The organism is Pseudonocardia sp. Ae331_Ps2 (assembly GCF_001932405.1).
Classification (GTDB): domain Bacteria; phylum Actinomycetota; class Actinomycetes; order Mycobacteriales; family Pseudonocardiaceae; genus Pseudonocardia.
In genome coordinates this window covers 99,401-153,230 of the sequence record NZ_MCIM01000001.1, presented here as the reverse complement: position 1 = coordinate 153,230, position 53,830 = coordinate 99,401, and the positions used below count along the sequence as shown (strand labels likewise).

The window sequence follows — 53,830 nt, the reverse complement described above, 5'->3', positions numbered from 1 at the left end:
GCTCGTCCTTGCCGCCGAAGGCGGGGTAGGCGTCGGTCTCGATGACGTAGTCGGCGCCGTCGACCGCGACGGTCTGCGCGACGCCGGTGCCCTGACCGCTGACGGCGAAGGTGACGAGGGGCATGGGTGAAACTCCCAGGGGTGCGATACGTGTGCGGGGGCCGCTGATCAGAGGCGGCGGTTCAGGGACACGGACAGAGCGCCCCGGCCGTCCGGGCGAGGTCGATGTGCAGCCTCCGCACGAGCGCGATCACGACGCCAGTGAACCGCACCGAACGGTTGTGCGCGACGTGATGGAGTCGACCGAACCGGCGACGCCCGTGGTCCGATGCGTGCGGTGGCGCCCGTCGTCGGGAGAGGGCTACGCTCGTAAACGGAGATTGCTCCGTTTATGGGAGGACAGCTGTGAGGATCGGACTGCACATCGCGGACTTCACCTACCCGGCCGGCCCGGCCGGGCTGGCCGACGACCTGTCCCGGATCGCCGCGGCGGCCGAGGAACAGGGCTTCGCGCGGGTGAGCGTCATGGACCACCTCTGGCAGATCCGGCCGGTCGGACCGGTCGAGACCGACATGCTCGAGGCCTACACCGTGCTCGGCTACCTGGCGGCCCGCACCGAGAAGGTCGACCTGCTGGCCTGGGTGACCGCGGTGACCTACCGCGACCCTGGTCTGCTGGTGAAGGCCGTGACCACTCTGGACGTGCTGTCGAAGGGCCGCGCGATGCTGGGCATCGGAGCCGCCTGGAACGACGAGGAGGCCACCGGGCTCGGACTGTTCTTCCCGCCGACGGCGGAGCGGTTCGAGCGGCTGGAGGAGACGCTGCGCATCGCCCGGCAGATGTGGAGCGACGACGACGGCCCCTTCGAGGGCACCCACTACCGGCTCGGCGCCACGCTGAACACGCCGCAGCCGCTGCGCAGGCCGCACCCGCCGATCCTGATCGGCGGTGGTGGGGAGAGGAAGACGCTGCGCCTGGTCGCGCAGTACGCCGACGCGTGCAACCTGTTCGGCGGCCCCGAGCTGGAGCGCAAGCTGGACGTGCTGCGCACCCGCTGCGAGGAGGTGGGGCGCGACTACGACGAGATCGAGAAGACGGTCATGACGCGGCTCGACCCGGCCGATCCGAAGGCGGCGGTCGAGGAGCTGCGCGGCTATGCGGCACTCGGCGTGCAGCACGTGCACACCATGGTGCCGGACGTGGCGGCGATCGAGCCGTTGCGGGTGTTCGGGTCGGAGATCATCCCGGCGGCCGCCGAACTCTGACCCGTCCGGTCAGCCGCCGGGTTGGCGGGGCATCGTCCGGAGGATCGCGACCTGCTGGTCCAGCTCGGCCGCGATCAGCTCGGCGTGCAGGGCGGCGGAGGCGTCGTCGTGTGCGGCGAGCGCGCGGTGGCGGCGCACCAGGTCGTCGATCGAGTCCAGCAGCCGGTCCACGGTCGAGCGGCCGGCCTGGGGTGCCGGGGTCTCCACGGGTGGGGGAGCCTCGGGCAGGGGGTGAATCAACTCTGCGGTCATGCGACGTTCTCCGTTGAACGTGTCGGGGTCGGGGCGTGTCATGCGCAGTCGTTCCTGGTCTCTCGAACTCCGTTGTACCCGCTCCAACGCTCTTTTACTGTGCGTAGAACACCGGTGCGACGCAGGACACGGTGACCGGGTGCGCCGGCGCGGTGACCGGTCGTGATCATCGCCTGTCAGGGGCCGGTCGGCGCGGTCGGCGGGCGAACGGAGGGTGGTCGTCGCGCCGGTCATGGAAACGGCGGGTGACGAGCCCGTGACGGTTCGTTGCGACACCTGTACCCGAAAGGGTGACGCAACCTAGCGTCCGGACCATGATCATTCGACCGGATGCGCGGACCGGGCTGCGTGCCCTGATCGTCGGGGCGCTCGTCGCCGTACTGGCCGTCCTCGGCCTCGCCCTGCCCGCCGCGGCCGTCGCCGCACCCGCCCCGGCCGCGCCGGCCGCCGTCGCCGCTCCCGCCGCCCCGGCCGCCGTGCCGGGGGAGGAGGAGTCCGGGCTGCCGGTGCGGGCGCTGTCGTCGCTGCCGTCGCAGGCCACCGACACCTACCGGCTGATCCGCTCCGGCGGGCCGTACCCGTACAGCCAGGACGGGACGACCTTCCAGAACCGGGAGGGGATCCTGCCCGCGAAGTCCTCGGGCTACTACAAGGAGTTCACCGTGACGACCCCCGGGTCGAGCACCCGCGGTGCCCGGCGGATCGTCACCGGATCGGGCGGGGAGTACTACTACACGGCCGACCACTACGCCTCGTTCGTCGTGGTAGACGTCTCGAGGTGAGCACCCTTCCCCGTGAGAGCGCCGGAACCGCCCCCGCCGTCGACGCGGCCCGGGGGCGGGCCGGTGGCTCCGGTCTCGTCGCCGTCGTCGAGGGGGCCGCGGACCGCACCGCGGTCCTGTCCGCCCTCGGCCGGGCGCTGAGCTTCCCCGAGTACTACGGCCACAACCTCGACGCGCTGGCGGACTGCCTGGGCGACCTGTCCTGGCTGCCCCCCGGGCCGGTCGAGCTCGTCGTCGCCGACGGGCCGCTCGCCGCGGCCGACCCCGGCACCCACGCGGCCGTCCTGGAGATCCTCGCCGAGGCCGTCGAGACGACGGCGGGCACCGACCGGCCGTTGCGGGTCACCCTGGCGGGTCCGGCGACCTGAACCGCCACGCCCGGAATCCCAGGGGTGCGTCACGACGTTGACCCCGAGGAACGGTCCGTGACGGGTGGCCGTGGACGGGGAGGAGACCTACCGTGGACGCCATGGGTCTCCGGCTGGTGAGGCGCAGGCACGTCGACCTGTGCCGCCTGCGGTGGGCGCTGTGAGGGGTCGTCCCCCTCCGCCCGCCGAACCAGGAGCGCCCCCATGTCCCGTACTCCGCACGCCCCGTCCGTCGTGATCGTCGGCGCCGGCCCCCGCGGGGCCGGTGTGCTCGAGCGGATGGTCACGAGTGCCCCCGAGCTGCTGCCCGACGCCCTCGCGGGCCCCGGCGTCGACGTCCACCTCGTCGACCCGTTCCCGGCCGGGGCGGGCCGCATCTGGCGGCACGCGCAGTCCCCGCTGCTCGCGATGAACTCGATGGCCGCTGACGTCACGATGTGGACCGACGACTCGGTCGTCTGCGACGGCCCGGTGGCGCCCGGCCCGTCGTTCTGGGACTGGGCACGGGACCTGCGCGAGCACGGTGACCCGGTTGCCGAGCTCGGTCCGGAGCTCGCCGACGAGCTGGCGCAGGTCACGGCGTCGACGTTCCCGTCGCGGCGGCTGCAGAGCCACTACCTCGCCGCGGTGCTGCGCGAGGTCGTCGAGCGGGCGCCGGCCGGGATGCGCGTGCACGTGCACCGCAGCACCGCCGAGGCCCTCGACGAGGCCGACGGCCGGCAGGTCGTGACCCTCGCCGACGGCACCGTCCTGCGCGGCGACGCCGTCGTCCTGGCCTCCGGGCACCTCGACGCCACCCCCACCGACGACGAGATCGCGCTCGCCGCCCGCGCCGCCGAGCTCGGCCTGCTCTACCTGCCCCCCGAGCAGACCTCGGACTCCGACCTCTCGGTCATCGCCCCGGGCGAGACCGTGCTGGCCCGCGGGCTGGGGCTGGCGTTCGTCGACCTCGTGGTGCTGTTGTTCGAGGGCCGCGGCGGGCGCTTCGTGGCGGACCCGGACGACACCGACCCGGACCGGCTGCGCTACGAGCCGTGCGGGCGGGAGCCGGTGCTGGTCGGCGGGTCCCCGCGCGGCGCGATCTACCACTCCAAGACCCACTACCAGCTGCGGGGCGGGCGTCCGCCGCTGCCGCGGTTCCTCACGCCCGAGGTGGTCGACGCCCTGATCGCCTCCGGTGGCCCGGTCGACGTCGCCACCCAGGTGTGGCCGCTGATGGCGAAGGAGATCGGCTGGGGCTGGTACCACGAGCTGTTCGTCGGCCACCCCGACCGTGTCCGCGCCGGGTGGGACGAGTTCGCCGAGCGCTTCGCGGCCGTCGCGCACGGCTCGCCCGAGGAGACGGCGCTGATCGCCGAGCTGGTGCCCGACCCGCTCGACCGCCTCGACCTCACCGCGCTGGACCGGCCGCTCGACGGCGTGCACGCCCCGGACCTGGAGACGCTGCAACCGCTGGTGCGCGAGCGCATCGCCGAGGACCTGCGCCAGCACGTGGACGAGCGGCACACCCCGCACCTGGGCGCGTTCGTCGCGATGCTGTCGGTCTACACCGAGACCACCCGCCTCGCCGGGGCCGGGGTGCTCTCCCCGCGCTCGCGGGCGCGGGACCTGCCGTGGTGGCAGTCGTTCTTCAACTCCGTCGCCTCCGGCCCGCCGGGGTTCCGGGTCCGCCAGATGCTCGCGCTCTCCCGTGCCGGGTACCTGCGGTTCCTCGGGGCGGGGATGACCGTTGACGTCGACGCCGACGGGTTCCACGCCACGAGCACCACCCTCGCCGGCGCGGAGCCGGTCACCTCCCGGGTGCTGGTCGACGCCCGGCTGCCCGACCCGAGCGTCTCGCGCACCGTGGACGGGCTGCTGGGCGGGCTGCTCGCCCGTGGTGAGGCCGTCGAAGAGGTCCTGTACGACGACGACGGCGCCCCGCTGCGCAACACCGGACTGCTGTCGGTCCGCCCGGCCGACGGCGCACTGCACACCGCGGACGGCGGGGTGCACGAGCGACGGTTCGCGGTCGGGCCGCACACCACGGTCAAGGTCGCGGGGGCGTTCACCCGGCCCGGGATGAACGCGCAGAGCCTGCGCTACAACGACGCCGTCGCCCGGGCCGTGCTGGGGGCCCTGCCCGGCGCCGCGGCCCGCGCCGTCCCGGCGGCCTGAGCCGTCCCGCCCGGGGTGTGCCCCGGGCGGGACCGGACTCAGACCGTCAGACCGGAGAACAGCAGGACCGCCAGTCCGAGGCCGACGGCCAGGTTGACCCCGGTCGCCGCGGCGAACACCCCGATCGGGCGCCACCCGGCCTCCCGCAGCGGTGCCACCCGGAACTCCAGGCCGATCGAGACGAAGGCCAGGATCAGGAACGTCGTCCGGAAGGCGTTGACGTCGCTGATCAGCGGCTTCGCGACGTCGGAGCCGGCGGTCGCGACGAACACGGTCGCGATCACCGAGGCGGCGAGGAACCCGAGCACGAACTTGGGGAAGCGCTCCCAGAACTCGCGCAGGCCCGGCCGGCCCGCCGAGCCGCTGCGCTCGACCTTCAGCGTGAAATAGGCCGTCAGCGCCACCGCGACGACGCCCAGCAGCGCGTTCTGGGTGGTCTTCACGATGGTCGCGATCTGCAGCGCCTCCTCGCCGACGATCGCCCCGGCCGCGCTGACCGCGGCGGTGGTGTCGATGTTGCCGCCGATCCACGCACCGGCGACGGCGGGCGACAACCCCAGCGCCCCGACGGCGGCGGGCAGCAGGAAGATCGACGGCAGCGCGAAGAGGATCACCAGGCTGGCCGTGTAGGCGAGCTGCTCCTTGCGGGCCTGCACCGCGCCGGCGGCCGCGATCGCCGCGCTGACGCCGCAGATGGACACCGCGGACGCCAGCAGGGCGCGGAGCTTGTCGTCGACCCCGGCCCGCCCGGCGAGCCACCAGGTGAAGCCGAAGACCACGGTGATCAGGACGACCGCCTGCACCACGGCCGGTCCGGCGGCGCGGACGATGACCGAGAAGTCGATCGAGGCGCCGAGCAGGACCAGACCGGTCTTGATGAAGAACTCGGTGCGGAAGCCGCCCGAGAGCCGTTCGCGCAGCCCGGTCAGGGTGAGCACGACGTTGCCGAGCAGCCCGAGCGCGATCGCGTAGACCGGGTACTCGATCGCGTCGGCGATCCCGGACAGCGCGGTGCCCTCGGCGGCGTCCGGGACGGTCTGTTCGAGGAAGCGGACGAGTCCGCCGAGGACGAGGACGACCGCGACGCCGCCGAGCCCCCACAGGACGGGGGAGCGGGTCGACGCCTGTGTCCCGGAGCCGGACCCGGAGTCGGGCCCGGTCTCCGGCTGGGGCGGCGGTGGGGTCTGGGGTTCGGCCGGTCGGCCGGCGTGCTGGTCGGTCACGGGACCAGCCACCCCGGCCAGAGCCCGGACAGGATCAGCACGAGCAGGAGGAGGCCGACGACCGTCGCGGCCCAGTCCTCGTTCAGGGCGAGCCGGCGCTGTGCGGGGACGTCCCCGGGCTCGTGGTCGGTGCCGGCGCGGGTGCCGGGCGGGGTGTCGGACGGGGTGCTCACGGGTGGCCCCCGGAGGTGGTGCGGGACATGGAGTTCCTCCACGACGAGTGGGTGCGGGTACACGGCGGCGCGTGGCCCGGCCGGGCCACGCGCGTCAGAACCGTGGACAGAACTCGTCGTAGGCGTGCGGCCGCCGGGACGGCCAGAACTCCTCCCGGTGTCGCGCGAGGTACGCGAGGACCGCGGGGTGCGTCGCGCAGCGACGGGACACCGGGGCGGTCATGGCCCCGATCGTGCGCCGTCGGGACGAAGCGGACAAGGTGTCGCCCACGGGACGGACGGGGTGTCCGGACACCGCATCCGCCCGGCCCGTGGGGAGGTCAGCTGGTGGAGACCGGCTGCTCCTGGTCGACCGGCGTCGCCGCGTCCTCGGTCCGGCTGCGGCGCAGCCGGATGACCGCCGCACCGATCGCCAGCGCCCACAGCACGAGGATGACGGCGTAGACGGCCGCGGTCACCGCCCCGCTCGCGTCGGCGGCCCGCAGCAGCGTCCGGGCGTTGGTGAGGATGATGACGCCGCCGACCGCCGAGCCCAGGACCGGCGCCGGGATGCGGGTGACGAGCCAGGCCGCCAGCGGCGCGGCCAGCACCCCGCCGATCAGCAGCCCGCCGATGGTGGAGGGGTCGAGCACCTCGTGGCCGAGCCCGACGAGGAACCCGGCGCTCGCGGCGAGCGCCACCAGGAACTCCGAGGCGCTGACCGAACCGACGACGGTGCGCGGTGCGGTCCGTCCGGCGCCGAGCAGGGCCGGGGTGGAGACCGGGCCCCACCCGCCGCCGCCGGACGCGTCGACGAAGCCGGCGACCAGGCCGAGCGGGGACAGGAACCGGGCGCCGTGCGGGGAGGTGCGGGCGGTGGCGACCTTCGGCGGCCGCACGCTGAAGCGCAGCAGGACGTAGACGCCGAGGGCGAGCAGGATCCCCGACATGAACGGGGCGGCGTTCTCGGTGGACAGCGCCGACAGCAGCGTCGCTCCCAGGAACGCGCCGACCGCGCCCGGCACGCCCAGCTTGAGCACGAGCTTCCAGTCGACGTTGCCGAAGCGCCAGTGCGAGGCGCCGGAGGCGAGCGTGGTGCCGACCTCGGCCAGGTGCACCGAGGCGCTCGCGGTGGCCGGGTTGATCCCGGCGAAGACCAGCAGCGAGGTCGAGGTGATGCCGTAGGCCATGCCGAGCGCGCCGTCGACCAGCTGGGCCGCGAGGCCGACGAGGGCGAAGACGATGAGTGTGGGCACGGACGATCCTTCCCGGACTGCCGGCGGACGCGGTCCCGGGCCCCGGCGCGTCCCGGTGGGGGACGCGGGTGCGGGGCGGCCGCGGTCACGGTGACCGGTGGTGTGGTGGGGTGGCGCTCGGCGCCGTGGGACGGGTCAGCGAGCGCGACAGAACTCGTCGAACGCGTCGAGCCGGCGCGACGGCCAGAACCGCTCGAGGTGCGCGACGAGGTGCCAGGACACCGCCGGATCCGCCTGCGAGCGGCCGGGCGACAGGACCCGGTCGGCGGGCGTGGCGGTGGTGGTCACCGATCCATGGTGGAACGCGAGCGGGGTGTCGACAAGCCGACGTCCGCAGGTCGGGACCGCGGTGAAGGTGTCCGGACAACTCCTGTGACCAGCCGGTGTCCGGGCGGAGGCGTGGACGAATCGCTGTCGTGGGCCACGGCTGTGACCCGACACACCGGGGCCGGTCCGGACACCGTGCGCCGTCGCGCCCACCCGGTGATCGCCAGCAGTGAGGGGATCGGTGCCGGTTCGGGCACCGATCCCCTCACTCGTCGCGATCATCGCCGGGTCGCGACGCCACGGTCCCGTCGGTCGCGGTCGTCGTCGCGGGGCCGGGGACGACCGCGGCCCCGCACCCGGAGCGGGTGCGGGGCCGTCGGGCGTGGTCACCGTCAGCCGGCGGCCGGCACCGCCGCGAGCGGGTCGCCCACCAGCCCGGCGGCGAGCGTGTTGCCCGTCGGCGGGTCGATCAGCAGGAACCCGCCGGTGGTGCGGACGCGGGCGTAGGCGTCGACCGGCAGCGGGTCGGCGACGCGCAGCGACACCCGTCCGATGTCGTTGATCTCCAGCTTCTCCGGGGCGGGGGCGTAGGACACCGTCTCGGTGTCCAGCCGCGACCCCAGCGCCCCCACGATCACCTGGGTGGTGCGGGTGCCGTGCTTGAGCAGCAGTCGCGCGCCGGGCAGCAGCGGCTTCTCGGCCAGCCAGCACAGCGTCGCGTCGATCTCGGAGGTGACCTCCGGGACGTCGGACGCGGCCGCGATCAGGGCGCCGCGGGGGGCGTCGATGTCGTCGGCGAGCAGCACGGTGACGCTGAGCCCGGCCCCGGCGGCCGCCAGCGGGCCGTCGGCCGTCCGGACCTCGGAGACCGTGGTGCGGTGCCTCTCGGGCAGGACGACGACCTCGTCGCCCGGACGGACGGTGCCCGAGGCGACCTGGCCCGCGTAGCCGCGGTAGTCGTGGAGCTCGTCCGTGCGGGGCCGGATCACGTACTGGACCGGCATCCGGAACGGGGCCGTGGTGTCCGGGCCCTCGACCGGGACCGACTCCAGGTGCTCCAGCAGCGTCGGCCCGGTGTACCAGGGGGTGTGCCCGCTGCGGGACGCCACGTTGTCCCCGACCAGCGCGGACACCGGGATGACCTGCACCGCGGCGTCGTCGAAGCCGAGCGAGCGGGTGAGCTCGGTGAACTCGCGCTCGATGTCGGCGATCTTGGCCTCGTCGTACCCGATGAGGTCGATCTTGTTGATCGCCAGGACCAGACGCGGGACGCGCAGCAGCGACAGCACCGCGGCGTGCCGGCGGGTCTGGGAGACCACGCCGTTGCGGGCGTCGACCAGCAGCACCGCCAGCTCGGCGGTGGAGGCGCCGGTGACGGTGTTGCGGGTGTACTGCACGTGACCCGGGGTGTCGGCGAGCACGAACTCCCGCGTCGGCGTGCCGAAGTAGCGGTAGGCGACGTCGATGGTGATGCCCTGCTCGCGCTCGGCGCGCAGGCCGTCGACGAGCAGCGACAGGTCCGGGGTGGACATCCCCTTGTCGACCGAGGCGCGCTCGACGGCCTCGATCTGGTCGGCCAGCACCGATTTGGTGTCGTAGAGCAGGCGCCCGACCAGGGTGGACTTGCCGTCGTCGACGGAGCCCGCCGTGGCGAAGCGCAGCAGGGACCGGGAGGCGGTGTCGGCAGTGCCCGTCATCAGAAGTAGCCCTCCTTCTTCCGGTCCTCCATCGCGGCCTCGGACAGCCGGTCGTCGGCCCGGGTCGCGCCACGCTCGGTGAGCCGCGACGCGGTGACCTCGGCGATGACCTCGTCGAGGGTGGTGGCGGTGGACTCGACGGCTCCGGTGCACGAGCCGTCGCCCACCGTGCGGTAGCGGATCGACCTGCGTTCCAGCTTCTCGCCGTCGCGCGCTCCGCCCCAGGGACCCTCGGCGAGCCACATGCCGTCGCGCTGGAACACCTCGCGCTCGTGCGCGTAGTAGATCGACGGCAGCTCGATGCCCTCGCGCCGGATGTAGCGCCAGACGTCGAGCTCGGTCCAGTTGGAGATGGGGAACACACGAACGTGCTCGCCGGGGGCGTGCCGTCCGTTGTAGAGGTTCCACAGCTCCGGGCGCTGCTTGCGCGGGTCCCAGCGGCCGAACGCGTCGCGCAGGCTCATGATCCGCTCCTTGGCCCTGGCTCGCTCCTCGTCGCGCCGCCCGCCGCCGAACACGGCGTCGTAGCGGTGCTCGGCGATCGCGTCGAGCAGCGGCTGGGTCTGCAGCGGGTTGCGGGTGCCGTCGGCGCGCTCGACGAGCCGGCCGTCGGCGAGGTAGTCCTCGACGCGGGCGACGTCCAGGCGCAGCCCGTGCTGCGCGGCGACCCGGTCCCGGAACTCGATGACCTCGGGGTAGTTGTGCCCGGTGTCGACGTGCAGCAGACCGAACGGCACCTTGGCCGGCGCGAACGCCTTGATCGCCAGGTGCACCAGCAGTGTCGAGTCCTTGCCACCGGAGAACAGGATCACCGGGCGGTCGAACTCGCCGGCGACCTCGCGGAACACGTGGATCGCCTCGGACTCCAGGGCGTCGAGCGCGTCCAGGGCCGGGGTCGTGACGGCGGGGGTCACGGCGGTCTCCTCCAGGGCGGTCATGCGTGCAGCCCGCACTCGGTCTTGGCGCGACCGGCCCAGCGACCGGAGCGGGGGTCCTCGCCGGGCTTCGGCTTCGCGGTGCAGGGGGCGCAGCCGATGCTCGGGTATCCGGCGTCGACCAGCGGGTTCACCAGGATCCCGTGCTCGGCGATGTAGGCGTCCATGTCGTCGTCGGACCAGGCGGCGATCGGGTTGACCTTCACCAGGCCGAACTTCTCGTCGTAGGTGACCAGCGGGGTGTTCGCCCGGGTCGGGGCCTCCACCCGGCGGACGCCGGTGCCCCAGGCGTCGTAGCCGGACAGGGTCCGCTCCAGCGGGACGACCTTGCGCAACGCACAGCAGCGGTCCGGCTCGCGGGCGAACAGGTCCTTGCCGTACACGGCGTCCTGCTCGGCGACAGACTGGTCCGCCTGCGCGTTCACGATGCGCAGCTGCGGGTAGACGGCGTCGACCGCGTCGCGGGTGCCGATGGTCTCCGCGAAGTGGTAGCCGGTCTCCAGGAACAGCACGTCGACGTCCGGCTTCGCCCGCTGGGCGAGGTCGACCAGCACGGCGTCCTGCATGTTGGAGGCGACGATCAGCCGGTCACCGAAGGTCTCCGCGGCCCAGGCGAGCACTTGCTCGGCGGTCGCGTCGGGACCGAGGTCGGCGGCACCGCGCTCGGCGGTGACCCGCAGGTCGGTCTCCAGGGCAACACTCATGATTCCGCTCCCGAGGTCTCGGGGACGCCGATCCCCACGAAGGTCACGACGAAGGTGCGCAGGCAGCCGGCGCACCACCAGGCGGCGCCGGGGACCTTGTCCGACCGTTCGGCCGGACGCAGGTCCTCCTCGCCGCAGTACGGGCAGTAGAACGTCGCGGCGCGCTCGCTCATTTCAGGTCCGCCTCGTCGGCCCGCAGGACCCACTGGGCGAAGCGCTCGTCGCCGTCGCGCTGCTCGGCGAAGCGGCGCACGATCCGCTCGACGTAGTCGCCCAGCTCGGCGCTGGTGACCTTGAGCCCGCGCAGCTTGCGGCCGAACCCGGAGTCGAGCCCGAGGCCGCCGCCCAGGTGCACCTGGAAGCCCTCGACCTGGTTGCCGTCGGCGTCGGTGACGATCTGGCCCTTGAGGCCGATGTCGGCGACCTGGGTGCGGGCGCAGGCGTTCGGGCAGCCGTTGAGGTGCAGCGTGATCGGCACGTCGGGGACGACGTCGGCGAGGCGCTTCTCCAGGTCCTCGACCAGCCGGATCGCCCGCTCCTTGGTCTCGACGATCGCGAGCTTGCAGAACTCGATGCCGGTGCAGGCCATCGTCGCGCGACGCCAGGTCGACGGCCGGGCCGGCAGCCCGAGCTTGTTCAGGTCCTCGACCAGCCCGTCGAGCTTGTCGTCGGCCACGTCCAGCACGACGATCTTCTGGTACGGGGTGAACCGGATGCGGTCCGACCCGGCGCGCTCGGCGGCGTCGGCGACGGCGAGCAGCGTCGTGCCCGACACCCGGCCCGAGGGCGGGGCGACGCCGACGTAGTTGCGGCCGTCCTTCTGCTTGTGGACGCCGACGTGGTCGATCGGGCGCTCGGGGACCGCCGGGGCGGGGCCGTCGACCAGCTTCCGGCCCAGGTACTCGTCCTCCAGGACCTGGCGGAACTTCTCCGGGCCCCAGTCGGCGATGAGGAACTTGATGCGGGCGCGGTGGCGCAGGCGGCGGTAGCCGTAGTCGCGGAAGACCTGGATGACGCCGTGCCACACGTCGGGCACCTCGTCCAGCGGGACCCAGGCGCCGAGGCGCTCCGCGATCCGCGGGTTGGTCGACAGGCCACCGCCGACCCACAGGTCGAAGCCGGGGCCGTGCTCGGGGTGCTCCACGCCGACGAAGGAGATGTCGTTGATCTCGTGCGCGACGTCCTGCTGCCAGGAGATCGCGGACTTGAACTTGCGCGGCAGGTTCGACAGCTCACGGTCGCCGATGAAGCGGCGCACGATCTCGTCGATCGCCGGGGTGGGGTCCACCACCTCGTCGGCGGAGACGCCGGCGACGGGGGAGCCCATGACCACGCGCGGGCAGTCGCCGCAGGCCTCGGTGGTCTGTATGCCCAGCGGCTCGATCAGGTTCCAGATCGCCGGGACGTCCTCGACGCGGATCCAGTGGTACTGGATGTTCTCCCGGTCGGTGACGTCGGCGGTGTCGCGGCCGTAGCGCTGCGAGACCTCACCGAGCGCGCGCAGCTGCTCGACCGAGACCGAGCCACCGTCGAGGCGCACGCGCATCATGAAGTAGGAGTCGTCGAGCTCCTCGGGCTCCAGCGCCGCGGTGCGGCCGCCGTCGATCCCGGGCCTGCGCTGGGTGTAGAGCCCCATCCAGCGGAACCGGCCGCGCAGGTCGGCGGGGTCGATCGAGTCGAAGCCGCGCTTGGCGTAGACGTTCTCGATCCGCGCGCGCACGTTGAGCGGGTTGTCGTCGCGCTTGCTGCGCTCGTTGGGGTTCAGCGGTTCGCGGTGGCCGAGCTTCCACTGCCCCTGGCCCTTCGGGCGGCGGGGTGCGGTCTTCGAGGGCGCCATGTGGTGGGTGCTCCGATGTGGGTTCGGGCGCACTCCGGCCTGGGACGGGGCGCGGAGCGGCCCGGGCGGTTCAGAAGGGGCCGTCGGGTCAGTGCCGACGACAGAGCGCGCTACGGGTCCGGTTCAGGTCCACGTGGCGACGCGCCACGAGGCGGAGACGGAGTGCGGGCACGGATACAGGGTGCCACGGTGTCCGGACTCGCCACAAAGTGATGTTCGCATCCTGGGAGAGGTGGGTGGATAGGTCCGGACGTTCACCGCCGGGACGGCCGTTCCGGCCGGAAACGCCACGCTGCGGGTGCCGGTTCGGCCATTCTCCGCCCATGACGACGCCCGACGCCACCCCCTGGCAGCACGACCCGACCCCGTCGACGGACGTGGTGCGTCTTCGGCCGCAGCCGGTGCGCGGCGCGGTCGGGGTCGTGGTCTCGGCCGTGGCGATGCTCGCCGCGATCGCCTTCCTGCGGGCGGCGGCCACCGGCTGGTCGGTGATGGACGACGGCCGCCCCGGCAACACCGTCGTGACCCGGCTGATCGGCCTGGTGTTCGGCCTGATCGCGCTGGTGGTGGCGGTCGCCTTCTTCGGCACGGCCGCGCGGATCCGGCTCGCCCGCCGCGTCGTCGTCGGGCCGGACGCCGTCGAGCTGGTCGCCCCCGTCGAGCCGGACCGTCCGGTGCGGCTGCCCCGCGGCGTCGTCCGCCGGGTCACCGTGCACACCGCGATGCGGTCCACGCCCCGGCTGCTCCCGGTCCCGGCGTTCCTGCGCCTGGAGCTGTCGGTGCCGCCGGTCGGTGCCGCCGGTCGGTGACGCCGTGTACGAGCTGTTGGAGACCGATCCGGGGATCGTGGAGTACCCGCTCGACGGGTTCGACGTCCCGGCGGTGGCCCGCGCCCTCGGCGTCCCGGTCGAGGTCCGGGTGCCGACCCGTCCGACCCGGTAGTGGCACACTCGCCGGACGTGACCTCCGTGCCGCCGGCCTTCGGGCTCTACGTCCACGTGCCGTTCTGCGCGACCCGCTGCGGCTACTGCGACTTCAACACCTACACCGCCTCCGAGCTGGCCGGTGACGCCGCGTCCCCGGACGGCTGGCTCGCCGCCGCCCGCACCGAGATCGCGCTCGCCGCCCGGACGGTGGGGAACCGCACCGTGGAGACGGTGTTCGTCGGCGGCGGCACCCCGTCGCTGATCGGCGCCGACCGGCTCGTCGCGATGCTCGACTGCGTCCGCGAGCACCTCCCGCTCGCCGAGGACGCCGAGGTCACCACCGAGTCCAACCCCGAGTCGGTCTCCCCGGAGTTCTTCGACCGGCTGCGGGCCGGCGGGTTCACCCGCATCTCGCTGGGTATGCAGTCCGCCGCCCCGCACGTGCTCGCCGTGCTCGACCGCACGCACACCCCCGGGCGCGCCGTCGCCGCCGCCCGGGAGGCCCGTGCCGCCGGGTTCGCCCACGTCAACCTGGACCTGATCTACGCCACCCCCGGCGAGACCGACGACGACCTGCGCGCCTCCGCCGACGCCGTCCTCGACGCCGGTGTCGACCACGTCTCGGCCTACGCGCTCATCTTCGAGGACGGGACCGCGCTGGCCCGCCGGGTCCGCCGCGGCGAGCTGCCCGCCCCCGACGACGACGTCGCCGCCACCCGTTACGAGCTGCTCGACGCGCGGCTGCGCGACGCCGGACTCGCCTGGTACGAGGTCTCGAACTGGTCGCTGCCCGGGGCCGAGTGCCGGCACAACCTGGGCTACTGGCGCGACGGCGACTGGTGGGGGATCGGCCCCGGTGCCCACTCCCACCTGGCCGGGACGCGCTGGTGGAACGTCAAGCACCCGGCGCGCTGGGCCGGCGCGCTCGCCGCGGGGGAGACGCCCGAGGGCGGACGCGAGGAGCTCACCGCCGACGAGCGGCACACCGAGCGGGTCATGCTGCGGCTGCGCCTGGCCGAGGGCATGGCCCTGACCCTGCTGCACGACGGCGGTCGCGCGGCCGCCGCCCGCGCCGTCGCCGAGGGGCTGCTGGACCCGGTGGCGCACGCGGCGGGCCGCGCCGTGCTGACCGACCGCGGACGGCTGCTGGCCGACCGGGTCGTCACCGACCTGCTGATCGCCGACGAGGAACCCGCCGCGACCGGTCCCGCCACCGCGAGCGGTCCCGCCACCGCGGGGGTGCTCGGCACCGCAGGCCCGGCGGGGGTCCGGTGAGCCCGCGCCGCCGGGCGCTGCTGGTCGTCGTCGCGCTGCTGGTCGCGGTGGGGGTGGTGGCCGCGGTCGTCGTCGCCCTGCCCGGCGCGTCCCGCGGCGCGCGCGGGCCCGTCGCCCAGGACCGGCCGGGACCGGTCCTGCTCGTCCCCGGCTGCGGCGGCGACCGCACCGGCCTGGAGGTCCTCGCCGGGGCCCTGCGCGCCCAGGGCCGCGACGCCCGCGTCCTGGCCCTCGACGGCGACGGCACCGGCGACCTCGACCGGCAGGTGGACGTGCTGGACCGCGCGGTCACCGTCGCCACCGATTCCGGGGCGCCGTCGGTCGACGTCGTCGGCTACTCCGCGGGCGGCGTCGTCGCCGGGCTGTGGGCGGTCCGCGACGACGGCCCGGCCCGGTCCCGGCGGATCGTGTCGATCGGCTCCCCGCTGGCCGGGACGACCGTCGCCGGGTCCGCCGCCGCGCTCGCCCCGGAGGCGTGCCCGCAGGCCTGCCGCCAGCTCGTCCCGGGCTCGGCGCTGCTGGGGGAGCTCGCCGGTGCCGGGACGGCGGTGCCGTGGCTGTCGGTGTGGACCGACCGCGACCGGGTCGTCACCCCGCCCACCTCGGCCCGCCTCGACGGCGCGGTCAACGTGGAGCTGCAGCAGCTGTGCCCGGGCTCGACCGTCGGCCACGGCGCCCTGCCCGCCGACGACGCCGTGATCGGTCTGGTCGTCCGTGCGCTGTCCACCGCACCGATCGAGGCGGCACCGGCCGACTGCGGCACCCTGCGCGCCGCGGGCTGAAGTGGGCGGGCCGAGCCGGGCGAGCTCAGGCGGGCGGAGCTGAGGCGGGCTGCTGCGGGCGGGCGCTCAGCTCGCGATGTCCTTGGTCGCCAGGTTCGCCCACGCCGCCCCGACGGCGACGGCCACCCAGCCGGCCTGCACCCACGCCCCGGTGCGGGCGGCGTCGTAGAGGACCGGGTCGCGGTAGAGGTCGATCCAGGCGAGCCAGTGTGCCGTCGGCAGGAAGTCGACGAACGCGGCCGAGGCGTCGAGGGCCTGCAGCGACGCGCTGGTCACCACGACCGCGAGCACCGCCAGCGCCGCCGCCAGCGGCGAGTCGGTCAGGGTGGAGAAGAAGATCCCCAGCGCGCCCAGGGTGAGCATGCACAGCGCCAGGTAGGCCACGGTCAGCCCGGTCCGGGTCGCCAGGTCCGCCGGCTCGATCACCGTCCCGGACAGCGACGCGACCGAGCCGGGCCCGGCGTCGACCGGGGGCAGGGTCAGGCCCCCGGTGGCGGTGGTGGTGCCGGTGCCGAACACCGCGATCCCCACGACGTACGACGTCAGCACCACCAGGGTCACCGCGGTGACCACGAAGAACGCCACCGACACCAGCTTCGCCACGAGCAGCCGCAGCCGTCCGACCGGCCGGATCAGCAGGTAGCGCAGCGTCCCCGCGGCAGCCTCCCCGGCGATGGTGTCCCCGGCGACCACCGCCACGGTGATCGGGAGCAGGATCGGCAGCACCAGCGCCAGCGCGAACGCCGGGAAGATCTGCCCGTTCGTCGCGACCGCGGACAGGAACGCCGGTCCCTGCCCCGGCGGCGGGAGGATCCCGGTGGCCGAGACGACCACCGCGACCAGCGCCGGCAGCGCGCACAGCAGCAGCCAGCACAGCCACACCCGGGTGCGGCGCAGCAGCAGCGCCAGCTCGACGAGGATCACCGCGCCACCTCCCGCCCGGCCGTCGCCACCCGGTCCGAGCCGTCACCGGTGCGTTCCAGCACCACCTGTTCCAGAGTGCGGCGCTCGGGCTCCAGCGACGCCACCGGCACCCCGGCCCGCACCAGGTGCGCGTTGAGGTCGGCGGGGTCGACGGCCCGCACCACGAGCCGGTCGCCGTCGGCGGACTCCAGCGCCCGGCCGAGCACCCGCGCCGCGGCCGCCGGGGCCGGGGTGCGGACCACGACCCGGCCGGTGGGTGCGCGGAGCTCGTCGAGGTCCTGGACGAGCACCAGGTGCCCGGCGTCCATCACCCCGACCCGGGTGCACAGCGTCTCCACCTCGGCGAGCAGGTGGCTGGACAGCACCACGGTCGTGCCCCGGTCGTTCAGTGCGGTCAGCAGTGCACGCATCTCCCCGATGCCGCGCGGGTCGAGGCCGTTGGTCGGCTCGTCGAGCAGCAGCAGCTCCGGGGTGCGCAGCAGCGCCGAGGCGATGCCCAGGCGCTGGCGCATCCCCAGCGAGTACGCCCGCACCGGGCGGCGGTCGACCCCGCCCAGGCCGACCTGGTCCAACGCGTCCTGCACCCGTCGTCGCCGGTCGGCGGGCCGGTGCAGCGGGCCGCCCACCGAGCCCGCCGCGTCGAGCAGGGTCAGGTTCGCCCGCCCCGACAGTCCCGGCCAGGCGGCGGGGGACTCGACCAGCGCCCCGACCCGGGGCAGCACCGTGGCCGCGGCACGCGGCATCGGCGAGCCCAGCACCTCGATCGACCCCGAGGTGGCGTGCACCAGTCCGAGCAGCATCCGCACCAGCGTCGTCTTGCCCGAGCCGTTCGGGCCCAGCAGCCCGAACCGCGACCCGGCGGGCACCGCCAGGTCGACGCCGTCGACGGCGGTGACCCGGCCGAACCGCTTGGTCAGGGCGTGCGTCGCCACCACCGGGTCGTTCACCGGCCCGCCCCCATCAGCTCGACGGCGGCCGACTCCAGCACACCGGGCCGCACCGTCCCGGCCAGCAGCACCCCGCGCCGTCGCCGACGGGCGACGACCAGGCTGAGCAGCGGCGTCGCCACCCGGGCGGCCGAGCCGCCGGGCAGGCCCGGCACGTCCACCCCGCCCGCGGCGGCCGAGCCGCGCACGATCCCGTCGACGACCTCCGGTCCGGCCGGGACCAGCACGAACCGGCCGACCCCCGTCCCGTAGACGCCGACCCCGGGCAGCAGATCGGCGGCCGGGACATCCCCGGACAGCGGCAGCTCCACCCGGTCCCGGCCGGCGAGCCGGTCCGGCGGCGGGACCGCACCGACCCCCTGCAGCGACCCGGTCAGGTCGTCCGGGCGGGTCCGCACCCGCTCCGCCGACGACGGCGGCGCCGGGACGAGGCCGGAGCCGGCCGGCGGGACGGTCTCCACCGCCTCGAACGCCGTCTCCAGGAGCGGGCCCGCGCCGTCCCGGGCGGCGATCTCGACAGCGACCGGGAGGGCGCCGTCGCCGACGGGGACCGACCACACGTCGATCCGGCCGGCCAGGCTGTCCGGGTCGGCGGGGGTCACTCGCAGCCCGGCCGCGGCGAGCCCGGCCACCCGGCGCGGCGGCAGCGCCATCACCGGGTCGTCCGGGGTGGCGCCGAGCAGCCGGCGGGCCAGGTCGGCCGGGGCGAGGTCCGAGGCCCGCGGGAACCGCACCGGGGCGAGTGGCTCGATCGTGGTGAGCCGGTTCGCGCCGTAGTCCCAGACCTGCTCGACCTGCCCGTCGCGGTAGGTGTCGACCTCGCCGACCGGGGTCAGCTCGTCGACCCGCCAGCGGCCGGCGTCGGCGACCTGGACGCGGATCCGGGTGGTGGTGGAGAGCAGCCGGGCCGCGGACCCGATCGGCGCGACGGTGGGCAGCCCGAGCCGGCCGGTCGCCGTCGCCAGCCCGGAGTGGGGGACGACACCCGCCAGGATCCGGGCCCGCAGCGCGACCGGGTCCGGCGTCCCGGCGACGCCGTCGACGGGGAGCCAGCGGTCGGTCGTACCGGCCGCGACCAGGGCGAGGGCGCCGGCGCCGACGATCAGGGAGCGCCGGCCGAAGCGGCGTGCGGACATCACCCCACCCACCGTGCCACGCCGTGTGCCGCGGCCGCGCGACCGCGGCGGAGCTTAGGATGGACGGGGCATACCGGGGGAGGTGCGATGAGATGAACGCCGACGAACGGCGCTTCGCCGTACTACGGGCCATCGTGGCCGACTACGTGTCGACGCAGGAGCCCGTGGGCTCCAAAGCCATCGTCGACCGACACAACCTCGGGGTGTCGAGCGCGACGGTCCGCAACGACATGGCCGTCCTCGAGGAGGACGGGCTGATCGCCCAGCCGCACACCAGCGCCGGCCGGATCCCGACCGACAAGGGCTACCGTCAGTTCGTCGACCGGATCTCGCAGGTCAAGCCGCTGTCGTCGGCGGAGAAGCGGGCCGTGCAGACGTTCCTGGACGGTGCGGTCGACCTGGACGACGTGCTGCGCCGCTCGGTGCGGCTGCTCGCGCAGCTGACCCGCCAGGTCGCCGTCGTGCAGTACCCGACGCTGACCCGCTCCACGGTCCGCCACCTGGAGGTCGTGCAGCTGACCCCGGCCCGGCTGATGCTGGTGCTGATCACCGACTCCGGGCGCGTCGACCAGCGCGTCGTGGACCTGGGGGACGTGCTCGCCGACGACGACGTCGCCCGGCTGCGCGAGATGCTCGGCAACGCCCTCAACGGTCGCAAGCTCGCCGAGGCCTCCGCGGCCGTCGCCGAGCTGCCCGACACCGCGCCGGAGGACCTGCGCACCCCGCTGCTGCACCTCGCGACGGTGCTCATCGAGACCCTCGTCGAGCACCCCGAGGAGCGGATGGTGCTGGGCGGCACGGCGAACCTGACCCGCAGCCACGCCGACTTCCCCGGCTCGCTGCGCCAGGTCCTGGAGGCGCTGGAGGAGCAGGTCGTGGTCATGCGGCTGCTCGCGGCGTCGCAGGAGTCCGGGCTGGTCACCGTCCGGATCGGCGAGGAGAACGAGGCCGAGGACCTGCGCACCGCGTCCGTGGTCACCGTGGGGTACGGCTCGGGGACCCCACTGGGCGGGATGGGCGTCGTCGGGCCCACCCGGATGGACTACCCGGGCACGATCTCGGCGGTGCATGCGGTCGCCCGGTACGTGGGTGAGATCCTGACCGGTCGGTAGGCCCTTTCATCGTCGTTGTAGGTACTTCTCAGAGGAAAAGAGCCAGGTGGCACGCGACTACTACGGGATCCTGGGCGTCGAGCGCGGCGCCGACGCCTCGGAGATCAAGCGGGCGTACCGCAAGCTCGCCCGTGAGCTGCACCCGGACGTCAACCCCGATCCCGGCGCCCAGGAGCGGTTCCGGGAGGTGAGCGCCGCCCACGAGGTGCTGACCGACCCGGAGAAGCGCCGGGTCGTCGACCTCGGTGGCGACCCCCTCGACGCCCGCGGCGGGGGTGGCGGCGGCGGTGACCCGTTCGCCGGGTTCGGCGGCTTCAGCGACATCATGGACGCGTTCTTCGGCGGCACCGCGGCCGGTGGACGCGGGCGCGGCCCGCGCAGCCGGGTCCAGCCCGGGGCCGACGCGCTGATCCGGATGGAGCTGACGCTGGAGGAGTGCGCCGCCGGTGTGCAGCGCGACCTCGCCGTCGACACCGCGGTCCTGTGCACCCAGTGCCAGGGCTCCGGCTGCGCCGACGGCACCCGTCCCACCGCCTGCGACACCTGCGGCGGCTCCGGGGAGATCCAGAGCGTGCAGCGCTCGTTCCTCGGGCAGGTCGTCACCGCGCGGCCCTGCCCGACCTGCCGCGGGTTCGGCGAGGTCATCCCCGACCCGTGCCGCCAGTGCGCGGGAGACGGCCGGGTCCGGTCGCGACGCACCGTCTCGGTCAAGATCCCGGCCGGTGTCGCCGAGGGCATGCGGGTGCGCCTGTCCGGGCAGGGTGAGGTCGGCTCCGGTGGCGGTCCCGCCGGTGACCTCTACGTCGAGGTGGAGGAGGCGCCGCACGAGCTGTTCACCCGCGACGGCGCCGACCTGCACTGCACGCTCCCGCTGCCGATGACCGCGGCCGCGCTCGGCACCACGCTGCCGCTGCCGCTGCTCGACGGCACGATCGCCGAGATCGACGTCGAGCCGGGCACCCAGCACGGCACGGTCCGCACGCTGCGCGGCAAGGGCATCCCCCGGCTGCGCTCCACCGGGCGCATCGACGGCCACGGCGACCTCCTCGTGCACGTGGAGGTGGTGGTGCCGACCCGGCTGGACAAGGAGCAGACCGACCTGCTGCGCAAGCTCGCCGAGCTGCGCGGCGAGGCACAGCCGGACCTGATCGGTGGCTCGCGCAACGGTCACGGCCTGTTCTCCAAGCTGCGCGACAGCTGGACCGGACGCTGACCCGGTGACGACGGCGCCGCTGTTCCTGGTCGACGACGTCGCGTCCCTCCCGCGCCCGGGCTCCGACACGGTGCTCGACGGCCCGGAGGGGCGGCACGCCGCGACCGTGCGACGGCTGCGCCCCGGCGAGGCGCTGGTGCTCTCCGACGGCCGGGGCGGGCTCGCCCGCGCCGAGGTCGTCGACGTCGCCGGGCGGGACGCGCTGACCGTGCGGCTGCACGAGGTGACCCGGGTGCCCGCACCCGCGGTCCGCGTCGTCGTCGCGCAGGCGCTGGTCAAGGGCGACCGCGGCGAGCTCGCCGTGGAGACCGCGACCGAGGCCGGTGCCGACGGGTTCGTCCCCTGGAAGGCGGCGCGCTGCGTCACCCGCTGGGACGACGGCCCGCGCGGGGCGAAGGCCCTCGAACGCTGGCGGTCCACCGTGCGGGAGGCGGCCAAGCAGGCCCGGCGGCCGTGGCAGCCCGGGGTCGCCGACCCGGTGACCACCGCGCAGCTCGCCGCCCGGGTCGGTGCCGCCGACACCGCGCTGGTGCTGCACGAGTCCGCGGGCGACGACCTCGCCTCGGTCGCGTTGCCCGCCGCGGGGGAGGTGCTGCTCGCCGTCGGACCGGAGGGCGGCGTCGACGACGCCGAGCTCGACCGCCTCGCCGACGCCGGCGCCGTCCCGGTCCGGATGGGACCGGAGGTGCTGCGGGCCTCCACCGCGGCCTGCGTCGCGCTCGGCGCGCTCGCCGTGCGCACCGGCCGCTGGGCCCGCTGACCCCGCCGGGGCCGTCTCTTTCCGGCGATTCCGTCGTCGTGGGCCGGGTTCGGATGCCATCATCCGCCGCGTGAGTGACCATGCTCCCCGGATCGGACGTCGCGCGCTGCTGGCCGGCCTCGCCGCCTCCCCGCTGCTCGGCGCCTGCGGCAACGACGCCCCCGCGGCCCCGCGCCGACCCCCGCGTGACGAAGCCGTACCGCGGACCGAGCGGATGGCCTACGGCGGCCAGCCCCAGCAGTTCGGCGAGCTGACCTTCCCGGCCACCCGGGACCTGCCCCGCGGCACCGTGCTCGTCGTGCACGGCGGGTTCTGGCGGGCCGGCACCGACCTCACGGTCATGCGGCCGGTGGTCGACGCGCTGGTCGCGGCGAACTTCGCGGTCTGGAACATCGAGTACCGCACGGTGAACGCCGGCGGCGGCTGGCCCTCCACCTTCGACGACGTCGCGATGGCCGCCGACCACCTCGCCACCCTGCGCTCCACCCGCCTGGACCTGCGCCGGCTCGTCGTACTCGGGCACTCGGCGGGCGGGCACCTCGCGGGCTGGCTCGCGATGCGCGCGAAGCTCACCCCCGGTGACCCGGGCGCCGCGCCCGCGGTGCGGCCGGCCGGGGTGGTCTCGCTGGCCGGGGTGCTCGACCTGGCCGGCGGGATGCTGCTCGGCGACGGCGCCGTCGCCGACCTCGTCGCGGCGACCCCGGCCGCCGACCCGGCCCGGTTCCGCGCGACCAGCCCGATGGAGGCCGTCCCGCTCGGGGTGCCGTCGGTGTGCGTGCACGGCACCGCCGACGAGGTCGTCCCGCTCTCCCAGAGCGAGGACTTCGTCGCCGCCGCGACGGCCGCCGGGGACCGCTCGGAGCTCGTGCGGGTCGAGGGCGCGAACCACCTGCAGCTCATCGACGTGCGCCATCCGGGCTGGGCGGCGGCGCTGGCGGCGGTGGAACGCCTGAGCGCGCCCGCCTGACCCGCTGCCGAATCCGCGGGTGCCGTCCGCGGTCCGACCGGTACGATCGGCGCAGTCCGGCGACCCGACGTACGAGGCAGGCGAACACACTCTTGACCGGCACCGAACCCGGCCCCACCCCTCGGACCGACGAGCGGTCCGACGCAGCACCGGGCGGGACCGTCCGGTCGAGGATGGCCGTGCCGGACACCGCCCTCCTCGCCCTGCTCGGCTCGCGCGACGAGAGCCTGCGCGCCGCCGAGGAGGAGCTGACCGCCGACGTCCACGTCCGCGGCAACGAGCTGACCCTGTCCGGGGACCCCGGCGACGTCGCCTTCGCCGAGCGGGTCTTCACCGAGCTGATCACCCTGGCCGAGCGCGGCCAGCTGGTCGGCGCGGACACCGTGCGCCGCACGGTGCAGATGCTCTCGGCGGAGAACACCGCCGACGAGCGGCTCGGCGAGTCCCCGGCCGAGGTGCTGAGCCTGGACATCCTGTCCCGGCGCGGGAAGACCATCCGGCCCAAGACGCTCAACCAGAAGCGCTACGTCGACGCCATCGACGCGTTCACCATCGTCTTCGGCATCGGCCCGGCCGGTACCGGCAAGACCTACCTGGCGATGGCCAAGGCCGTGCAGGCGTTGCAGGCCAAGCAGGTCAACCGGATCATCCTGACCCGGCCCGCGGTCGAGGCGGGGGAGCGGCTGGGTTACCTGCCCGGCACGCTGTTCGAGAAGATCGACCCGTACCTGCGCCCGCTCTACGACGCGCTGCACGACATGATCGACCCGGAGTCGATCCCGAAGCTGATGGCCGCCGGGACGATCGAGGTCGCGCCGCTGGCGTACATGCGTGGCAGGACGCTCAACGACGCGTTCATCATCCTCGACGAGGCGCAGAACACCACGCCCGAGCAGATGAAGATGTTCCTCACCCGGCTCGGCTTCGGCTCGCGGATCGTGGTCACCGGCGACATCACCCAGGTCGACCTGCCGGGCAACGCCCGGTCCGGGCTGGCGGTCGTGCAGGACATCCTCGACGGCGTCGACGACGTGCACTTCTCCCGGCTCGAGAGCGCCGACGTGGTCCGGCACCGCCTGGTGTCCGACATCGTCGACGCCTACGCCCGGTTCGACGCCGTCGAGCACCGCGCGGCCGCCGTCGGCAACGGCGCACCCCGCAACGGCCCCGCGCGGCGTCCCGACCGGCGGCGGTGACCGGGGACGGTGGCCAGGGGCGGGTGGCGCCCGGGACCGTCGGTGCGGCCGTCTAGGCTGCCCCGTACATCCGTATCGGCGAGCAGGGGCAGGGCAGCGGCGACGTGAGCATCGAGGTCGTCAACGAGTCCGGGGTCGCGGTCGACGAGGCGCAGATCGTGTCGGTCGCCCGGTACGCGCTGGACGCGATGAAGGTGAGCCCGTCCGCCGAGCTGGCGATCACCGCCGTCGGGCTGGACGCGATGGAGGAGCTGCACGTCCGCTGGATGGACGAGCCGGGCCCCACCGACGTCATGGCCTTCCCGATGGACGCGCTCGCCGAGGACACCCGGCGGCCCGACGCACCGGACCTGGGCCCCGCCCTGCTCGGTGACGTCGTGCTCTGCCCGGCCTTCGCCCGGGACCAGGCGCGCAAGGCCGGGCACACCCTGGCCGACGAGCTGCACCTGTTGACCGTGCACGGCATCCTGCACCTGCTCGGCTACGACCACCTCGAGCCCGAGGACGAGCGCGAGATGTTCGCGCTGCAGAACCGGCTGCTCGTCCGCTGGCGGGAGGACCGGGCCCGCGAGCGCGCCCGGGACGCCCAGAAGCGCAGCGACGACCGGCTGCTCGGTGCCGCCGGTTTCGAGGACGAGGTCGGCCGGTGACCGGACGACCCACGACCCCGTTCTCCGAGGAGCAGAAGTGACCCCCGTCTGGCTGATCGTCGCGACGGTCCTGCTCGTCCTGCTGGCCGGGGTGTTCGCGGCCGCGGACTCGGCCCTGATGTCGATCTCCCGTGCCCGGGTGGACGCCGTCGTGCGGTCCGGGCGGGCCGGTGCGCGGGCGCTGTCGGCCGTCGTCGCCGACCGGCCGCGGCACGTCAACCTGCTGATGCTGCTGCGCGTCGCCTGCGAGACGGTCGCGGTGATCCTGCTGGCGATCGCGCTGGCCCCGCTGTTCTCCGCGCCCTGGATCGGGCTGCTGCTCGCCGCGGTGCTCATGGTGCTGGCCAGCTACGTGCTGGTCGGGGTCGGGCCGCGCACCCTGGGCCGCCAGCACCCGTACCGGATCGGGCTGCTGCTCGCCGCCCCGATCCGTGCCCTGGGCACGGTGCTCTCGCCGCTGGCGAAGCTGCTCATCCTGCTGGGCAACGCGATCACCCCGGGCCCCGGTTTCCGCGACGGCCCGTTCTCCACCGAGGTCGAGCTGCGCGAGCTCGTCGACATGGCCAGCAACCGCGGCGTCGTCGACGAGGGCGAGCGCAAGATGATCCACTCGGTGTTCGAGCTGGGGGAGACCCCGGTCCGCGACATCATGGTGCCGCGGCCGGACCTGATCTGGACCGAGCGCGACACCCCGGTGGAGAAGGTGCTGCGGCTGGCGCTCAAGAGCGGCTACTCGCGCATCCCGGTGCTCGGCGAGGGCATCGACGACGTCATCGGCATCGCCTACCTCAAGGACCTGGTGCGGGCCCGCGAGGAGGCCCGGCGCGGCGAGCGCGAGGTCGCCCTGCTCGACATCCTGCGCCCCGCGGCCTTCGTGCCGGACTCCAAGCGCAGCGACGACCTCATGCGCGAGATGCAGCGCACCCGCAACCACATGGCCGTCGTCGTCGACGAGTACGGCGGCACCGCCGGGGTGGTGACGATCGAGGACATCCTGGAGGAGATCGTCGGCGAGATCACCGACGAGTACGACTCCGAGGAGGTGCCCGAGGTCGCCGAGGTCTCCGACGGCGCCTTCCGGGTCGCGGCCCGGCTGCCCGTCGAGGACCTCGAGGAGCTGTTCGCCGGGCGGTTCCGCGGCACCCCGCGCGAGGACGAGCTGCACGAGGCACTGGAGAACGCCGACGTCGACACCGTCGGCGGGCTGCTCGCCCAGCGCCTCGGCAAGGTGCCGCTGCCCGGGGCCACCGCCGAGCTGGACGGCCTGCTGCGACTGCAGGGCGAGGGCGGCAAGGACGCCCGCGGCCGGGTCCGCATCACCTCGGTGCTGGTCAGCCCGCTGGAGCCGGCCGAGACCGAGGACACCGGCCACGACGGGCCGCGCCAGGGCGCCTCGGAGTCCGACGTGCCGGACCACGTCGCGGGCGACCCCACCGAGCACGCCGGCGCCGACCGGCACTGACCGGCACTGAACGGCCCTGACCTGGCCGTCCCCGGGCACGGGGAACGACCGACGGACGTGACCGTCCCGCCGCGGGCGGGACGCGAGGAGGACCTGATGGCTGCCCGCACGACCATCCCCGCGGAGCGTGCCCGGTGACCGGGCTGCCCGCGACACCGCGCTACGACCTCGTCGTCGTCGGGGGCGGGATCGTCGGCCTGGCCACCGCGTACGCCGCCACCCGCAACGGGCTGAGCGTCGCCGTCGTCGAGCGCGAGCAGCGCCTGGCGAACCACCAGACCGGCAACAACTCCAACGTCGTGCACTCCGGGCTCTACTACGCGCCCGGCGGCTACAAGGCCCGCTTGGCCGTCGCCGGCTGCGCCGAGACCATCGCGTTCTGCCGCGAGCACGACCTGCCGCACCAGGTGTGCGGCAAGCTCGTCGTCGCGACCGAGCCCGAGGAGCTGCCCCGGCTCGACGAGCTGGCCCGCCGCGGCGACGCCAACGGCGTGGAGAACCACCGCCTCGACGAGCACGGCATCCGCACCTACGAGCCCGACGTCCGTGGCCTCGCCGCGCTCTGGGTGCCCTCGACCGGCATCACCGACTACCGGCTGGTCGCGGAGAAGCTGGGCGAGCTGGTGGAGAAGAACGGCGGTGAGGTCCACCTCGGCCGCACCGTCACCGGGTTCGCCCGCCGCCCGTCCGACGTCGTCGTGCGCACCACCCGCGGTGACCTGCTCGGCACCCGCGCCGTGGTCTGCGGCGGACTGCGCTGCGACGAGCTCGCCCGCCTCGCCGGTGCCGACCCCGGTGTGCGGATCATCCCGTTCCGCGGCGAGTACTCCGGCTTCTCCGAGCGGGCCGCCTCGCTGGTCCGCGGCCTGATCTACCCGGTCCCGGACCCGGCGTTCCCGTTCCTCGGGGTGCACGCCACCCGCGGCATCGACGGCACCGTCCACGCCGGCCCGAACGCCGTGCTCGCGCTGGCCCGCGAGGGCTACGACTGGCGCACGGTCAAGCCGAAGGAGCTGCTGGGGACGCTGACCTACCCGGGCATGGTGAAGGTGGCGCGCACGCACTGGCGCTACGGCATCGGCGAGGTCCGCCGCTCGCTGTCGACGCGCGCGATGGTCCGCCAGATCCAGCGGATGCTGCCCGAGGTCACCGCCTCCGACCTGCACCCGGCAGGCGCCGGGGTGCGGGCCCAGGCCGTGAAGGCCGACGGCACGCTGGTCGACGACTTCCTGTTCCTCGACCAGGCCGGTCCGGACGGCGCGGGCCGCCCCGGCTCGATCCTGCACGTGCTGAACGCACCGTCCCCGGCGGCGACGGCGGCGCTGCCGATCGGCCGCGAGATCCTCGACCGGCTCGGTGCGGCATGACCGGCGCACAGCCCGAGGGCTTCCGGTCCGGGTTCGCCTGCTTCGTCGGCAGGCCCAACGCCGGCAAGTCGACCCTGACCAACGCGCTGGTCGGGGAGAAGATCGCGATCACCTCCTCGCGCCCGCAGACCACCCGGCACGCGATCCGCGGGATCGTGCACCGACCGGACGCCCAGATCGTCCTGGTCGACACCCCGGGCCTGCACCGACCCAGGACCCTGCTCGGGTCGCGGCTCAACGACCTGGTGCGCGAGACGTGGTCCGAGGTCGACGTCGTCGGGTTCTGCGTGCCCGCGAACGAGAAGGTCGGCAAGGGCGACCGGTTCATCGCCGAGGAGCTGAGCCGGATCGCCGCGCACACCCCGGTGGTCGCTGTCGTCACCAAGACCGACACCGCCCGCCCCGAGCAGGTCGCCGAGCGGCTCACCGAGGTGGCGGCGCTGATGGACTTCGCCGAGGTCGTGCCGACCTCGGCGAAGTCGGGCTTCCAGGTCTCGCTGCTGTCGGACCTGCTGGTCGGGCTGCTGCCGGAGGGCCCGCAGCTCTACCCGGACGGCGACCTCACCGACGAGCCGACCGACGTGCTCGTGGCCGAGCTCGTGCGGGAGGCGGCGCTGGAGGGCGTGCGCGACGAGCTGCCGCACTCGATCGCCGTCGTCGTCGAGGAGACGATCGAGAAGAAGGACCTGCTGGAGATCTACGCGATCATCTACGTCGAGCGGTCCAGCCAGAAGGGCATCGTGATCGGCAAGGGCGGTGCCCGGCTCAAGCAGGTCGGCAGCGACGCCCGTCGCCAGATCGAGAAGCTGCTGGGCACCCGGGTGCACCTGGACCTGCACGTGAAGATCGCCGAGGACTGGCAGCGGGACCCGAAGCAGCTGCGCAAGCTGGGGTTCTGAGGAGAACCTAGACTGGGTGGATGGCCCAGCTCTACCGCGACACCGGGATCGTGCTCCGGGTGCAGAAGCTGGGCGAGGCGGACCGGATCATCACGATGCTGACCCGTCAGCACGGCAAGATCCGGGTGGTCGCCAAGGGCGTGCGCCGCACCCGGTCGCGGTGGGGCGCCCGGCTGGAGCCGTTCAACCACGTCGACGTCCAGTGCTACACCGGGCGCACGCTCGACGTGGTCACCCAGGCCCAGACCGTCGACGCGTTCGCGCCGGCGATCGTCGCGGACTGGTCGGCCTACTCCTGCGGCTGCGCGATCCTGGAGACCGCGGACCGGCTGGTGTCCGAGGAGGGCGAGCCGAGCCTGCGGGTCTACCTGCTGCTGCTCGGTGCCACCCGGGCGCTGGCCGACGGCGCCCGCGAACCGGCCCTGGTGCTCGACGCGTTCCTGCTGCGGGCCATGAGCCATGCGGGGTGGGCGCCGTCGCTGTCGGACTGTGCGCGCTGTGCGACGCCCGGCCCGCACCGGTCGTTCACCGTCGCCGGGGGCGGCATGGTGTGCCCGCGCTGCCGCCCGCCGGGTTCGGTCACCCCGGCCCCCGAGACGGTGGCCCTGCTCATGGCGCTGCTGCACGGTGACTGGGACACCGCCGACGCCTCGGGCACCCCGACCCGGCGGGAGGCCAGCGGCCTGGTCGCGGCGCACCTGCAGTGGCACCTGGAGCGCCAGCTGCGCTCGCTGCCCCTGGTCGACCGCCGCGCCCGGGTCCGGCCCGCCGCCGTCGTCGCGCCGGGTGCGCCGGGGACCGCCCCGGAACCGCCGGACGGCGGTGCGCCGACACCTCCGGACGCGCTGTCCGACTAGTGCGATCGGCCCGGTGTCCCGATCGGGCTGCCGTGAGCGGCCCGTATGCTTCGTCGAGCGGTTGACGTTCCCGGTGCGCCGCCCGCCGCGGTGCCGCCGGTCGCGGCGCACGGCGCTTCCGCCGACTCCACCGGGTGAACGTCGCTCAGGACAGGCAACCGGTTGCGCGGTCTCGTTATCCTCCTGTGATCGAGGGGACCCCAGCCCCGTCGGAGAGGCAGTCGTGAACCGACCCCACACACCGCCGCCGGACGACGACCACACCGCTCGCACCCATCGTCTCCCGGCCGCGACGCAGCGGATCCCGGTGCCGCCCACCCAGCAGCTCCCGGCCCGCACCGAGGTCATGCCGGAGTCCCCGCAGGACGGGCCGACCCGTGCGATGCGTCAGGTCCGGGCCCGCACCGAGGACGGCGCCTGGCCGGCCATCCCGATGCTGCCGGTGATCCGGCCCGACGAGTCCGAACCGCTGTCGGAGGTCGACCGGGTCCACGGGCACCGCGGGATGCGCCGGCTGCGCGAGACCATCGAGCGGCTGGAGGACCCGGCCGTGCCGGCCTGGCCCCGGCCCGACCAGCGCGACTGAGCCCGACCACCGCGGCCGAGCCCGGCCATCGGCCCCGACGTAGGGTCGGTGACGTGCCGTTCCAGCCTCCCGCACCGCATCCGTCCGGTGCCCGGCCCCCGGCGATCCCGCCGGAGCTGGTGCCGGGCCACGTCGCCCTCGTCATGGACGGCAACGGCCGCTGGGCCAACGCCCGTGGTCTGCCCCGCACGGAGGGGCACAAGCGGGGCGAGGCGTCGCTGATGGACGTCGCCCGCGGCTGCATCGACCTCGGTGTGCGCTGGCTGTCGGCGTACGCGTTCTCCACCGAGAACTGGCGGCGCAGCCCCGACGAGGTCCGGTTCCTGATGGGCTTCAACCGCGACGTCATCCGCCGCCGCGTCGACGAGATGGACGCGATGGGGGTCCGGGTCCGCTGGGCGGGCCGCCGCCCGCGGCTGTGGCGCTCGGTGATCAAGGAGCTGGAGATCGCCGAGGAGCGCACCCGCGGCAACGACGTGCTGAATCTGACCATGTGCGTCAACTACGGCGGCCGCGCCGAGATCGTCGACTCGGTGCGCCAGATCGCCCGGCTCGCCGCCGAGGGCCGGATCAACCCCGACAAGATCGACGAGCGGATGCTGGCCCGCCACCTCGACGAGCCGGACATGCCCGACGTCGACCTGTTCGTGCGCTCCTCGGGGGAGCAGCGGACCTCGAACTTCCTGCTCTGGCAGAGCGCCTACGCCGAGATGGTCTTCCTGGACACGCTGTTCCCGGACTTCGACCGGCGCCACATATGGCAGGCGATCGAGATCTACGCACGCCGGGACCGGCGTTTCGGCGGGGCCGTGGACGCCGCGACGGGCGACGCCGCGACGGGGGTGACACCGTGACCACCGATGTGATCACGGGGATGCTCGCCACCGCGAAGGGTGCGCTGGAGCGGTTCCACGACGTCACCGCCGACGACGACGGCGCGCTGACCTTCGCCCACGGCGGCGTGCTGTGCGTGGTGCAGGGGACGGAGCTGGAGGAGGGGCTGCCCGTCCTCAACCTGACCTGCGTCGTGGCGTGGGACCTGCCGGACTCCGCCGACCCGGAGCACGACGTGCCGCGACGGGTCGGGCTCGGGGTGGGGGAGGGCCTGTTCGGCACGCCCCGGGTGGTGCGCGGCGAGCGCGGCTGGGACGTGACGCTGCGCTACGCCTTCCCCGCGGCCGGGCTGGGCGAGGGTCCGATGGGGACGCTGCTCATGCTCGTCGTGTCCTCCGCGTCGAGCATGCGGGCCGAGCTCGTCGGCGGCTGACCGGCCGGCCAGGGCGGTGCCCGCCCCGGCCGCGCGGGTCACTTCTTGCGGTTGGTGCCGAGCTCCTCGGCGATCGGGTTGACCGGGTCCACGTCCTTCGTGGACTCCGACAGCCCGGGACGGGTGTGCTCGGTGCGCCGCTGCGCGCGCAGCTGCTCGGTCTCCTCGGCCGACTCGTCCGCGGTGTCGCCCGAGGTCTGGCGCGCCGGGTCGTCGTCGGCCAGGTCCACGGCGGCCACCACGGCGGCGATCGAGGCGTAGTGCTCCTCGGCCGGCACCGCCCGCAGGGCCTCGACCGTCGCGGCGTCGGCCTCGTTGCGCTCGGCGGTCCACGCCAGGTCGTCCTTGCCGGCGGGGAACTCCAGGCCGTGCAGGGCGGTGCGGACGGCGTCGGACGTCGTCGTGCGAGTGGTCATGAGGTCACCTCTCGTCGGGATGTGTCCCGACCGGGTAGCCGCTGTGCGCCGGATGATGCATCCGGCGGGGATCAGTTCCCCGGGCCGTCCGCGGTGCCGTCCCGGGTCACCGCGTCCTCCGGGGCCGCCTCGCCGCTGCCGTCGAGGTGCACCAGCGGCAGCCCCGCCAGCTGGCCCGCGGTCATCCCGTGCGCGACGCCGAGGACGTCGTTCTGGGACTTCTTCATCCGGGCGTCCACCAGGCCGGACAGGCTGTAGGCGACCCGGCCGAGCAGCCGGACCGTCGTCTCGTCGACGAGCGGGCGCGGGGTGGAGACGACGGCGACGCCCCGGGGCGTCCCGTCGTTGGACTGGGCCACGCCGATCGAGTACGACTCGCGCGGGTTCACGTGCCGGGAGGCGTAGTGGTCGCGGAGCTTGAACACCATGTCGTGGAACCCGCTGACGTCCCCGTCGAGCTCCAGCGACGTCAGGTCGTCGGTGGTCAGCGTCTTCGTCCGGCCGGAGAAGCACCGCACGTAGCCGATCAGGGCGCCGGTCCACAGGGCCTCGACCAGCGCTGGGTCGGCGTCCACCCGCACCGGCCCGGACTCGGGTCCGCCCAGGGCGGTGACCAGGTGCTCGCAGCAGCGCAGCACGTACTGCAGGTCCTCGAAGACGGCGGCGAGCTGGGCCAGCTCGCCGGACTCCGGGACGTCGATCCGCCGGACCGTGGTGGGCGCGGGGTGCGTGTCCGTCATCGGTCAGACGCTATCCGGGGTGGCGATGCTCACGTGTCTCCATCTGAGACGGTCTGCTAGTTTCGTCGCCGAAGGTCACGAGTGCCAGCGCGAAGCCCCGGCTCGCTGGACGGCAACCCTCCTCCGCGGTGGGGTGCCCCGGGTGATGACCGGGCCGACGCGACACCCGCAGTCGGCAAGCGCGGATCCGTGCGCCACGCCGGGTCCCCGAGATCGGCCGGAGGCCCGATCATGACCCTCGCCCTGCCACGTCCCGTCCAGCACGCCCTGCCCCGCGTCGTCGGTGCGGACCTCACGGTCCCGCTCGTCGACGGCCGGTGGGCCCGCTACTGCGACCTCGACTCCGCCGCGTCCGCGCCGGCGCTGGAGCCGGTCGCCGCGCACGTCGCCGAGGTGCTGCCGTACCACGGCAGCGTGCACCGCGGCGCCGGCTGGACCTCGAAGGTCTGCACCGCGCTCGTGGAGAACGCCCGCGCCGACGTCGCCCGGTTCGTCCGGGCCCGCGCCGACGACGTCGTGGTGTTCACCCGCAACACCACCGATGCGCTCGGCCTGCTCGCCCGCGCCGTCCCCGGCCCGGTGGTGACGCTGGACCTGGAGCACCATGCGACGCTGCTGGCCTGGCGCGACCGCGAGCACCGCGTCGTGCCCGCCGCCGCCACCCTTGCCTCGACGCTCGATGCGTTGCGGGCCGAGCTCGCCGCCCGTCCCGACGCCGCGCTGGTCGCGGTCACCGGGGCGTCCAACGTGACCGGCGAGCTCCTCCCGGTCGCCGAGATCGCGCGGATCGCGCACGCCGCGGGTGCCCGGCTGTGCGTCGACGCCGCCCAGCTCGCCCCGCACCGGCGCGTCGACCTGGCCGGGTGGGACGCGGACTACGTCGCGCTGTCCGGGCACAAGCTCTACGCGCCCTACGGCGCCGGGGTCCTCGTCGGCCGCCGGGACTGGCTCGACGCCGCCGAACCGCACGTCGCGGGCGGGGGAGCGGTCCGATCCGTGTCCGTCGCCGACGGCCCGGGCGGCGGCACGGTCACGGAGTGGCTGCCGTCGCCGCAGCGGCACGAGGGCGGCACCCCGAACGTCCTCGGTACCGCCGCACTCGGCGCGGCCTGCCGGACCCTGGACCCGCTGATCGACGACATCGTGCCTGCCCACGAGCGCGAGCTCGCCGACCGTCTGCACGCCGGCCTGGCGACGGTCCCCGGCCTGCGGGCCCTGTCCTGCTTCGACGACGCGGGCGACCGCACCGCGACCGTCTCGTTCACCCTGGGCGAGCTGCCCGCCGGGCTGGTCGCGGCGGCGCTGTCGGCCGAGTACGGCATCGGGGTCCGCGACGGCCGGTTCTGCGCCCACCCGCTGCTGGCGCGGCTCACCGGCGGCCGCGACGCCGTGCGCGCGTCGCTGGGCCTGCGCACCGGCTCCTCCGACGTCGACCGGCTGGTCGACGCGCTGACCGATCTGGCACGGCGCGGCCCGGCCTGGACCTACGCCCTCGTCGACGGCCGGTGGGCGCCGACCCCGGACCCGCGCCCGGCGGACCCGTTCGCCCGCGACCGGGAGCTGCCCGCCGTCCCCGGCTGCGGGGACTGAGCCCGGGCCTCAGCCCGCCGAGCAGCGGCCGCAGAGGCCGAAGATCTCGAGGGTGTGCGACACCTCGGTGAAGCCGTGCTTCTGGGCGACCGACTCGGTCCAGGACTCGACCGCCGGCCCCTCGATCTCAACGGCGGCGCCGCACCGGCGACACACGAGGTGATGGTGGTGGTGCTCGGTCTCGCAGCGCCGGTAGACGGCCTCGCCGGACGCGACCCGCAGCACGTCGACCTCGCCGCCGTCGGCGAGGGTCTGCAGGGTCCGGTAGACCGTGGTCAGGCCGATGCCCTCGCCGGCGCGCCGCAGCTCCTCGTGGATCTCCTGGGCGGACCGGAAGTCGTCCAGCCGGTCCAGTAGCGCGGTGACGGCGGCCCGCTGCCGGGTGGCGCGGATGCCGCGCGGCCCGGCGGTGGACCGCTCGGTGACCGCCGCCGCGGTCGTCCGGCCGGTCGTCTCCGTCACGTGTCCTCCTCGACGTGGGCGACGGCGTCCACCACGATGTGCGCCAGGTGGTCGTCCACCAGCGAATACAGCACCTCGCGGCCCTTCCGCTCGCCCTCGACCACCCCGGCGGCCTTGAGGACCCGCAGGTGCTGGCTGATCAGGGGCTGGGTGACCCCGAGCGCGTCCACCAGGTCGTGGACGCACCGCGAGTGTTCCAGCAGCTGCAGCACGATGGCGATCCGGACCGGTGCGGCGAGTGCCCGCAGCAGGTCGCCCGCGGCGGCCAGCGTGCGCGGGTCGCGGGTCGGGCCCGGCTCGGGCGCGGGGTGGTGGTCGTCGTCCGCGCCCGGGCCGGCTCCCGGTGCGTGCGTGGTCTGGGCTGCGGCAGACATGTGGTGGACCCGTCCGTTCCCCCGGAGGCGGCGGCCACACCCTCCGGCGCTGCTGTGCCGTACAGGCCGCACCCGACATGGTAGGCGTGTTCGTTATCGTCGCGCCGTGCTGCTGGTCTGCCGCTTCCGCGTGTCTCCCTCCGAGGAGGCCGCGTTCACCGCGCGTGTGGCCCGCGCCCTGGAACTCCTCGCCGCCCGGCCGGGCTTCCGCGGGGGTGAGGCGGGCCGGGCGATCGAGGACGCCGGGCAGTGGGTCCTGACCGTCCGCTTCGACTCCGTCGACGCCTACCGGCGTGCCCTGGGGCCGTTCGAGGTCCGCGAGCACGTGCACCCGCTGCTGGCCGAGGCCGACACGACCACCGAGGCGACCTACGAGTCCCTGGTGACCGTGACCCCCGGCGCCGCGCCCGTCCACCACCCCAGCCTGTTGAGCTGACCCTCGGACCTCGCGCACCGTCCTGCGACCTCGCAGCCGTTGCACACGGTGCGAGGTCGCAGGAACCTGTGCGAGGTCGGTCGGGCGGAGCCACCGCGGCGGGGTCGGGGGGCAGGGGCAGGGAGTGGGGATACATGGCGGGTCGGTAATCTGGGATGCCCCGTATCCGGGGACCTCCGAACCACCTTCTCTGGAGCGCCGCCAGTGGCCAGCAAGCCCACCTCAGCCAAGATCGAGACCATCGTCGCGCTGACCAAGCGGCGCGGATTCGTCTTCGCCTCCGGTGAGATCTACGGCGGTACCCGGTCGGCGTGGGACTACGGGCCCCTCGGCGTCGAGCTGAAGGACAACATCAAGCGCCAGTGGTGGAAGAGCATGGTGACCGGCCGCGACGACGTCGTCGGCCTGGACTCCTCGGTCATCCTCCCGCGCCAGACCTGGGTCGCCTCGGGCCACGTCGGCACCTTCTCCGACCCGCTGGTCGAGTGCGAGTCCTGCCACAAGCGCTACCGCGCCGACCAGCTCGCCGAGGAGTTCGCCGAGCGCAAGGGCCGCGACCCGGAGCAGGCCGACCAGAACGACCTCTCCGAGGTCCCCTGCCCGAACTGCGGCACCCGCGGCCGGTTCACCGCGCCCCGCGAGTTCAACATGATGCTCAAGACCTTCCTCGGCCCGGTGGAGTCCGAGGAGGGGCTGCACTACCTGCGCCCGGAGACCGCGCAGGGCATCTTCGTGAACTTCCTGAACGTGCAGACGACCTCGCGCAAGAAGCCGCCGTTCGGCATCGGCCAGATCGGCAAGAGCTTCCGCAACGAGATCACCCCGGGCAACTTCATCTTCCGCACGCGCGAGTTCGAGCAGATGGAGATGGAGTACTTCGTCGAGCCCGGCAGCGACGAGGAGATCCACCAGTACTGGATCGACGAGCGCACCCGCTGGTACACCGACCTGGGCATCTCCTCGGAGAACCTGCGGCACTACGAGCACGCCAAGGAGAAGCTCTCCCACTACTCGAAGCGCACCGTCGACATCGAGTACCGGTTCAACTTCACCGGCCAGGAGTGGGGCGAGCTCGAGGGCATCGCGAACCGCACCGACTTCGACCTGACGGCGCACTCGAACCACTCGGGCGTCGACCTGTCGTTCTACGACCAGGCCTCCGACACCCGCTACAAGCCGTACGTGATCGAGCCCGCCGCCGGTGTCGGCCGGTCGATGATGGCGTTCCTGATCGAGGCCTACACCGAGGACGAGGCGCCCAACGCCAAGGGTGGTGTGGACAAGCGCGTCGTGCTGAAGCTCGACCGCCGGCTCGCACCGGTCAAGGCCGCGGTGCTGCCGCTGTCGCGCAACGCCGACCTGTCGCCGAAGGCGAAGGACCTGGCCGCGCAGCTGCGGAAGAACTGGAACGTCGACTTCGACGACGCCGGCGCCATCGGCCGCCGGTACCGCCGCCAGGACGAGATCGGCACCCCGTTCTGCATCACGGTCGACTTCGACACCCTCACCGACCAGGCGGTGACGATCCGCGAGCGCGACTCGATGGCGCAGGAGCGGGTCGCCCTCGACCAGGTCGAGACCTACCTGGCGACGCGCCTGCTCGGCTGCTGAGACGACGCTGGGACCAACCCGCGCCACGAACGCCCCCACCCGGATCCCGGGCGGGGGCGTTCGTCGTCGAGGGGGTCAGCGCCGGTAGGCCAGCAGCTGCACGCCCAGCTCGGCCTCGGTGCGGCGCACCTCCTCCAGCTGCTCGGCGGACAGCGTGGCGTAGGGCGACTCGGGTCGGTAGGCCACGAGCGGGCCGCCGATGCGGTCCTCGAGCTGCCTCAGCCTGGCCAGTGCCGCCTCGTCGAGATCGGCGGGGCGCAGCGTCGGAGCGGTCATCACAACCTCCGTGGGTGATCGGGAGGCGACCCAGGGTAGGGCGGTCCCGGACCGGGCGCAGCTCGGGCACCCGGTCCGGGGAGTGCTCCTACACCGGCTCCGGCAGCAGGCGTTCCACCAGGTCGGACAGGGTCACGATGCCGACCGGGCGGTCGTCGGACTCCACCAGCGCCAGGTGCGCACGCTGCTCACGCATCGTGTTCACCGCTGTGTGGTACTGCGTGTCCGCCGGCAGGGTGAGCAGCGGGCGCATCAGGTCCCGGGCCCGGGTCTCCGGCGCCCGCGTCAGCGTGTCGCGGACGTGCACGTACCCGATCGGGGTGTCCCCGTCCCAGACGACCAGCCGGAGGTGGCCGGTCCGGCGACAGGTCGCCTGGACGGCGGCGACGTCGTCGTCCGCGGCGACCCCGGAGGGCTCGCGCGCGAGCTCGCCCAGGGGGGTCCGCTCCAGCTCCAGGGCCGTGACCAGCTGGTCACGGCGCCCCTGGTCGAGGGTGCCGGTCTTCGCCGAGTGGTCGACCAGCTGACGCAGGTCGTCGGCGTTGCGGCCCGAGGCCATCTCGTCGACGGGCTCGACGCCGCACCAGCGCAAGCAGCGGTTGGCCGCGCCGTTGAGCAGGAGCAGCAGCGGCCGCGCGACGATCATGAACCCGCGCATCGGGAGCGCCAGCATGATCGCCGACTTCTCCGGGTGCGAGATCGCCCAGGACTTCGGGGCCATCTCCCCGACGACCAGGTGCAGGAACGTCACGACGATCAGCGAGATGACGAACGACGCCACACCCGCGACCCCACCGGGGACGCCCCAGCCCTCGAGGAGCGGGCGCAGCGCGTAGTCCACCGCCGGCTTGGTGATCGCACCGAGCCCCAGCACGCACAGCGTGATCCCCAGCTGGGACCCCGCCAGCAGCAGCGAGATGTCCTTGGCGCTGCGCAACGCAGCCCGCGCCGAGGCCGAGGTCTGCGCGGCCTCCTCCAGGCGGTAGTTCCGGGCGGCGACGAGCGCGAACTCGACGGCCACGAAGAACGCGCTCGCCGCGATGAGCAGGATCGACACCACGATCTCGAAGACGCTCATGCCCGTACCTCCCGGTCGTCGCCGTCCTGCTCGGAACCGGCGGCCACCGGTTCGGTCCACTCCAGGGCGACCGCCGACGGGACCCGCCGGTCGACCTCCTGCACCACCAGCCGCAGGGCGCGGTCCTCGTCGTCCGGGCCCTCCGCCGCGATCGTCACGACGACCGCGTCCCCGACGACCGGCAGCCGCTGCAGCTCGGCCATCACCAGACCGCCGACGGTCTGGTAGTCACCCTCGGGCAGCTCGGCCTCGATCAGCCTGCCGACCTCGTCGACGTGCCGGTCACCCGGGACGCCCCAGCCGTCGTCGGACCGCAGTGCCTGGTCCGTCCCGGCCTGGTCGTGCTCGTCGGTGATCTCGCCGACGAGCTCCTCGGCGACGTCCTCGACGGTGATGACGCCGGCCAGGCTGCCGTACTCGTCGAGCACGCACGCCAGCTCCTCGTCGTCGGCGCGCAGCTGGGCCAGCACCTGGGGCAGCGGCAGCGACGAGGGCACCAGCACCGGGGCCCGCATGAGGTCGGAGACCAGCACCTCGTCGAACGGCCGGTCGTCGCGGTCGGCGAGGGCCAGCACGTCCTTCAGGCAGACCACGCCCACCAGCTCCAGGGCGTTCTCGGCGTTCTCCGGGTCCGCCGCCTCGGCGGGGGGCCCGAGCACCGGGTAGCGCGAGTGCTGGACGGCCATCTGGCCGACCAGGCTCTCGACGGTCGCGTCGGCACGGACCCACGACACCCGCGGCCGCGGGATCATCGCGGCCCGCGCGGTGCGGTCGCCGAAGTCGACGGCGCGGTCCAGCAGCACCGCGAGCTCCGGGTTGAGGTCACCCGAGTCCTTCGAGTCGTCGATGATCGCTTCGAGGTCGCGGGGGGTCGCCGAGTGCTCCACGTCGTGCACCGGCTCGATCCGCAGCGAGCGGAGCAGCAGGTTGGAGGCCGCGTCGAAGATCCGGATGATCCACCCGAACAGCGCCAGGTAGGTCTTGGTGGACAGCGCCAGCCACCGCGCGACCGGCTCCGGCCGGGCGATGGCGAGGTTCTTCGGGAACAGCTCGCCGAACACCATCTGGATGACGGTGGCCAACAGCAGCGCGACCGTGATGCCGATCGCCAGGCCGACCCCCTGGGGCACGTCGACGAGGCCGAGCAGCTCGGCGATGCCGTTGCCGATCAGCGGTTCGGCGACGTAACCGACCAGCAGACCGGTGACGGTGATGCCGAGCTGGGCGCCCGACAGCATGAACGACGTACGACGGGTGATGTCGAGGGCACGGGACGCTCCGGTGTCGCCCTCGGCCGCACGGGCCTTGAGGCGGGAGCGGTCCACGGCCATGTAGCCGAACTCCTGGGCCACGAAGTAGCCGGTCAGGGCAGTGATCACGAGGACCACCAGAATGCCCAGGAGGATGCCGAGGATCGTTCCGATCACCGGGCTGTCACCGCCCGGGTCTCGGGCCCGGCCGGGAGGTGCACGGCGCGGGCGGGGACGAGGACGATGCGGGGTCGCCGGCCGTCACGGGGACGGTCGGCGCGCGGCCTGCAGGTGGGGTCCATGACTCCTGACTCGCGGTCTGATGGGCGTACGTGGCGTTCAACGCGTGCCGGAATCGTACGGTTCCGGAACGCTGCCGTCGCGCTGATCACTCTCTCATGGCCCGAACGGCGGTACCGGTGTCGACGCACCGGCGCCGCGGATCGTCCCGTCGTGGCCACGTCCCGCCCGTTCTCAGCTCACCGTCAGGCCCCGTCGCTACCCTGGCGACCGTGAGCACCTCGGCGACCTCCTCCGCGGCACGGCCACCGGCCGACCCCCGTCGTGACCTGGGCGCGGCCCTGCGCCGATGGGCGGTGACCGGCGGGTCGGGGATCGGCGGCTCGGGGATCGGTGTCGTCCGGGTGCTCGACCGGCACGGGTTCGGCTCCGTCGAGTCCGGCCAGCTGGTCGCGGGCACCACCGACGGCGAGGTCGGCGGCCTGCTCTACCTCGGCGCCCTCGACGACTCCGCGCATCCGCTCGCCGTGCAGGCGGCGTCCGGGGTGGCGACGGTGCGCGAGGCACACGTGGGGGAGGCCTCCGCGGTCGCGGCCGGGCTCGCCTGCGCGGGCGGGGCGACGCTGCTCGCCCACCCGCTGGCCGCCGGTCCCGCCGCCGCGCTCGGGGAGGCGCTGGAGACCGGGCGGCCCGCCGCGCTGCTGTCGGTCGTGGACACCGGCGCGGCCCTGGTCCTCACCGGGCCCGGCCTGGAGGAGGCCACCGGTGACCTCGGCGGGGTCACCGCCGCGGCGGCCGAGCAGACCCGCGCGCTGCTGCGCCGGGGCGCCACGGCCACCGAGCGGCTCGACGTCGACGGCACCGCGGTGCTGGTCGACCTGCTGGTGCCGGTCCCGTCGGTGCTGGTCGTCGGCGAGGGGGCGCTCGGCGCGGCGCTGCACGCCCAGGCCGGTCTGCTCGGCTGGAGCGCCCGCACCGTCACCACCGTCGAGGACGCGCGTGCCGCCGTCGCCGCCTTCACCGAGGCCGACGTGCTGGTGCTGCTCGACCACGACCCGGCCTTCGACGCGGTCCTGCTCGACGGCCTGGCCCACGGCCGTGGGTTCCTCGGAGCGCTCGGGTCGCGGCGCACCCAGGCCGCGCGCCGCGAGCGGCTGCTCGCCGCCGGGGTCACCGAGGACGCCCTGGCCGCGGTGCACGGGCCGGTCGGTCTCGACCTCGGTGCCCGCACCCCGGCCGAGACCGCGGTGTCGATCGTCGCCCAGGTCGTCGCGCTGCGCGCCGGGCGCTCGGCTTCGGCGCTCGCCTCCTCGGCCGGTCGGATCGGCGGATGACCGGCACCTCGTCGTGGCGCGGGCTCGGCGGCGCCCCGCCGGAGCCCGGTCCGGACCGGCGCACCGTGCGCCGTCCGGTGCGGACCGGCATGACCTGGGGCGCGCGGCTGCTCGTCGGCGGTCTGGTCATGCTCGTCGCGGTGGTCGGGGTGACCGCGCTGCGGGTGTGGCAGGTCGCCCGGGACGACGACCAGCGCCCCAGCGACGCCGTCGTCGTCCTCGGCGCGGCCCAGTACAACGGTGAGCCCAGCGCGGTCCTGGCCAACCGGCTCAAGCACGCCGAGCAGCTGTGGCGCGACGGCGTGGCCCCGCGGATCGTCACCGTCGGCGGCGGTCGCACGGGGGACCGGTACACCGAGGCCGAGGCCAGCCGGGACTGGCTGGTCGAGCAGGGCGTGCCGTCCTCGGCGGTCGAGGCCGTCCCCGAAGGTGCGGACACGCTCGGCAGCCTGCAGGCGGTCGCGGCGACCGCGCGGCAGCAGGGCTGGTCCTTGGCCCTGCTGGTGTCCGACCCGTGGCACAGCCTCCGTGCCCGCACCATGGCGCGCGACGCCGGGCTGGAGGCCTACACCTCCCCGACGCGCAGCGGCCCGATCGTGCAGACCCGGGAGACCCAGCTGCGCTACATCTACCGCGAGACCGGCGCGCTGCTGTTCTACGAGCTGACCCACGCGTCGGTCGACACCGCGAGCAGCGGGCTGGGATGACCCTCCAGCACGCCCCGGTCGACCCGGGATACACCGCCGCCGACGCGGAGCGCCGCCATCCGGAGGCACCGAAGGGCTCCGGGCTGGGTGAGCGCGGCCGCGTCGAGCGGCGCAGTCCCTACTCCCGCGACCGGGCCCGGGTGCTGCACTCCGCGGCGCTGCGCCGGCTCGCGGGCAAGACCCAGGTGGTCGGGCCGGGGGAGGGCGCCGAGGTCAGCGGCATCCCGCGGACCCGGCTGACGCATTCGCTCGAGGTCGCCCAGATCGGCCGCGGCATCGCCGAGGAGCTGGGGCTCGACCCCGACGTCGTCGACGCCGCCGGGCTGGCCCACGACATCGGCCACCCGCCGTTCGGGCACAACGGCGAGCGTGCGCTCGACGTCGCGGGAGCCGACTGCGGCGGGTTCGAGGGCAACGCCCAGACCCTGCGCATCCTGACCCGCCTGGAGCCCAAGGCCCGCTCCGGCGACGGCCGCGTCCCCGGCGGGCTCAACCTGACCCGGGCGACCCTGGACGCCGCCACCAAGTACCCGTGGCCGCGCCGCGGCGCGGAACGCAAGTTCGGTGCCTACGCCGACGACCTGCCGGCCCTGGAGTGGGTGCGCGCCGGGGCACGGCCGGGGGTGCGGAGCATGGAGGCCCAGGTGATGGACTGGGCCGACGACGTCGCCTACTCGGTGCACGACGTCGAGGACGCGGTGCACGCCGGCCGGATGGACCTGGCGGTGTTGTCCTCGCCGGCCGAGCGCGCGGCGCTCGCGGTGGAGGCGTCGCTGCGCTTCGGCGAGGACGAGGGTGCCTGTGCCGAGGCCGCCGCCCGGCTCGACGCGCTGCCGGTGGTCCGCGCGGTCCGCGGCTTCGACGCCGCCACCGCCGCGGGCGACGACCTGGTCGCGATGAAGCGGATGACCTCCGAGCTGGTCGGCCGGTTCGCCCTCGCCGCGACCGACGCGACCCTGGACACCTACGGCGACGCGCCGCTGGCCCGGCACCGCGCGGACCTGGTGGTGCCGGTCGTCGCCGTGGCGGAGGTCGTGGTGCTCAAGGCGCTGGCCACCCGCTACGTGATGAGCGACCCGCGGCGGCTGGCGATGCAGTCCCGCCAGCGCGACCTGCTGCACGACCTCGTCGCGGCGCTGTACGACCGGGGGCCCGACGCCCTCGACCCGGCCCGCGCGGAGGACTGGGCCGCCGCCCCCGACGACCGGTCGCGGCTGCGTGTCGTGATCGACCAGGTCGCGACGCTGACCGACCCGCAGGCGCACGCCTGGCACCGCACCCTCTGCCGGCCCTGACACCTGCCGGCCCCTGACACCTGCCGGCCCCCGACACCGGCCGGCCCCGAGACGCCGACGGCCCCGCCGTCCGGGTGGGGCGGCGGGGCCGGGTGGCCGGGGTCGGTGCGGGGCTCAGCGCAGGGTGATCGCGGGCTTCGCCGCGTCGGCCTCGCTGGTCACGGCCCGGGTCGGGCAGGTCCCGAGGACCCGGTCGATCGCGTCGCGCTCGGCGCTGGTCACCCACAGCTTGTACTTCTTCTTCACCGCGACCTGCCGCGCGACGTAGGCGCAGCGGTAGCGGCTGTCCGGCGGGAGCCAGGTCGCGGCGTCGCCGTCGCTCTTGCGGCCGTTGGTCGGCCCGTCGACGGCGATCAGGTTCAGCGGGTCGTTCCCGATCTTCTCCCGGGTGGCCGCGTCGAGCTGCTGGGCGCCCTTCTGCCAGGCGTCGGACAGCGCGACGACGTGGTCGATCTGCACCTTCTCGCTGGTGCCCTGGCCACGGGTGAACGCGATGGTGGTGCCGGTGTAGGAGTCACGCAGCGTCCCGGTCAGCACGACGCAGTCGTGCGTGCCCGCCTTGAACGTCTCGCGGTCCATGTCCCGGGCCAGTACCTGGTTGCGCTGGTCGCAACCGTCCCGGTCGATGTCGGCCCAGCTACGCCCGAACTGCTGGCGCGTGTAGCCGGTCTTCGGTGCCCGGCCCTTCACCGCCAGCGTCTTCAGCGTCGCCGACGCGCTGCCCGCGGCCGCACCCTCCACGGTCCCGGGGGTCACCGGGGCGATCGCGCCGACGTCGACGACGCCGGTGTCGAGCGCCGCGTCCAGCACGTCCACGAACGATCCGGGGGATCCGCACCCGGCCATCACCATCATCGTCGCCAGCAGTCCGGCGACCCGCACACCTCGAACACGCACACCGGAGATGTTCGCGAATGCGAACGCCGGAACCACGCCAACACGCCGCGTGTTCGTCACTCAGGGTGAAGTGACTTGCCAGGACGGGGTCGGTCCGTTCACAGGGTCGGGGTGGTCGGTGGCCTCGTGATCACGCTCACAGGCCCTCGGGCCACCACGGCCGGGGTGGGGCGGGAGCACGCTCGGGCTACGCGTGCTCGTCGTGACGGCGCCGTCGACCGGCCGTCCCGCCGGTCCGACGCCGGTTCCGGGCCCGGCACGCGGCCGGGCCCGGAACCGAGATCAGGCGTTGATCGCGGCCCGGTCGGAGTCGTGCCCGGACTCGACGGCGATCGTCCGCGGCTTGGCCGCCTCGGCGACCGGGATGCGGATGCGCAGCACCCCGGCGTCGTACGACGCGTGGATGGAGGACGTGTCGAGGTTGTCGCCCAGGAACAGCTGGCGGGCGAACACGCCGTAGGCCCGCTCGGAGGCGACCCACTCGACCTGGTCGGTCCCGGCGTTGGCGGGCCGCCGCTCCGCCTTGACCGTCAGGGTGTTGCGCTCGACGGAGAGATCGACGGCGTCCGGGTCGATGCCGGGGAGGTCGAACTCCACGACGAACTCGTCACCGTGACGCCAGGCGTCCATCGGCATCGCCGCCGGGCGCGACCAGGTGCCGCCGGACTCGAACGCCTGCGAAGCGATGCGGTCCAGGGCTCGGAACGGGTCGGTACGCAGCAGCATCTCGAACCACTCCCTTCCAGCCGTGCCGGTTCACGACCGACCGGCTGACTCCTCGTTGTCCTTCGTCATGTCGGTCCTCCGGAGTCCCGCTCCGGATATCTTCAGTTATAGCTGGAGATTTTCTGTTGTCAAGGGCTACTCTGGATTCGTGTCGCCGAGCTCGGTGCGCAGGCGTGCGAGTTCCGTGCGCAGGCGCTCGATCTCGCGGTGTGCCGCGCCGAGGCGGTTCTCGCTGTCGGCGAGCTCGCCGCGCAGTCGGTCGATCCAGGACGCCGAGCCCAGCGGATGCCCGTCGTCCAGCAGGGTGCGCAGGCGCGCGGCCTGCTCCAGCTGGTTGCGCGAGTAGCGGCGGTGCCCGCCCGGGGAGCGGTGCGGGTTCACCACGCCCGCGCTGTCGAGGCTGCGCAGGAACGCGGGCTCGACCTCCAGCAGGTGCGCGGCCTGGCCCATCGCGACGGTCGGGTAGTCGGGGTCGTCGAGCCGGTCCAGTGCCATGTCGGTTCCTCCCTCGCGGTCCGCGGCGCACGCTCGGGTGCCGGAGCCGGTCGTCCGCGAACCTGAGTGTGGCCACGTGATGGCGAAAATCTTAACCATACGCTAGAGGTATTGGAGAGATGACGATCCGGAAGGAGAACGCGATGAACAGGAGCAGGGTCCGCACCGACCGCCCCCGCGAGGACGTCCTCCACGTCCGCGTCGACGGCGAGCTGGACGCGGCGGCAGGTGCGTCGCTGCTGCGCCAGGTCGATGCGCACCTCGCCGTCGCCGGTGCCGGGTGGTCGCCGGTCCGGCACGTCCTGGTCGATCTCGGTACCGGGGTCACCGCGCGCGGCGCGCGGGCGCTGCACCATCTGCGGCACGTGGCCCGCAACCGCGGTCTGGACGTTCGGCTGATCGGCGCCGCCCGCGTCGCGCCGCGGACGGTGCCGGACGTCCGGGCGGTGCTGCACGGGATGCGCAACCACCCGGACCTGGACTCCGCGCTCGCCGAGCTGCCGTCGTCGGTCGTCGTCGCGGCCTGATCGGACCGGGGTGGGGTGAGGCTCCCCCCACCCCGGCTTGCCCCGGTCGTTAGCACTGCGATGAAGTGAAGGCGTGACCTCCTCGCGTTGGCTCGTCCCGGTGCTGGCCGTGCTCTTCGTGCCGCTCTGGGCGTCCGGCTTCATCGCCGGCAAGATCGCGACCGGCTCCACCGACGTCCCCGCGGTCCTGTTCTGGCGGTTCGTGATCGCGCTGGTCGTGATGCTCGTCGCCGTCGCCGTGCAGCGGCCGGGCCTGCCACGCGGCCGGGCCTGGCTGCACCTCGCGGTCACGGCGTTGCTGCTGCAGGTCGGGCAGTTCAGCTTCGTCTACAGCGGGCTCGCCTCGGGTGTGCCCGCCGGGCTGTCGAGCCTCATCCTCGGGATGGCGCCGTTGCTGGTCGGGCTGCTGACCCCGTTGCTGCTGGCGACCCGCCTGGGCGTCGGACCGGTGCTGGGCCTGCTGATCGGCGCCACCGGCGTCTACGTCGTACTGGCTGACGACCTCGGTGCCGGTCTCGGCGGCAACCTCGTCTTCCCGGTGCTGGGCATGCTGTCGCTGGCGGCCGGCACGCTCTACCAGAAGCGGTTCAACGACGGCACGCCCGTGGTGACCAGCGTCGTGGTCCAGATGGCCACCTCGCTGATCGCGACCCTGGTCGCCTGGCCGTTCCTCGGTGCGGACTGGCTGCCCCGGGCGCCGTCGGGGTGGGCGGCCGTGGCCTTCCTGGGCGTCGTGAACTCGGCGGGCGCCTTCGTGCTGATGTTCGTGCTGCTACGCCTGCGGTCCACGGTTTTCGTGTCGTCGCTGCTGAACCTGGTCCCGGCGACGACGGCGCTGGTCGCCGTGCCCGTGCTCGGGGAGCCGCTCACCGTGCAGGCGGTGCTGGGCCTCGGCATCGCGCTGGTCGGCATGTTCGTCGGCCTGGGTCGGGTGCCCGGCCTGCGCGGTCACCCGGTGACGGCCGACGCCGCCGTCCCCGCAGAGCAGCCGGACACCGTCGCCGCCGCCCCGGTGGAGCGGCCGGACGCCGACACCGCCGCACCGCCGGCGGGCGGACCGGGACGCCGGGCCGGAGGCGCCTAGACTGGCCGTCGTGGCAGGACGGATCCGGGACGCCGACATCACCGAGGTCCGCAACCGCACGCGGGTCGAGGAGATCGTCGAGGAGTACGTGGCCCTCCGCCGCGCCGGGGCGGGCTCGCTGAAGGGCCTGTGCCCGTTCCACGACGAGAAGTCCCCGTCGTTCACCGTCCGTCCCTCGCACGGCACGTTCCACTGCTTCGGCTGCGGTGAGCACGGCAGCGTCATCGACTTCGTCATGAAGATGGAGGTCATCGGGTTCCCCGAGGCCGTCGAGCGGCTCGCCGAGCGGTGCGGGGTCCGGCTCACCTACGAGGGCGGCGGCTCCTCGGTGCAGCGCGACCGCGGTACCCGCAGCCGTCTGCTGGAGATCAACAAGAAGGCCCAGGCGTTCTACGCCGAGCAGCTGCGCACCCCCGCCGGGCGGGCCGGGATGCAGTTCCTCGCCGACCGCGGGTTCGACGAGGCCGCCGCGGAGAAGTTCGGCTGCGGCTACGCCCCGGCCGGCTGGGACGTCGTCACCAAGCACCTGCTGTCCCAGGGCTACCAGCTCGACGAGCTGATCAAGGCGGGCATCTCCAAGGAGGGCCGCCGCGGCGCCATCGACCGCTTCCACCGGCGCCTGCTGTGGCCGATCCGCGACCTGGGCGGCGACGTGGTCGGCTTCGGCGCGCGCCGGCTGTTCGACGACGACGGCATCGAGGCCAAGTACCTCAACACCTCCGAGACGCCGGTCTACCGCAAGACCCACGTGCTGTTCGGCCTGGACCAGGCCAAGCGGGAGATCGCGAAGACCCGGCAGGTGGTCGTCGTCGAGGGCTACACCGACGTGATGGCGATGCACCTGGCCGGGGTGACCACGGCGGTCGCGTCCTGTGGCACGGCGTTCGGCACCGAGCACGTCTCGGTCATCCGCAGGCTGATCGGCGACGACTCCTTCGACCGCGGGGAGGTCATCTACACCTTCGACGGCGACGCGGCGGGCCAGAGCGCCGCGATGAAGGCGTTCGAGGGCGACCAGAACTTCGCCGCGCAGACCTTCGTCGCCGTCGCACCGGACGGTCAGGACCCCTGCGACCTGCGCAACAACCACGGCGACGCGGCCGTGAGGGACCTCGTCGCCCGTCGTGAGCCGCTGTTCGAGTTCGCCATCCGCACCGAGCTGCGCAGCCACGACCTCGCCAGCGCCGAGGGCCGGGTCGCGGCGCTGCAGCGGACCGTCCCGCTGGTCGCGCAGATCAAGCGCGAGGACCTGCGGGACGAGTACGCGCGCCGGCTCGCCGGCTGGGTCGGCTGGGACGACATCGCCGTCGTCGTGCGCCGGGTGCGCGAGAGCGCCGGGGTCTCGCCGGAGGGGGGCCGCTCCCGACGTCGGGCCCCGCTGCCCGCCCCCAAGCGCGACGACACCCAGCTGCACCTGCAGCGCGAGGCGCTCAAGGCGGCCCTGCAGATCCCCGGCGTCGTGGGCCCCGCGTTCGACGAGCTGCCCGAGGCCGGGTTCACCCACCCGCAGCTGGCCGCGGTGCACCGGGCGATCATGGCCGCGGGCGGGGTGTGCGCCGGGCTGGACGGGTCGGACTGGCTCGACGCCGTCGTCGCCGAGAGTGCGGGCGACGACGTGAAACGCCTGGTCAGCGAGCTGGCCGTGGAGGACCTGGAGCTCCCCAAGCGCAACACCGACGAGGTCCGCTACGTCAACGGCGTGCTCGCCGGGGTCCGGCTCGGCCTGGTCGAGCGCGAGATCGCCGACCTCAAGTCGCAGCTGCAGCGCACCAATGCCGAGACCGACCACGACGAGTACATGGACCTGTTCGGGGTGCTCGTCCCGCTGGAGCAGTACAAGATCCAGCTGCGCGAGCAGGCCTCCGGGGTCGCGTCGTGACCGGCTTCTGGGCGCGGCTGCTCGGGCGCGAGCCGGTGCCCGACACGGTTGCCGACGCCCTCGCCGACTCCGAGGCCGTCGTCGCCACCGCGCAGGCCCCGGACGGGATGCTCGTGGTCACCTCGTGGGGGATCTGGCCCCCCGGCGGTGAGCGGCTGGGCTGGCACGAGATCGCGAAGGCGACCTGGGACAAGGTCAGCCTGGTCGTGACGCCGACCTCGGCCGAGCAGATCGCTCCCGGCACCGAGCTGCTGGCCGACGGGCGCCCGCTGCGGTTCCGGCTCGCCGACCCGGGGAAGGTGCCGCAGGCGGTGCAGGAACGGGTCACCCAGTCCATCCGCACCCGCAACCGGCGCGAGCTTCCTGGGGGAGGGGCCTGGGTGCTGCAGCGCCGGGTCCCCGGCCGCGACGGGCTGGTCCTCCAGGTGCGGCCCGACCCGGGCACCGACCCCGTCGCCGCGCGCCGCCTCGCCGAGGGCATCGCCGCCCGCCTGCCGGAGGACCCGTGAGCACCAGCTGGGACCCCGCCCTCTACCGCGCCTTCGACGACCACCGCTCCCGCCCGTTCCTCGACCTGCTGGCCCGGGTGGGGGAGCCCGACCCGGCCCTGAACCGGGTCGTCGACGCCGGCTGCGGTCCCGGCCACCTGACCGGGCTGCTGGCCGACCGCTGGCCGACGGCGACGGTGGAGGCGTTCGACTCCTCCCCGGACATGGTCGCCGCGGCCCGGGCCGCGGGCGTCGACGCCGCGCAGATCGACGTGCGCGACTGGACCCCGCCCCGCGACACCGGGGTGCTCGTGTCCAACGCGGTGCTGCAGTGGGTGCCCGAGCACCCCGAGGTGCTGCGCCGCTGGACGGCCGCGCTCGCGCCCGGTGCGTGGATCGCGGTGCAGGTCCCCGGCAACTTCGACGCGCCCTCGCACGTGCTGACCCGCGAGGTCGCCTCGCTGCCGCACTGGCGCGACCGGATCGTGCTGCGCGGCGACGGGACCGTACTCGACCCGCTCGGCTACGCTGACCTCCTGGCCGCCACGGGTGCCGACGTCGACGTGTGGGAGACGACCTACCTGCAGCGGCTCGACGGCGAGGACCCGGTCCTGCGCTGGATCTCCGGCACCGCCCTGCGCCCGGTCCGCGACGCCCTCGACGACGACGCCTACGACGCGTTCGTCCGCGAGCTCGCTCCTCGGCTGCGCGCGGCCTACCCGCCGAGCGCCGACGGCAGCACCTGGTTCCCGTTCCGCCGCGTCTTCGCGGTCGCCCGCACACGCTGAGCCGCCCTGTCCCGCGCCCCCGGGACGGGGGTCATGGGACGGGGCGGGCCTCAGCGCCCGGTGTTCTGGCCCCCGCGCACCTTGTCGATCGCGCCCTCGACGCCCGCCCGAGCGATGCCTGCGGCGCCCTGCACCGCGGGGTGGTCGGCCGCCCGGTGATAGGCGCGGACGAGCTGTTCGTAGCGCTCGTGACCGGCTCTGGTGCCGAGGACGTACCCGACGGCGACACCCACGAGGAATCTGACCATTCCCCTCACCTCCGACCGCGACCGTACCCGGACCGCGGCCGCTGCCCGACCGCCACCCGGATGGGGCTCCGACCTGCGGGAACAGCGGCCGAACGGGGGGTTGCGAGACGACTGTGCGGGGTGTTGTAGAGTTCTTCTCGTCGCCGGGAACACCACCTGGAGCGGCATGAACGGTCCTCCGTAGCTCAATGGCAGAGCACCCGACTGTTAATCGGGCGGTTATTGGTTCGAGTCCAATCGGAGGAGCATTTTCCGAGGTCGATAGCTTGACCCGGGTAGCGACTCAAGATCGACCCCCAGGAAGTCCACTACTAGTGGGTTCCGGGGGTCGATGTCTTTTTAGGACCTCCAGGATCTCCTTGGCCCCGGTCGCGGCCACCAGGGCGGTTCGGTCAGTACGACGAGGAGGGGGCGGGACCACTCGGATCAGGCGTCGAAGCGGACCGTGGTGAAGTCGACCGTGCCCGAGAAGTCGGTGGTGTCCTGGAAGCCCCAGCCGATGACCTTGGCGCTCTGCGGCACGAGGTAGACCCAGGTCATGTCGGCCTCAAAGCCCGGCTGGAGCTGATCGTTGCACTCAGGGTTGCCCCTGAGCTTGTAGAGGTCGTCGATGGCGTCGAAGTTGCGTTGTTGCGAGTCGACGAGCTTGGTGTTGATCGGCAGGCTGCAGGTGAGGTCGAGGCCCACTTTGGCGTTGTTGACGACGTGCGCGGTGACGGAGACGAATCGGCCGCCTGTCTGTGGCGTCGTCTTCGTGTACTTCTCGTAGCCCGAGCCCGGTCGGAAACTGGACTCGTTCATCTGGATCGAGTCGACTGCGCGGGCGTCGGTCACGGTCAAGGTGATGCCACGGTTGCTCACTGTCTGACCGATGCTCGCCGAGGGTGGAGCGGTCGGGGTTGGCTTGGTTGTGACCGGCGCTGCTGACGCAGTGGTAGCGGGGCTCCCGGTGCTCGAGGGGGGCTCGGCGCCGCATCCCGCGAGCAGGAGCAAGGCGAGGAGGACGACGACGGACGCGGCACGCATGACTACTCCGTGATGTGAGGCGATCACTCCGCCTGTCGGCAGGCTTTGCTGTCTCATTACCGCCCTCCGTCCTTGATCGTCACTCTTGATGAACGGTCGACCTGGAGCGCGTGGGCTCGTCCTCCGCAAGGGCCGACCTCGCTCACCTCGGGCCGTACACTCGGCACATGGACACCGCTCGCACCTTGACTGCCGCCGTCGCGAAGGACGGCGAGTGGTACGTCGCCCGCTGTCTGGAGATCGAGGTCGCCAGCCAGGGGGAGACGGTCGACGAGGCGCTGGCCAACCTCCGTGAGGCGTTGGAGCTGTACTTCGAGGACGACGAGGTGCCGGCTTCCTTCGAGCACCCGCTCGTGACTCCGATCGAGATCCGCATCCCGGCGTGAGCCCAGCCCTTCCTCAGGTCTCCGGCAAGCAGGTCGTCCAGGCGCTCGAATCAGCGGGCTTCGAGCACCGCTCGACCAAGGGCAGCCATGCGAAGCTCCGCCACCCTGACGGCAGAGTCGTGATCGTCCCGCTGCACCGCGAGATCGTCCGGGGCACTCTCGGCTCCGTTCTGCGGCAGGCCGGACTCAGCGCTTCGGAGTTCCTGGACCTGCTCGGCTGAGGGCGCCGTCTACCTCCCGCGGCCCAACGTCGAGAGTGGCAACGAGCCACAATCACCCGTATCCGTGCCGACGGCGTTGTGGCAGGTCATCGCCGGTTTCGAGCACACATGACTACTGACCGCGGGTCTTGATCCTGGATCGGGCGGTATCGGTTCGAGTCCAATCAGAGGAGCATTTTCCGAGGTCAGTAACTCGATCCGGGCGGTGACTCACGCTCCCCTGGGAAGCCCTCACCGATGGGCTCCGGGGGCGACGTCCTTCTGAGACCTCCAGGACGTCCGTCGCTCCGGTCGCGGCCATCTTGCGACCGAAGGAGAAGTCCTGCGTCCTGAGTGTTGGACGGATCGCGCAGCCCGCCCATGCAGCGGAAGACGAGGCGAGATCCGGCGTGGTTCAGCCCGTCGATCTGTCGATTGTCGTGGATTGCTTGAGTCGCTTGGCATGATGGTGCTGTGTCAGGCAGCTCGGCGAGGCGGTGGAACCACAACATTCACTACCACCGGCTGGTCCTGGATGCGGTGCCACGTGGCGCCCAGACAGCTCTCGACGTCGGCACCGGCAACGGCCTCCTCGCAGCGGACCTGGTGCACAGGGTTCCCCAGGTCGTCGCGATCGACCTGGACCCGACAGTTCTCCGCTCGGCACGGAGCGAGGCCCCGATGGTCGAGTGGGTCCACGGCGACATTCTGAGCCACGTGTTCCCAGCCGACTCGTTCGATGTCGTGGCTTCGATGGCCACACTGCATCACCTGCCCGATCCAGTCCAAGCACTACGGCGATGCGCTGATCTCACGTCGCCGGGCGGTCGAGTCGTCGTGGTCGGGCTGGCGAGGACCTCCCGGCCGATCGAGGTCGTGCTCCACGGCATCGGAGCCGTGCAGCACGCCGTGCTGCGTCGCCGGTACGGCTTCTGGGAGCACACAGCCCCCGTGGTCTGGCCACCGCCGCACACCTACTCCGAGGTTCGTCGCGCAGCCCGATCCGCCCTTCCCGGATGTCGTTGGCGCCTGCTGCCCATGTGGCGCTACTGCATCACCTGGACCAAACCTCTCCCGGACACGCACCAGCCAGAGAGCAAAAGAGGAATCGTCCACGGGTGACGGCCGTGCAAGGAGCGTGCGGTATCGCTCGGCTTGCGACCGTCGCCAGCGGTCACCCACGACCATCCCGTCATGCGGGTCACCGCGCGTGCGCCTACGAGGCCGGTATCAGAACGGCCATGATGGCGCGGCTCCTGAATCAGGGACTCAGGTCGCTGATGCGCTGCAGCAACTCACTGTGCACGTCGTGGTCTGCTGCGATGACGAGTCCGTGTCCGGAGTCGACAGCGTCTCCTCTCAGGTCGGTGACGATGCATCCGGCTCCCGTGCAGAGAGCGATGCCGGCAGCGAAATGCACGCTTCCGCGAAGGTCGCCGTCGTTGACATATGCGGCTCTGTGCCCGGCAGCCACCCACGCCAAAGCCAAGGATGTGGCGCTGACTCTCGGGGTCATCCACTCTCGTAGCCCGCGGTCACCCAGGAGCGACGAAGTCACGACATCCCACGGCTCATCTGCATTCAGTTCGATGATTCGGTTCTGAGCGCTCGGACACAGGATCTGGTCGCCGGCCTCGCTCCGCGTCCCTGCGGTTACCCCGTCGGTCCAGTGGATGAGTTCGCGCCGCGGGTCGCCTACCGCCGACACAGTGAGGTGTTCTCAGTAGCGGGTTGATCATGTCGTGCGGTCGTACTCGGTGTGGAGTAGTACGAGCGCAGCTGCGGTGATCGCGCCGGTGCGCCAGGGACATAGCGTGACTCGCCGCAACGCGGCGAAGGTGGTCTTGAGCAGGGCGTTTCCGCGTTCGGCCAGAGCACGAAGGGCTGAGTGCAGGGTGTTGACGGTGCGCTGGTTGACCGTCTGCCCGCGGCCGGGGACGGGTTTGATGGGCACGGTGAGCCGGTCGGCTTCGCCTTCGTAGCCGAGGTCGCCCAGCGCGGCGTGGGTGTCGTCGGTGAACGCGGCCAGGCCCTCGAGCAGCCCGGGGTGGGTAC

Annotated in this window: 65 protein-coding genes, 1 tRNA gene and 1 riboswitch (1 of these 67 only partly in view); of the genes, 36 read left to right on the top strand and 30 right to left on the bottom strand. The window is 73.5% G+C overall.

Annotated features, from left to right (window positions below; all coding sequences use genetic code 11):
* A protein-coding gene (locus Ae331Ps2_RS00760; RefSeq protein ID WP_075311368.1) for an OsmC family protein crosses the window boundary here: on the bottom strand, positions 1–124 show its start. Its footprint begins 326 nt before the window's first position; 124 of the gene's 450 nt are visible here — the first part of the coding sequence; it begins with the start codon at positions 122–124; its stop codon lies off the left edge, out of view.
* Positions 125–182: 58 nt separating this feature from the next.
* Positions 183–254 (bottom strand): putative leader peptide, encoded by a 72-nt coding sequence (locus tag Ae331Ps2_RS34090; RefSeq protein ID WP_371336414.1) that lies wholly within the window; start codon positions 252–254, stop codon positions 183–185.
* 151 nt (positions 255–405) lie between these two features.
* Here Ae331Ps2_RS34090 and Ae331Ps2_RS00755 point away from each other — a divergent pair, with 151 nt between their 5' ends.
* Complete coding sequence (locus tag Ae331Ps2_RS00755; protein WP_020625692.1) at positions 406–1,266, top strand: LLM class F420-dependent oxidoreductase; 861 nt, start codon at positions 406–408, stop codon at positions 1,264–1,266.
* A gap of 9 nt (positions 1,267–1,275) precedes the next feature.
* Here the strand turns inward: Ae331Ps2_RS00755 and Ae331Ps2_RS30885 are convergent, their stop codons facing one another.
* Positions 1,276–1,518: a hypothetical protein gene (locus Ae331Ps2_RS30885; protein WP_139318973.1), complete on the bottom strand. Its 243-nt coding sequence runs from the start codon at positions 1,516–1,518 to the stop codon at positions 1,276–1,278.
* Positions 1,519–1,832: 314 nt separating this feature from the next.
* Here Ae331Ps2_RS30885 and Ae331Ps2_RS00745 point away from each other — a divergent pair, with 314 nt between their 5' ends.
* From Ae331Ps2_RS00745 to Ae331Ps2_RS00735, 3 genes are all read left to right on the top strand, one after another.
* The gene (locus tag Ae331Ps2_RS00745) at positions 1,833–2,300 is read left to right on the top strand and encodes a ribonuclease domain-containing protein (RefSeq protein WP_075311372.1); all 468 of its coding nucleotides are present in this window, start codon (positions 1,833–1,835) and stop codon (positions 2,298–2,300) included.
* Positions 2,297–2,668 carry a barstar family protein gene (locus Ae331Ps2_RS00740; RefSeq protein WP_075311374.1) on the top strand — a complete coding sequence of 124 codons (372 nt, stop codon included), beginning with the start codon at positions 2,297–2,299 and terminating at the stop codon, positions 2,666–2,668. The genes Ae331Ps2_RS00745 and Ae331Ps2_RS00740 overlap by 4 nt, the downstream gene beginning before the upstream one ends.
* Before the next feature lie 204 nt (positions 2,669–2,872).
* A complete protein-coding gene (locus Ae331Ps2_RS00735; RefSeq protein ID WP_075311376.1) occupies positions 2,873–4,825 on the top strand; it encodes an FAD/NAD(P)-binding protein in 1,953 nt (650 codons plus the stop codon).
* Between the two features lie 38 nt (positions 4,826–4,863).
* On the opposite strand, the gene Ae331Ps2_RS00730 is transcribed toward Ae331Ps2_RS00735, so the two are convergent.
* The 10 genes from Ae331Ps2_RS00730 to Ae331Ps2_RS00700 all read right to left on the bottom strand — a co-directional run bounded on the left by Ae331Ps2_RS00730 (position 4,864) and on the right by Ae331Ps2_RS00700 (position 12,896).
* Positions 4,864–6,048: a YeiH family protein gene (locus tag Ae331Ps2_RS00730; protein ID WP_083695089.1), complete on the bottom strand. Its 1,185-nt coding sequence runs from the start codon at positions 6,046–6,048 to the stop codon at positions 4,864–4,866.
* Positions 6,045–6,221: a hypothetical protein gene (locus Ae331Ps2_RS31750; protein ID WP_020624370.1), complete on the bottom strand. Its 177-nt coding sequence runs from the start codon at positions 6,219–6,221 to the stop codon at positions 6,045–6,047. Before Ae331Ps2_RS31750 ends, Ae331Ps2_RS00730 begins: the two co-directional genes overlap by 4 nt.
* 94 nt (positions 6,222–6,315) lie before the next feature.
* The gene (locus tag Ae331Ps2_RS33815) at positions 6,316–6,444 is read right to left on the bottom strand and encodes a hypothetical protein (protein WP_020624369.1); all 129 of its coding nucleotides are present in this window, start codon (positions 6,442–6,444) and stop codon (positions 6,316–6,318) included.
* Between the two features lie 97 nt (positions 6,445–6,541).
* Positions 6,542–7,456 carry a sulfite exporter TauE/SafE family protein gene (locus tag Ae331Ps2_RS00725; protein ID WP_075311378.1) on the bottom strand — a complete coding sequence of 305 codons (915 nt, stop codon included), beginning with the start codon at positions 7,454–7,456 and terminating at the stop codon, positions 6,542–6,544.
* A 135-nt stretch (positions 7,457–7,591) separates the two neighbouring features.
* Complete coding sequence (locus Ae331Ps2_RS31745) at positions 7,592–7,744, bottom strand: hypothetical protein (RefSeq protein ID WP_020624367.1); 153 nt, start codon at positions 7,742–7,744, stop codon at positions 7,592–7,594.
* A gap of 371 nt (positions 7,745–8,115) precedes the next feature.
* Positions 8,116–9,420 (bottom strand): sulfate adenylyltransferase subunit 1, encoded by a 1,305-nt coding sequence (locus Ae331Ps2_RS00720; RefSeq protein WP_075311380.1) that lies wholly within the window; start codon positions 9,418–9,420, stop codon positions 8,116–8,118.
* Positions 9,420–10,358: a sulfate adenylyltransferase subunit CysD gene (gene cysD, locus Ae331Ps2_RS00715; protein WP_020624365.1), complete on the bottom strand. Its 939-nt coding sequence runs from the start codon at positions 10,356–10,358 to the stop codon at positions 9,420–9,422. The genes Ae331Ps2_RS00720 and cysD overlap by 1 nt, the downstream gene beginning before the upstream one ends.
* A complete protein-coding gene (locus Ae331Ps2_RS00710; RefSeq protein ID WP_075311382.1) occupies positions 10,355–11,059 on the bottom strand; it encodes a phosphoadenylyl-sulfate reductase in 705 nt (234 codons plus the stop codon). The genes cysD and Ae331Ps2_RS00710 overlap by 4 nt, the downstream gene beginning before the upstream one ends.
* Complete coding sequence (locus Ae331Ps2_RS00705; protein WP_020624363.1) at positions 11,056–11,232, bottom strand: hypothetical protein; 177 nt, start codon at positions 11,230–11,232, stop codon at positions 11,056–11,058. The genes Ae331Ps2_RS00710 and Ae331Ps2_RS00705 overlap by 4 nt, the downstream gene beginning before the upstream one ends.
* The gene (locus tag Ae331Ps2_RS00700; protein WP_075311384.1) at positions 11,229–12,896 is read right to left on the bottom strand and encodes a nitrite/sulfite reductase; all 1,668 of its coding nucleotides are present in this window, start codon (positions 12,894–12,896) and stop codon (positions 11,229–11,231) included. Before Ae331Ps2_RS00700 ends, Ae331Ps2_RS00705 begins: the two co-directional genes overlap by 4 nt.
* Before the next feature lie 323 nt (positions 12,897–13,219).
* On the opposite strand from Ae331Ps2_RS00700, the gene Ae331Ps2_RS00695 reads away from it, so the two are divergent.
* From Ae331Ps2_RS00695 to Ae331Ps2_RS00685, 4 genes are read left to right on the top strand one after another with little or no spacing between them, the layout of a single operon-like run.
* Positions 13,220–13,705, top strand: a complete 486-nt coding sequence (locus tag Ae331Ps2_RS00695; protein WP_075311386.1) for a hypothetical protein — start codon at positions 13,220–13,222, stop codon at positions 13,703–13,705.
* Between the two features lie 4 nt (positions 13,706–13,709).
* Positions 13,710–13,838: a hypothetical protein gene (locus Ae331Ps2_RS33810; RefSeq protein WP_255407899.1), complete on the top strand. Its 129-nt coding sequence runs from the start codon at positions 13,710–13,712 to the stop codon at positions 13,836–13,838.
* Positions 13,838–15,097, top strand: coding sequence for a radical SAM family heme chaperone HemW (gene hemW / locus Ae331Ps2_RS00690; RefSeq protein ID WP_083695088.1), 1,260 nt, complete (start codon positions 13,838–13,840; stop codon positions 15,095–15,097). Before Ae331Ps2_RS33810 ends, hemW begins: the two co-directional genes overlap by 1 nt.
* Complete coding sequence (locus tag Ae331Ps2_RS00685; RefSeq protein ID WP_249265649.1) at positions 15,094–15,879, top strand: lipase; 786 nt, start codon at positions 15,094–15,096, stop codon at positions 15,877–15,879. Before hemW ends, Ae331Ps2_RS00685 begins: the two co-directional genes overlap by 4 nt.
* Before the next feature lie 66 nt (positions 15,880–15,945).
* Here the strand turns inward: Ae331Ps2_RS00685 and Ae331Ps2_RS00680 are convergent, their stop codons facing one another.
* Genes Ae331Ps2_RS00680 through Ae331Ps2_RS00670 form a run of 3 tightly spaced genes read right to left on the bottom strand, consistent with a single transcriptional unit; the run spans position 15,946 to position 18,886 of the window.
* Positions 15,946–16,803 (bottom strand): ABC transporter permease, encoded by an 858-nt coding sequence (locus tag Ae331Ps2_RS00680; protein ID WP_020624317.1) that lies wholly within the window; start codon positions 16,801–16,803, stop codon positions 15,946–15,948.
* Positions 16,800–17,735 carry an ABC transporter ATP-binding protein gene (locus Ae331Ps2_RS00675; RefSeq protein ID WP_254864904.1) on the bottom strand — a complete coding sequence of 312 codons (936 nt, stop codon included), beginning with the start codon at positions 17,733–17,735 and terminating at the stop codon, positions 16,800–16,802. The genes Ae331Ps2_RS00680 and Ae331Ps2_RS00675 overlap by 4 nt, the downstream gene beginning before the upstream one ends.
* Positions 17,736–17,746: 11 nt before the next feature.
* Entirely contained in the window at positions 17,747–18,886 is a 1,140-nt protein-coding gene (locus tag Ae331Ps2_RS00670; protein ID WP_139318974.1) for a hypothetical protein, read from the bottom strand.
* A gap of 92 nt (positions 18,887–18,978) precedes the next feature.
* On the opposite strand from Ae331Ps2_RS00670, the gene hrcA reads away from it, so the two are divergent.
* The 13 genes from hrcA (at position 18,979) to Ae331Ps2_RS00605 (ending at position 31,222) form a co-directional block, all read left to right on the top strand.
* Positions 18,979–19,998, top strand: coding sequence for a heat-inducible transcriptional repressor HrcA (gene hrcA, locus Ae331Ps2_RS00665; RefSeq protein ID WP_075311390.1), 1,020 nt, complete (start codon positions 18,979–18,981; stop codon positions 19,996–19,998).
* Between the two features lie 46 nt (positions 19,999–20,044).
* A complete protein-coding gene (gene dnaJ, locus Ae331Ps2_RS00660; protein ID WP_075311392.1) occupies positions 20,045–21,211 on the top strand; it encodes a molecular chaperone DnaJ in 1,167 nt (388 codons plus the stop codon).
* Between the two features lie 4 nt (positions 21,212–21,215).
* The gene (locus Ae331Ps2_RS00655) at positions 21,216–21,971 is read left to right on the top strand and encodes a 16S rRNA (uracil(1498)-N(3))-methyltransferase (protein ID WP_075311399.1); all 756 of its coding nucleotides are present in this window, start codon (positions 21,216–21,218) and stop codon (positions 21,969–21,971) included.
* Positions 21,972–22,041: 70 nt separating this feature from the next.
* Positions 22,042–22,938 (top strand): S9 family peptidase, encoded by an 897-nt coding sequence (locus tag Ae331Ps2_RS00650; RefSeq protein WP_233147480.1) that lies wholly within the window; start codon positions 22,042–22,044, stop codon positions 22,936–22,938.
* Positions 22,939–23,030: 92 nt separating this feature from the next.
* Positions 23,031–24,134 carry a PhoH family protein gene (locus Ae331Ps2_RS00645; RefSeq protein ID WP_043279128.1) on the top strand — a complete coding sequence of 368 codons (1,104 nt, stop codon included), beginning with the start codon at positions 23,031–23,033 and terminating at the stop codon, positions 24,132–24,134.
* Positions 24,135–24,238: 104 nt separating this feature from the next.
* A complete protein-coding gene (ybeY, locus tag Ae331Ps2_RS00640) occupies positions 24,239–24,784 on the top strand; it encodes an rRNA maturation RNase YbeY (RefSeq protein WP_020624621.1) in 546 nt (181 codons plus the stop codon).
* 37 nt (positions 24,785–24,821) lie between these two features.
* Positions 24,822–26,246, top strand: a complete 1,425-nt coding sequence (locus Ae331Ps2_RS00635) for a hemolysin family protein (protein ID WP_020624620.1) — start codon at positions 24,822–24,824, stop codon at positions 26,244–26,246.
* Between the two features lie 134 nt (positions 26,247–26,380).
* A complete protein-coding gene (lhgO, locus tag Ae331Ps2_RS00630) occupies positions 26,381–27,613 on the top strand; it encodes an L-2-hydroxyglutarate oxidase (protein ID WP_075311400.1) in 1,233 nt (410 codons plus the stop codon).
* On the top strand, positions 27,610–28,512 hold the full coding sequence (era, locus tag Ae331Ps2_RS00625) for a GTPase Era (protein WP_075311401.1): 903 nt from the start codon (positions 27,610–27,612) through the stop codon (positions 28,510–28,512). The genes lhgO and era overlap by 4 nt, the downstream gene beginning before the upstream one ends.
* Positions 28,513–28,532: 20 nt before the next feature.
* Positions 28,533–29,369: a DNA repair protein RecO gene (recO, locus tag Ae331Ps2_RS00620; protein WP_075311402.1), complete on the top strand. Its 837-nt coding sequence runs from the start codon at positions 28,533–28,535 to the stop codon at positions 29,367–29,369.
* 223 nt (positions 29,370–29,592) lie between these two features.
* Positions 29,593–29,955, top strand: coding sequence for a hypothetical protein (locus tag Ae331Ps2_RS00615; protein WP_020624616.1), 363 nt, complete (start codon positions 29,593–29,595; stop codon positions 29,953–29,955).
* A 53-nt stretch (positions 29,956–30,008) separates the two neighbouring features.
* Positions 30,009–30,809 carry an isoprenyl transferase gene (locus tag Ae331Ps2_RS00610; RefSeq protein ID WP_060712708.1) on the top strand — a complete coding sequence of 267 codons (801 nt, stop codon included), beginning with the start codon at positions 30,009–30,011 and terminating at the stop codon, positions 30,807–30,809.
* Positions 30,806–31,222: a hypothetical protein gene (locus Ae331Ps2_RS00605; RefSeq protein WP_020624614.1), complete on the top strand. Its 417-nt coding sequence runs from the start codon at positions 30,806–30,808 to the stop codon at positions 31,220–31,222. Before Ae331Ps2_RS00610 ends, Ae331Ps2_RS00605 begins: the two co-directional genes overlap by 4 nt.
* A 38-nt stretch (positions 31,223–31,260) precedes the next feature.
* Here the strand turns inward: Ae331Ps2_RS00605 and Ae331Ps2_RS00600 are convergent, their stop codons facing one another.
* Together Ae331Ps2_RS00600 and Ae331Ps2_RS00595 are read right to left on the bottom strand one after the other, a co-directional pair.
* Positions 31,261–31,638, bottom strand: a complete 378-nt coding sequence (locus tag Ae331Ps2_RS00600) for a DUF2795 domain-containing protein (protein ID WP_020624613.1) — start codon at positions 31,636–31,638, stop codon at positions 31,261–31,263.
* 71 nt (positions 31,639–31,709) lie between these two features.
* Entirely contained in the window at positions 31,710–32,378 is a 669-nt protein-coding gene (locus tag Ae331Ps2_RS00595) for a hypothetical protein (protein WP_020624612.1), read from the bottom strand.
* 73 nt (positions 32,379–32,451) lie between these two features.
* A riboswitch (SAM riboswitch) is annotated at positions 32,452–32,566 on the top strand.
* Between the two features lie 43 nt (positions 32,567–32,609).
* Here Ae331Ps2_RS00595 and Ae331Ps2_RS00590 point away from each other — a divergent pair.
* Positions 32,610–33,968, top strand: a complete 1,359-nt coding sequence (locus tag Ae331Ps2_RS00590) for an aminotransferase class V-fold PLP-dependent enzyme (RefSeq protein WP_075311403.1) — start codon at positions 32,610–32,612, stop codon at positions 33,966–33,968.
* 9 nt (positions 33,969–33,977) lie between these two features.
* On the opposite strand, the gene Ae331Ps2_RS00585 is transcribed toward Ae331Ps2_RS00590, so the two are convergent.
* Positions 33,978–34,430: a Fur family transcriptional regulator gene (locus Ae331Ps2_RS00585; RefSeq protein ID WP_020624591.1), complete on the bottom strand. Its 453-nt coding sequence runs from the start codon at positions 34,428–34,430 to the stop codon at positions 33,978–33,980.
* Positions 34,427–34,804 carry a helix-turn-helix transcriptional regulator gene (locus tag Ae331Ps2_RS00580; protein WP_020624590.1) on the bottom strand — a complete coding sequence of 126 codons (378 nt, stop codon included), beginning with the start codon at positions 34,802–34,804 and terminating at the stop codon, positions 34,427–34,429. The genes Ae331Ps2_RS00585 and Ae331Ps2_RS00580 overlap by 4 nt, the downstream gene beginning before the upstream one ends.
* A gap of 106 nt (positions 34,805–34,910) precedes the next feature.
* On the opposite strand from Ae331Ps2_RS00580, the gene Ae331Ps2_RS00575 reads away from it, so the two are divergent.
* The gene (locus Ae331Ps2_RS00575; protein WP_020624589.1) at positions 34,911–35,240 is read left to right on the top strand and encodes an antibiotic biosynthesis monooxygenase; all 330 of its coding nucleotides are present in this window, start codon (positions 34,911–34,913) and stop codon (positions 35,238–35,240) included.
* Positions 35,241–35,444: 204 nt separating this feature from the next.
* On the top strand, positions 35,445–36,851 hold the full coding sequence (locus tag Ae331Ps2_RS00570; RefSeq protein ID WP_020624588.1) for a glycine--tRNA ligase: 1,407 nt from the start codon (positions 35,445–35,447) through the stop codon (positions 36,849–36,851).
* Between the two features lie 75 nt (positions 36,852–36,926).
* Here Ae331Ps2_RS00570 and Ae331Ps2_RS00565 read toward each other — a convergent pair whose 3' ends face one another.
* The 3 genes from Ae331Ps2_RS00565 to Ae331Ps2_RS00555 all read right to left on the bottom strand — a co-directional run bounded on the left by Ae331Ps2_RS00565 (position 36,927) and on the right by Ae331Ps2_RS00555 (position 39,632).
* Positions 36,927–37,127: a hypothetical protein gene (locus Ae331Ps2_RS00565; protein ID WP_020624587.1), complete on the bottom strand. Its 201-nt coding sequence runs from the start codon at positions 37,125–37,127 to the stop codon at positions 36,927–36,929.
* Between the two features lie 88 nt (positions 37,128–37,215).
* Positions 37,216–38,205 (bottom strand): CNNM domain-containing protein, encoded by a 990-nt coding sequence (locus tag Ae331Ps2_RS00560; protein ID WP_075311405.1) that lies wholly within the window; start codon positions 38,203–38,205, stop codon positions 37,216–37,218.
* Positions 38,202–39,632, bottom strand: a complete 1,431-nt coding sequence (locus Ae331Ps2_RS00555; protein WP_075311407.1) for a hemolysin family protein — start codon at positions 39,630–39,632, stop codon at positions 38,202–38,204. The genes Ae331Ps2_RS00560 and Ae331Ps2_RS00555 overlap by 4 nt, the downstream gene beginning before the upstream one ends.
* Positions 39,633–39,967: 335 nt before the next feature.
* Between Ae331Ps2_RS00555 and Ae331Ps2_RS00550 the strand changes: the two genes are divergently transcribed.
* The 3 genes from Ae331Ps2_RS00550 to Ae331Ps2_RS00540 all read left to right on the top strand — a co-directional run bounded on the left by Ae331Ps2_RS00550 (position 39,968) and on the right by Ae331Ps2_RS00540 (position 43,031).
* Entirely contained in the window at positions 39,968–41,029 is a 1,062-nt protein-coding gene (locus tag Ae331Ps2_RS00550) for an XdhC family protein (RefSeq protein ID WP_233147481.1), read from the top strand.
* An 89-nt stretch (positions 41,030–41,118) separates the two neighbouring features.
* On the top strand, positions 41,119–41,736 hold the full coding sequence (locus Ae331Ps2_RS00545) for a YdcF family protein (protein ID WP_075313058.1): 618 nt from the start codon (positions 41,119–41,121) through the stop codon (positions 41,734–41,736).
* Positions 41,733–43,031: a deoxyguanosinetriphosphate triphosphohydrolase gene (locus Ae331Ps2_RS00540; RefSeq protein ID WP_075311409.1), complete on the top strand. Its 1,299-nt coding sequence runs from the start codon at positions 41,733–41,735 to the stop codon at positions 43,029–43,031. Before Ae331Ps2_RS00545 ends, Ae331Ps2_RS00540 begins: the two co-directional genes overlap by 4 nt.
* A gap of 114 nt (positions 43,032–43,145) precedes the next feature.
* Here the strand turns inward: Ae331Ps2_RS00540 and Ae331Ps2_RS00535 are convergent, their stop codons facing one another.
* From Ae331Ps2_RS00535 to Ae331Ps2_RS00525, 3 genes are all read right to left on the bottom strand, one after another.
* Positions 43,146–43,928, bottom strand: coding sequence for an HNH endonuclease family protein (locus tag Ae331Ps2_RS00535; RefSeq protein ID WP_233147482.1), 783 nt, complete (start codon positions 43,926–43,928; stop codon positions 43,146–43,148).
* 282 nt (positions 43,929–44,210) lie between these two features.
* Complete coding sequence (locus Ae331Ps2_RS00530; RefSeq protein WP_020625193.1) at positions 44,211–44,654, bottom strand: Hsp20/alpha crystallin family protein; 444 nt, start codon at positions 44,652–44,654, stop codon at positions 44,211–44,213.
* A 135-nt stretch (positions 44,655–44,789) separates the two neighbouring features.
* Entirely contained in the window at positions 44,790–45,149 is a 360-nt protein-coding gene (locus Ae331Ps2_RS00525) for a MerR family transcriptional regulator (RefSeq protein ID WP_075311411.1), read from the bottom strand.
* 143 nt (positions 45,150–45,292) lie between these two features.
* Here Ae331Ps2_RS00525 and Ae331Ps2_RS00520 point away from each other — a divergent pair, with 143 nt between their 5' ends.
* The 5 genes from Ae331Ps2_RS00520 (at position 45,293) to Ae331Ps2_RS00500 (ending at position 49,915) form a co-directional block, all read left to right on the top strand.
* Complete coding sequence (locus tag Ae331Ps2_RS00520; RefSeq protein WP_139318975.1) at positions 45,293–45,676, top strand: hypothetical protein; 384 nt, start codon at positions 45,293–45,295, stop codon at positions 45,674–45,676.
* Between the two features lie 73 nt (positions 45,677–45,749).
* Positions 45,750–46,760, top strand: a complete 1,011-nt coding sequence (locus tag Ae331Ps2_RS00515; protein WP_020625196.1) for a DMT family transporter — start codon at positions 45,750–45,752, stop codon at positions 46,758–46,760.
* Positions 46,761–46,770: 10 nt separating this feature from the next.
* Positions 46,771–48,639, top strand: a complete 1,869-nt coding sequence (dnaG, locus tag Ae331Ps2_RS00510; protein WP_020625197.1) for a DNA primase — start codon at positions 46,771–46,773, stop codon at positions 48,637–48,639.
* Entirely contained in the window at positions 48,636–49,148 is a 513-nt protein-coding gene (locus tag Ae331Ps2_RS00505) for a hypothetical protein (RefSeq protein WP_075311415.1), read from the top strand. Before dnaG ends, Ae331Ps2_RS00505 begins: the two co-directional genes overlap by 4 nt.
* Positions 49,145–49,915, top strand: a complete 771-nt coding sequence (locus Ae331Ps2_RS00500; RefSeq protein WP_075311417.1) for a trans-aconitate 2-methyltransferase — start codon at positions 49,145–49,147, stop codon at positions 49,913–49,915. Before Ae331Ps2_RS00505 ends, Ae331Ps2_RS00500 begins: the two co-directional genes overlap by 4 nt.
* 50 nt (positions 49,916–49,965) lie before the next feature.
* Here the strand turns inward: Ae331Ps2_RS00500 and Ae331Ps2_RS00495 are convergent, their stop codons facing one another.
* Positions 49,966–50,163: a hypothetical protein gene (locus Ae331Ps2_RS00495; RefSeq protein WP_020625200.1), complete on the bottom strand. Its 198-nt coding sequence runs from the start codon at positions 50,161–50,163 to the stop codon at positions 49,966–49,968.
* Positions 50,164–50,337: 174 nt separating this feature from the next.
* Here Ae331Ps2_RS00495 and Ae331Ps2_RS00490 point away from each other — a divergent pair.
* A tRNA-Asn gene (locus Ae331Ps2_RS00490) sits at positions 50,338–50,409 on the top strand.
* 180 nt (positions 50,410–50,589) lie between these two features.
* On the opposite strand, the gene Ae331Ps2_RS00485 is transcribed toward Ae331Ps2_RS00490, so the two are convergent.
* Entirely contained in the window at positions 50,590–50,997 is a 408-nt protein-coding gene (locus Ae331Ps2_RS00485) for a DUF4352 domain-containing protein (RefSeq protein WP_139318976.1), read from the bottom strand.
* A 359-nt stretch (positions 50,998–51,356) separates the two neighbouring features.
* Between Ae331Ps2_RS00485 and Ae331Ps2_RS00480 the strand changes: the two genes are divergently transcribed.
* From Ae331Ps2_RS00480 to Ae331Ps2_RS34085, 3 genes are all read left to right on the top strand, one after another.
* Entirely contained in the window at positions 51,357–51,575 is a 219-nt protein-coding gene (locus Ae331Ps2_RS00480) for a type II toxin-antitoxin system HicB family antitoxin (protein ID WP_020625202.1), read from the top strand.
* The gene (locus Ae331Ps2_RS00475) at positions 51,572–51,796 is read left to right on the top strand and encodes a type II toxin-antitoxin system HicA family toxin (RefSeq protein WP_075311421.1); all 225 of its coding nucleotides are present in this window, start codon (positions 51,572–51,574) and stop codon (positions 51,794–51,796) included. Before Ae331Ps2_RS00480 ends, Ae331Ps2_RS00475 begins: the two co-directional genes overlap by 4 nt.
* Positions 51,797–52,249: 453 nt before the next feature.
* On the top strand, positions 52,250–52,897 hold the full coding sequence (locus Ae331Ps2_RS34085) for a bifunctional 2-polyprenyl-6-hydroxyphenol methylase/3-demethylubiquinol 3-O-methyltransferase UbiG (protein WP_075311423.1): 648 nt from the start codon (positions 52,250–52,252) through the stop codon (positions 52,895–52,897).
* A gap of 139 nt (positions 52,898–53,036) precedes the next feature.
* Here Ae331Ps2_RS34085 and Ae331Ps2_RS34080 read toward each other — a convergent pair whose 3' ends face one another.
* Both Ae331Ps2_RS34080 and Ae331Ps2_RS32935 read right to left on the bottom strand, forming a co-directional pair.
* A complete protein-coding gene (locus Ae331Ps2_RS34080; RefSeq protein WP_371335794.1) occupies positions 53,037–53,291 on the bottom strand; it encodes an inositol monophosphatase in 255 nt (84 codons plus the stop codon).
* A 219-nt stretch (positions 53,292–53,510) separates the two neighbouring features.
* Positions 53,511–53,830: transposase family protein (locus Ae331Ps2_RS32935; protein ID WP_283160302.1), on the bottom strand; the 320-nt coding region annotated here is incomplete at its 5' end.

Coding starts and splice junctions, on each gene's coding strand:
- Ae331Ps2_RS30885 (WP_139318973.1), bottom strand. CDS start 1,518: ATGACCGCAGAGTTGATTCACCCCCTGCCCGAGGCTCCCCCACCCGTG.
- Ae331Ps2_RS00745 (WP_075311372.1), top strand. CDS start 1,833: ATGATCATTCGACCGGATGCGCGGACCGGGCTGCGTGCCCTGATCGTC.
- Ae331Ps2_RS00735 (WP_075311376.1), top strand. CDS start 2,873: ATGTCCCGTACTCCGCACGCCCCGTCCGTCGTGATCGTCGGCGCCGGC.
- Ae331Ps2_RS33815 (WP_020624369.1), bottom strand. CDS start 6,444: ATGACCGCCCCGGTGTCCCGTCGCTGCGCGACGCACCCCGCGGTCCTC.
- Ae331Ps2_RS00720 (WP_075311380.1), bottom strand. CDS start 9,420: ATGACGGGCACTGCCGACACCGCCTCCCGGTCCCTGCTGCGCTTCGCC.
- cysD (WP_020624365.1), bottom strand. CDS start 10,358: ATGACCGCCCTGGAGGAGACCGCCGTGACCCCCGCCGTCACGACCCCG.
- Ae331Ps2_RS00710 (WP_075311382.1), bottom strand. CDS start 11,059: ATGAGTGTTGCCCTGGAGACCGACCTGCGGGTCACCGCCGAGCGCGGT.
- Ae331Ps2_RS00705 (WP_020624363.1), bottom strand. CDS start 11,232: ATGAGCGAGCGCGCCGCGACGTTCTACTGCCCGTACTGCGGCGAGGAG.
- Ae331Ps2_RS00700 (WP_075311384.1), bottom strand. CDS start 12,896: ATGGCGCCCTCGAAGACCGCACCCCGCCGCCCGAAGGGCCAGGGGCAG.
- Ae331Ps2_RS00695 (WP_075311386.1), top strand. CDS start 13,220: ATGACGACGCCCGACGCCACCCCCTGGCAGCACGACCCGACCCCGTCG.
- Ae331Ps2_RS00670 (WP_139318974.1), bottom strand. CDS start 18,886: ATGTCCGCACGCCGCTTCGGCCGGCGCTCCCTGATCGTCGGCGCCGGC.
- hrcA (WP_075311390.1), top strand. CDS start 18,979: ATGAACGCCGACGAACGGCGCTTCGCCGTACTACGGGCCATCGTGGCC.
- era (WP_075311401.1), top strand. CDS start 27,610: ATGACCGGCGCACAGCCCGAGGGCTTCCGGTCCGGGTTCGCCTGCTTC.
- recO (WP_075311402.1), top strand. CDS start 28,533: ATGGCCCAGCTCTACCGCGACACCGGGATCGTGCTCCGGGTGCAGAAG.
- Ae331Ps2_RS00600 (WP_020624613.1), bottom strand. CDS start 31,638: ATGACCACTCGCACGACGACGTCCGACGCCGTCCGCACCGCCCTGCAC.
- Ae331Ps2_RS00595 (WP_020624612.1), bottom strand. CDS start 32,378: ATGACGGACACGCACCCCGCGCCCACCACGGTCCGGCGGATCGACGTC.
- Ae331Ps2_RS00590 (WP_075311403.1), top strand. CDS start 32,610: ATGACCCTCGCCCTGCCACGTCCCGTCCAGCACGCCCTGCCCCGCGTC.
- Ae331Ps2_RS00580 (WP_020624590.1), bottom strand. CDS start 34,804: ATGTCTGCCGCAGCCCAGACCACGCACGCACCGGGAGCCGGCCCGGGC.
- Ae331Ps2_RS00565 (WP_020624587.1), bottom strand. CDS start 37,127: ATGACCGCTCCGACGCTGCGCCCCGCCGATCTCGACGAGGCGGCACTG.
- Ae331Ps2_RS00560 (WP_075311405.1), bottom strand. CDS start 38,205: ATGAGCGTCTTCGAGATCGTGGTGTCGATCCTGCTCATCGCGGCGAGC.
- Ae331Ps2_RS00545 (WP_075313058.1), top strand. CDS start 41,119: ATGACCTGGGGCGCGCGGCTGCTCGTCGGCGGTCTGGTCATGCTCGTC.
- Ae331Ps2_RS00540 (WP_075311409.1), top strand. CDS start 41,733: ATGACCCTCCAGCACGCCCCGGTCGACCCGGGATACACCGCCGCCGAC.
- Ae331Ps2_RS00530 (WP_020625193.1), bottom strand. CDS start 44,654: ATGCTGCTGCGTACCGACCCGTTCCGAGCCCTGGACCGCATCGCTTCG.
- Ae331Ps2_RS00525 (WP_075311411.1), bottom strand. CDS start 45,149: ATGGCACTGGACCGGCTCGACGACCCCGACTACCCGACCGTCGCGATG.
- Ae331Ps2_RS00520 (WP_139318975.1), top strand. CDS start 45,293: ATGAACAGGAGCAGGGTCCGCACCGACCGCCCCCGCGAGGACGTCCTC.
- Ae331Ps2_RS00495 (WP_020625200.1), bottom strand. CDS start 50,163: ATGGTCAGATTCCTCGTGGGTGTCGCCGTCGGGTACGTCCTCGGCACC.
- Ae331Ps2_RS00480 (WP_020625202.1), top strand. CDS start 51,357: ATGGACACCGCTCGCACCTTGACTGCCGCCGTCGCGAAGGACGGCGAG.
- Ae331Ps2_RS34080 (WP_371335794.1), bottom strand. CDS start 53,291: ATGACCCCGAGAGTCAGCGCCACATCCTTGGCTTTGGCGTGGGTGGCT.